This is a genomic window from Acinetobacter sp. ANC 4805 (assembly GCF_022549495.1).
GTDB lineage: Bacteria > Pseudomonadota > Gammaproteobacteria > Pseudomonadales > Moraxellaceae > Acinetobacter.
Genome location: NZ_JAKZGD010000010.1, coordinates 1 through 57,671 on the forward strand (window position 1 = coordinate 1; position 57,671 = coordinate 57,671).

At 39.9% G+C, this 57,671-nt stretch carries 60 protein-coding genes and 2 tRNA genes (1 of these 62 running past the window's edge); 23 read left to right on the forward strand and 39 right to left on the reverse strand.

All coding sequences use genetic code 11. The features are described from left to right. Positions 1–529: 529 nt before the first annotated feature. Positions 530–2,506: a choline BCCT transporter BetT gene (gene betT, locus MMP60_RS13120; protein WP_241336791.1), complete on the reverse strand. Its 1,977-nt coding sequence runs from the start codon at positions 2,504–2,506 to the stop codon at positions 530–532. 309 nt (positions 2,507–2,815) lie between these two features. Then, entirely contained in the window at positions 2,816–3,412 is a 597-nt protein-coding gene (locus tag MMP60_RS13125; RefSeq protein ID WP_241336792.1) for a TetR/AcrR family transcriptional regulator, read from the reverse strand. Between the two features lie 85 nt (positions 3,413–3,497). Here MMP60_RS13125 and MMP60_RS13130 point away from each other — a divergent pair, with 85 nt between their 5' ends. Then, positions 3,498–4,706 carry an oxygenase MpaB family protein gene (locus MMP60_RS13130; RefSeq protein WP_241336794.1) on the forward strand — a complete coding sequence of 403 codons (1,209 nt, stop codon included), beginning with the start codon at positions 3,498–3,500 and terminating at the stop codon, positions 4,704–4,706. 49 nt (positions 4,707–4,755) lie between these two features. On the opposite strand, the gene MMP60_RS13135 is transcribed toward MMP60_RS13130, so the two are convergent. Continuing rightward, the gene (locus MMP60_RS13135) at positions 4,756–6,471 is read right to left on the reverse strand and encodes a cation acetate symporter (RefSeq protein WP_241336939.1); all 1,716 of its coding nucleotides are present in this window, start codon (positions 6,469–6,471) and stop codon (positions 4,756–4,758) included. Between the two features lies 1 nt (position 6,472). After that, positions 6,473–6,805 (reverse strand): DUF485 domain-containing protein, encoded by a 333-nt coding sequence (locus MMP60_RS13140; RefSeq protein ID WP_241336796.1) that lies wholly within the window; start codon positions 6,803–6,805, stop codon positions 6,473–6,475. A 185-nt stretch (positions 6,806–6,990) separates the two neighbouring features. Between MMP60_RS13140 and MMP60_RS13145 the strand changes: the two genes are divergently transcribed. The 4 genes from MMP60_RS13145 (at position 6,991) to MMP60_RS13160 (ending at position 13,218) form a co-directional block, all read left to right on the forward strand. Further along, positions 6,991–10,485 (forward strand): PAS domain-containing hybrid sensor histidine kinase/response regulator, encoded by a 3,495-nt coding sequence (locus MMP60_RS13145; protein WP_241336940.1) that lies wholly within the window; start codon positions 6,991–6,993, stop codon positions 10,483–10,485. 39 nt (positions 10,486–10,524) lie between these two features. Further along, positions 10,525–11,274, forward strand: coding sequence for a LuxR C-terminal-related transcriptional regulator (locus MMP60_RS13150; RefSeq protein WP_241336798.1), 750 nt, complete (start codon positions 10,525–10,527; stop codon positions 11,272–11,274). Between the two features lie 89 nt (positions 11,275–11,363). Next, the gene (locus tag MMP60_RS13155; protein ID WP_241336799.1) at positions 11,364–12,086 is read left to right on the forward strand and encodes a sterol desaturase family protein; all 723 of its coding nucleotides are present in this window, start codon (positions 11,364–11,366) and stop codon (positions 12,084–12,086) included. Positions 12,087–12,459: 373 nt separating this feature from the next. Then, positions 12,460–13,218: a hypothetical protein gene (locus MMP60_RS13160; RefSeq protein ID WP_241336800.1), complete on the forward strand. Its 759-nt coding sequence runs from the start codon at positions 12,460–12,462 to the stop codon at positions 13,216–13,218. Positions 13,219–13,265: 47 nt separating this feature from the next. Here the strand turns inward: MMP60_RS13160 and MMP60_RS13165 are convergent, their stop codons facing one another. The 3 genes from MMP60_RS13165 to def all read right to left on the reverse strand — a co-directional run bounded on the left by MMP60_RS13165 (position 13,266) and on the right by def (position 16,424). Continuing rightward, a complete protein-coding gene (locus MMP60_RS13165) occupies positions 13,266–15,359 on the reverse strand; it encodes a TonB-dependent copper receptor (protein ID WP_241336801.1) in 2,094 nt (697 codons plus the stop codon). A gap of 73 nt (positions 15,360–15,432) precedes the next feature. Next, entirely contained in the window at positions 15,433–15,870 is a 438-nt protein-coding gene (locus tag MMP60_RS13170) for a DUF2946 family protein (RefSeq protein WP_241336803.1), read from the reverse strand. A gap of 23 nt (positions 15,871–15,893) precedes the next feature. Further along, positions 15,894–16,424, reverse strand: a complete 531-nt coding sequence (gene def, locus MMP60_RS13175; protein ID WP_018678441.1) for a peptide deformylase — start codon at positions 16,422–16,424, stop codon at positions 15,894–15,896. Between the two features lie 120 nt (positions 16,425–16,544). On the opposite strand from def, the gene MMP60_RS13180 reads away from it, so the two are divergent. From MMP60_RS13180 to MMP60_RS13190, 3 genes are read left to right on the forward strand one after another with little or no spacing between them, the layout of a single operon-like run. Next, positions 16,545–17,696, forward strand: coding sequence for a LysM peptidoglycan-binding domain-containing protein (locus MMP60_RS13180; RefSeq protein ID WP_241336805.1), 1,152 nt, complete (start codon positions 16,545–16,547; stop codon positions 17,694–17,696). Positions 17,697–17,709: 13 nt separating this feature from the next. Beyond that, positions 17,710–18,837, forward strand: coding sequence for a DNA-processing protein DprA (dprA, locus tag MMP60_RS13185; protein WP_241336806.1), 1,128 nt, complete (start codon positions 17,710–17,712; stop codon positions 18,835–18,837). 37 nt (positions 18,838–18,874) lie between these two features. After that, positions 18,875–19,444, forward strand: coding sequence for a Sua5/YciO/YrdC/YwlC family protein (locus MMP60_RS13190; protein WP_241336808.1), 570 nt, complete (start codon positions 18,875–18,877; stop codon positions 19,442–19,444). Positions 19,445–19,820: 376 nt separating this feature from the next. On the opposite strand, the gene MMP60_RS13195 is transcribed toward MMP60_RS13190, so the two are convergent. Next, positions 19,821–20,741: a DMT family transporter gene (locus MMP60_RS13195; RefSeq protein WP_241336810.1), complete on the reverse strand. Its 921-nt coding sequence runs from the start codon at positions 20,739–20,741 to the stop codon at positions 19,821–19,823. A 278-nt stretch (positions 20,742–21,019) separates the two neighbouring features. Here MMP60_RS13195 and MMP60_RS13200 point away from each other — a divergent pair, with 278 nt between their 5' ends. From MMP60_RS13200 to MMP60_RS13215, 4 genes are all read left to right on the forward strand, one after another. After that, positions 21,020–21,793: an AraC family transcriptional regulator gene (locus MMP60_RS13200; protein ID WP_241336812.1), complete on the forward strand. Its 774-nt coding sequence runs from the start codon at positions 21,020–21,022 to the stop codon at positions 21,791–21,793. 118 nt (positions 21,794–21,911) lie between these two features. Continuing rightward, positions 21,912–22,457, forward strand: a complete 546-nt coding sequence (locus MMP60_RS13205; RefSeq protein WP_241336814.1) for a glutathione peroxidase — start codon at positions 21,912–21,914, stop codon at positions 22,455–22,457. 109 nt (positions 22,458–22,566) lie between these two features. Next, entirely contained in the window at positions 22,567–22,839 is a 273-nt protein-coding gene (locus MMP60_RS13210) for a hypothetical protein (RefSeq protein WP_241336816.1), read from the forward strand. Positions 22,840–23,275: 436 nt separating this feature from the next. After that, positions 23,276–23,875, forward strand: coding sequence for a hypothetical protein (locus tag MMP60_RS13215; protein ID WP_241336818.1), 600 nt, complete (start codon positions 23,276–23,278; stop codon positions 23,873–23,875). A 33-nt stretch (positions 23,876–23,908) separates the two neighbouring features. On the opposite strand, the gene MMP60_RS13220 is transcribed toward MMP60_RS13215, so the two are convergent. The 12 genes from MMP60_RS13220 to MMP60_RS13275 form a co-directional block, all read right to left on the reverse strand. After that, entirely contained in the window at positions 23,909–26,059 is a 2,151-nt protein-coding gene (locus MMP60_RS13220; protein WP_241336820.1) for a hypothetical protein, read from the reverse strand. Between the two features lie 271 nt (positions 26,060–26,330). Then, a complete protein-coding gene (locus tag MMP60_RS13225) occupies positions 26,331–26,780 on the reverse strand; it encodes a hypothetical protein (RefSeq protein ID WP_241336822.1) in 450 nt (149 codons plus the stop codon). A gap of 14 nt (positions 26,781–26,794) precedes the next feature. Further along, entirely contained in the window at positions 26,795–27,214 is a 420-nt protein-coding gene (locus MMP60_RS13230) for a F0F1 ATP synthase subunit epsilon (protein ID WP_004665198.1), read from the reverse strand. A gap of 17 nt (positions 27,215–27,231) precedes the next feature. After that, entirely contained in the window at positions 27,232–28,626 is a 1,395-nt protein-coding gene (atpD, locus tag MMP60_RS13235; RefSeq protein ID WP_004665200.1) for a F0F1 ATP synthase subunit beta, read from the reverse strand. Positions 28,627–28,656: 30 nt separating this feature from the next. Then, positions 28,657–29,526 carry a F0F1 ATP synthase subunit gamma gene (atpG, locus tag MMP60_RS13240; RefSeq protein ID WP_004665202.1) on the reverse strand — a complete coding sequence of 290 codons (870 nt, stop codon included), beginning with the start codon at positions 29,524–29,526 and terminating at the stop codon, positions 28,657–28,659. Between the two features lie 77 nt (positions 29,527–29,603). Continuing rightward, positions 29,604–31,148, reverse strand: a complete 1,545-nt coding sequence (gene atpA, locus MMP60_RS13245) for a F0F1 ATP synthase subunit alpha (protein ID WP_241336824.1) — start codon at positions 31,146–31,148, stop codon at positions 29,604–29,606. Between the two features lie 42 nt (positions 31,149–31,190). Further along, the gene (locus tag MMP60_RS13250; protein ID WP_004665206.1) at positions 31,191–31,727 is read right to left on the reverse strand and encodes a F0F1 ATP synthase subunit delta; all 537 of its coding nucleotides are present in this window, start codon (positions 31,725–31,727) and stop codon (positions 31,191–31,193) included. A 12-nt stretch (positions 31,728–31,739) separates the two neighbouring features. Continuing rightward, on the reverse strand, positions 31,740–32,210 hold the full coding sequence (locus MMP60_RS13255; protein ID WP_018678426.1) for a F0F1 ATP synthase subunit B: 471 nt from the start codon (positions 32,208–32,210) through the stop codon (positions 31,740–31,742). A 40-nt stretch (positions 32,211–32,250) separates the two neighbouring features. Beyond that, a complete protein-coding gene (gene atpE / locus MMP60_RS13260) occupies positions 32,251–32,496 on the reverse strand; it encodes a F0F1 ATP synthase subunit C (RefSeq protein ID WP_000424060.1) in 246 nt (81 codons plus the stop codon). Between the two features lie 82 nt (positions 32,497–32,578). Further along, positions 32,579–33,454 (reverse strand): F0F1 ATP synthase subunit A, encoded by an 876-nt coding sequence (gene atpB / locus MMP60_RS13265; protein ID WP_241336826.1) that lies wholly within the window; start codon positions 33,452–33,454, stop codon positions 32,579–32,581. 99 nt (positions 33,455–33,553) lie between these two features. Then, entirely contained in the window at positions 33,554–33,952 is a 399-nt protein-coding gene (locus MMP60_RS13270) for an ATP synthase subunit I (protein WP_241336828.1), read from the reverse strand. Positions 33,953–34,122: 170 nt separating this feature from the next. Then, positions 34,123–34,962 carry a metal ABC transporter substrate-binding protein gene (locus MMP60_RS13275; RefSeq protein WP_241336830.1) on the reverse strand — a complete coding sequence of 280 codons (840 nt, stop codon included), beginning with the start codon at positions 34,960–34,962 and terminating at the stop codon, positions 34,123–34,125. A gap of 220 nt (positions 34,963–35,182) precedes the next feature. On the opposite strand from MMP60_RS13275, the gene MMP60_RS13280 reads away from it, so the two are divergent. The 6 genes from MMP60_RS13280 to MMP60_RS13305 all read left to right on the forward strand — a co-directional run bounded on the left by MMP60_RS13280 (position 35,183) and on the right by MMP60_RS13305 (position 41,091). Next, a complete protein-coding gene (locus MMP60_RS13280) occupies positions 35,183–35,680 on the forward strand; it encodes a transcriptional repressor (protein WP_241336832.1) in 498 nt (165 codons plus the stop codon). After that, entirely contained in the window at positions 35,653–36,441 is a 789-nt protein-coding gene (gene znuC / locus MMP60_RS13285) for a zinc ABC transporter ATP-binding protein ZnuC (RefSeq protein WP_241336834.1), read from the forward strand. Before MMP60_RS13280 ends, znuC begins: the two co-directional genes overlap by 28 nt. A 3-nt stretch (positions 36,442–36,444) precedes the next feature. Continuing rightward, positions 36,445–37,254 carry a zinc ABC transporter permease subunit ZnuB gene (gene znuB, locus MMP60_RS13290; RefSeq protein ID WP_241336836.1) on the forward strand — a complete coding sequence of 270 codons (810 nt, stop codon included), beginning with the start codon at positions 36,445–36,447 and terminating at the stop codon, positions 37,252–37,254. A gap of 152 nt (positions 37,255–37,406) precedes the next feature. Beyond that, positions 37,407–38,327, forward strand: coding sequence for a Dyp-type peroxidase (locus MMP60_RS13295; RefSeq protein ID WP_241336837.1), 921 nt, complete (start codon positions 37,407–37,409; stop codon positions 38,325–38,327). A 170-nt stretch (positions 38,328–38,497) separates the two neighbouring features. Next, on the forward strand, positions 38,498–40,288 hold the full coding sequence (gene argS / locus MMP60_RS13300) for an arginine--tRNA ligase (protein ID WP_241336839.1): 1,791 nt from the start codon (positions 38,498–38,500) through the stop codon (positions 40,286–40,288). Between the two features lie 197 nt (positions 40,289–40,485). Then, positions 40,486–41,091: an SPOR domain-containing protein gene (locus MMP60_RS13305; protein WP_241336841.1), complete on the forward strand. Its 606-nt coding sequence runs from the start codon at positions 40,486–40,488 to the stop codon at positions 41,089–41,091. 61 nt (positions 41,092–41,152) lie between these two features. Here the strand turns inward: MMP60_RS13305 and MMP60_RS13310 are convergent, their stop codons facing one another. From MMP60_RS13310 to MMP60_RS13340, 7 genes are all read right to left on the reverse strand, one after another. Continuing rightward, positions 41,153–41,806, reverse strand: a complete 654-nt coding sequence (locus MMP60_RS13310; protein ID WP_241336843.1) for a glutathione S-transferase — start codon at positions 41,804–41,806, stop codon at positions 41,153–41,155. A gap of 95 nt (positions 41,807–41,901) precedes the next feature. Then, the gene (locus MMP60_RS13315; protein ID WP_241336845.1) at positions 41,902–42,300 is read right to left on the reverse strand and encodes an OsmC family protein; all 399 of its coding nucleotides are present in this window, start codon (positions 42,298–42,300) and stop codon (positions 41,902–41,904) included. Beyond that, on the reverse strand, positions 42,297–43,244 hold the full coding sequence (locus MMP60_RS13320) for a pirin family protein (RefSeq protein WP_241336847.1): 948 nt from the start codon (positions 43,242–43,244) through the stop codon (positions 42,297–42,299). The genes MMP60_RS13315 and MMP60_RS13320 overlap by 4 nt, the downstream gene beginning before the upstream one ends. A 144-nt stretch (positions 43,245–43,388) precedes the next feature. Further along, entirely contained in the window at positions 43,389–43,667 is a 279-nt protein-coding gene (locus MMP60_RS13325) for a DUF2798 domain-containing protein (RefSeq protein WP_241336941.1), read from the reverse strand. A 2-nt stretch (positions 43,668–43,669) separates the two neighbouring features. Then, the gene (locus tag MMP60_RS13330; RefSeq protein WP_241336849.1) at positions 43,670–43,975 is read right to left on the reverse strand and encodes a DUF3861 domain-containing protein; all 306 of its coding nucleotides are present in this window, start codon (positions 43,973–43,975) and stop codon (positions 43,670–43,672) included. A 23-nt stretch (positions 43,976–43,998) separates the two neighbouring features. Further along, the gene (locus tag MMP60_RS13335) at positions 43,999–44,388 is read right to left on the reverse strand and encodes a transcriptional repressor (protein ID WP_241336851.1); all 390 of its coding nucleotides are present in this window, start codon (positions 44,386–44,388) and stop codon (positions 43,999–44,001) included. Positions 44,389–44,402: 14 nt separating this feature from the next. Beyond that, on the reverse strand, positions 44,403–44,933 hold the full coding sequence (locus tag MMP60_RS13340; protein ID WP_241336853.1) for a PadR family transcriptional regulator: 531 nt from the start codon (positions 44,931–44,933) through the stop codon (positions 44,403–44,405). Positions 44,934–45,287: 354 nt separating this feature from the next. On the opposite strand from MMP60_RS13340, the gene MMP60_RS13345 reads away from it, so the two are divergent. Continuing rightward, positions 45,288–45,758, forward strand: coding sequence for an HAD domain-containing protein (locus MMP60_RS13345; RefSeq protein ID WP_241336855.1), 471 nt, complete (start codon positions 45,288–45,290; stop codon positions 45,756–45,758). 169 nt (positions 45,759–45,927) lie between these two features. Here the strand turns inward: MMP60_RS13345 and MMP60_RS13350 are convergent, their stop codons facing one another. Then, positions 45,928–46,434, reverse strand: a complete 507-nt coding sequence (locus tag MMP60_RS13350; RefSeq protein ID WP_241336857.1) for an N-acetyltransferase — start codon at positions 46,432–46,434, stop codon at positions 45,928–45,930. A gap of 312 nt (positions 46,435–46,746) precedes the next feature. Then, positions 46,747–48,315 (reverse strand): glutamine-hydrolyzing GMP synthase, encoded by a 1,569-nt coding sequence (gene guaA, locus MMP60_RS13355; protein WP_241336858.1) that lies wholly within the window; start codon positions 48,313–48,315, stop codon positions 46,747–46,749. 442 nt (positions 48,316–48,757) lie between these two features. On the opposite strand from guaA, the gene MMP60_RS13360 reads away from it, so the two are divergent. Next, positions 48,758–49,984 carry a DUF445 family protein gene (locus tag MMP60_RS13360; protein ID WP_241336942.1) on the forward strand — a complete coding sequence of 409 codons (1,227 nt, stop codon included), beginning with the start codon at positions 48,758–48,760 and terminating at the stop codon, positions 49,982–49,984. Positions 49,985–50,034: 50 nt separating this feature from the next. Here the strand turns inward: MMP60_RS13360 and MMP60_RS13365 are convergent, their stop codons facing one another. Beyond that, positions 50,035–50,403, reverse strand: coding sequence for a NirD/YgiW/YdeI family stress tolerance protein (locus MMP60_RS13365; protein WP_241336860.1), 369 nt, complete (start codon positions 50,401–50,403; stop codon positions 50,035–50,037). Between the two features lie 143 nt (positions 50,404–50,546). Beyond that, complete coding sequence (locus tag MMP60_RS13370; protein WP_241336863.1) at positions 50,547–50,969, reverse strand: DoxX family protein; 423 nt, start codon at positions 50,967–50,969, stop codon at positions 50,547–50,549. Between the two features lie 236 nt (positions 50,970–51,205). Here MMP60_RS13370 and MMP60_RS13375 point away from each other — a divergent pair, with 236 nt between their 5' ends. Further along, entirely contained in the window at positions 51,206–51,844 is a 639-nt protein-coding gene (locus MMP60_RS13375; protein WP_241336864.1) for a DedA family protein, read from the forward strand. Positions 51,845–51,851: 7 nt separating this feature from the next. Here the strand turns inward: MMP60_RS13375 and MMP60_RS13380 are convergent, their stop codons facing one another. The 5 genes from MMP60_RS13380 to MMP60_RS13400 form a co-directional block, all read right to left on the reverse strand. Next, the gene (locus MMP60_RS13380; RefSeq protein ID WP_241336866.1) at positions 51,852–52,442 is read right to left on the reverse strand and encodes a LysE family transporter; all 591 of its coding nucleotides are present in this window, start codon (positions 52,440–52,442) and stop codon (positions 51,852–51,854) included. 209 nt (positions 52,443–52,651) lie between these two features. Beyond that, positions 52,652–53,044 carry a hypothetical protein gene (locus MMP60_RS13385; RefSeq protein WP_241336871.1) on the reverse strand — a complete coding sequence of 131 codons (393 nt, stop codon included), beginning with the start codon at positions 53,042–53,044 and terminating at the stop codon, positions 52,652–52,654. 9 nt (positions 53,045–53,053) lie between these two features. Beyond that, a complete protein-coding gene (locus tag MMP60_RS13390; protein WP_241336872.1) occupies positions 53,054–53,896 on the reverse strand; it encodes a ParA family protein in 843 nt (280 codons plus the stop codon). Positions 53,897–53,976: 80 nt separating this feature from the next. Continuing rightward, a complete protein-coding gene (locus MMP60_RS13395; protein WP_241336876.1) occupies positions 53,977–54,369 on the reverse strand; it encodes a SirB2 family protein in 393 nt (130 codons plus the stop codon). 9 nt (positions 54,370–54,378) lie between these two features. Beyond that, positions 54,379–54,687, reverse strand: coding sequence for a BolA family protein (locus MMP60_RS13400; RefSeq protein ID WP_018678399.1), 309 nt, complete (start codon positions 54,685–54,687; stop codon positions 54,379–54,381). A gap of 191 nt (positions 54,688–54,878) precedes the next feature. On the opposite strand from MMP60_RS13400, the gene MMP60_RS13405 reads away from it, so the two are divergent. Together MMP60_RS13405 and MMP60_RS13410 are read left to right on the forward strand one after the other, a co-directional pair. Continuing rightward, a tRNA-Gly gene (locus tag MMP60_RS13405) sits at positions 54,879–54,951 on the forward strand. A gap of 41 nt (positions 54,952–54,992) precedes the next feature. After that, a tRNA-Gly gene (locus MMP60_RS13410) sits at positions 54,993–55,068 on the forward strand. Between the two features lie 137 nt (positions 55,069–55,205). Here MMP60_RS13410 and MMP60_RS13415 read toward each other — a convergent pair. The 3 genes from MMP60_RS13415 to alr all read right to left on the reverse strand — a co-directional run. Further along, a complete protein-coding gene (locus MMP60_RS13415; protein ID WP_023274516.1) occupies positions 55,206–56,642 on the reverse strand; it encodes an amino acid permease in 1,437 nt (478 codons plus the stop codon). Positions 56,643–56,833: 191 nt separating this feature from the next. Continuing rightward, entirely contained in the window at positions 56,834–57,193 is a 360-nt protein-coding gene (locus tag MMP60_RS13420; RefSeq protein ID WP_018678397.1) for a RidA family protein, read from the reverse strand. A gap of 10 nt (positions 57,194–57,203) precedes the next feature. Next, a protein-coding gene (alr, locus tag MMP60_RS13425) for an alanine racemase (protein WP_241336877.1) crosses the window boundary here: on the reverse strand, positions 57,204–57,671 show its end. The gene runs 636 nt beyond the window's last position; 468 of the gene's 1,104 nt are visible here — the last part of the coding sequence; its start codon lies off the right edge, out of view — the gene reads right to left on this strand; its stop codon occupies positions 57,204–57,206.

Below are 57,671 nucleotides of genomic sequence, written 5' to 3' on the forward strand. Positions count from 1 at the left end.
TTCGTCATCATCAAGCTAGGTCGGCTATGTTACTCTAATCTATACTAAAGTCAACAGGTAATTTCGATATTTTTAAAACCTATCAATCATTCCAAGAATCTAACCTTTCTAGCCAAATCCTTGTTTCTCAACAAGTTTTTATCTGCATCACCGCCGATGGATGTGCATTCTACAGGATTTCAGATCCAACGCAACACCTTTTAAAAATTTAATGAGTCGGTTGTTTTATTTTTAAACCACAACCAACTCAAATTACTGATTTATATCGTTTAAATTTATTTAATTATCTTGATAGACAACTTTAATAACATAAGTGCCTGTAATTTAATGACTTAATATAAATTCTGTTTTAATTATCGGCAAAAAAGCAGCTTTATTTTTATATTTAGCCATTATTTTGAGCAAACCTTCCAACCAGAAAATCTTTCTAATATTTTATTCATGCCTAAACTTCAACCACCACAAATAAAAACAACGGTTTTGACTGACTCAAAACCGTTGTTTTTATGATTACAGTGAGAATCTTCCGTTAAGAAGTCGTGCCTCTCACAATATTCAGGAAGTAAAGATGACGTTCATATTGGTCAATAATGTCTTGGATTAAATCTTCTTGCGTCCAGTCCATCACATCATAGTTTTGACCGCCCTCTCGTAAAAACACTTCTGCTTGAAAGTAATTGGCTTCATCTTCATCTGATCGTCCCAACATAAAGCTTGGCGGAACGGTGGCATGCGAAATCACTTTATAGGTAAAGTTAATTTCATGGTGATGATCAACATGCAGTTGTAAGCCATGTTCAATCTCTCGGATTTCCACTTCTAAGTGACGGCGTTTAAATTCACGTTGAATACTTTCAAAAGCCTTACGAACTTGCGTGTCGATATATTGCTGAACTTCCGCTTCAGTATGCGGATAATGCATGATCAAACCTAAACGCTGTTGCCAACTCCGTGGCGTATTGATGGCACGTGGTGTGATACGGGCTTCTTGAATGGCTTGCATTTTGATGACATCCAGTTTTAAGGCTTTGAGCAAACCCCAACTCATGAATAACATGACCAGTGTAAATGGCAAGGCACTCATAATAATTGAAGCTTGTAAGGCAGATAATCCTCCGACTAGAAGCAAAATAATTGCCAATACTGCCATCAACACAGTCCAGAATAATCGTTGCCATGTGGGTGAGTTTTCAGTTTTAGCAGTCAGATAATCTGTGACTAATGCACCTGAATCGGCTGAGGTCACAAAGAAAAGCATCACCAGTACCGTAGCAAGTAAACTCATCACACCTGAAAATGGTAAATGATTCAAAAATTCAAACAAAGCCACTGATGAATCGTTTTGTACTGCTTGAATTAAGGCAACATTATGTTCTTGCATAATGCTAAACAGTGCTGCATTCCCTAAAAACCCCATCCAGATAATGGTGAAACCTGTTGGAATGAGTAACACACCCACAATAAACTCACGGATGGTTCGACCTCGTGACACGCGCGCAATAAACATACCTACAAACGGCGACCATGAAATCCACCATGCCCAATAAAGAATCGTCCAACCGCCAATCCAGCCATTGGGTTGATAGGCATATAGGTTGAAAGTCATGCTAAATAAATTCGAAATATACGATCCTGTATTTTGAATCGTCGTTTGCAGCAAGTAGATACTTGGGCCCGCAATAAATACAAAGGCGAGCAATACTAAAGCCAAAATTAAATTCAGTTCTGAGAGGCGTTTTACACCTTTATCAAGCCCTAAAAAAACAGATAAAGATGCTAAAGCACTCACAAAAATAATCAGGATGACTTGAACATGATTACTTTGCTCAATGCCAAACAGATAATGTAGACCTGAGTTAATTTGAGTCACACCAAAACCTAAAGACGTGGCAACACCAAATACCGTCCCAATGGTTGCGAAAGTATCAATACTGTCGCCCCAAGGACCATAAATTTTCTTGCCAATAATAGGATATAAAGCGGAACGGGTTTTTAGAGGAAGATTATGTCGGTAAGCAAAATAGGCTAAGGCTAATCCGACAATGGCGTAAATCGCCCATGCATGTAATCCCCAATGGAAAAAAGTAATGCGTAATGCTTGTTGAGCCGCTGCAACACTTTCAGGATCACCACTTGGTGGACTGATATAGTGCATCACAGGTTCAGCAACACCAAAGAACATTAGACCAATTCCCATTCCTGCCGTAAATAACATGGCAAACCATGAACCATTACTGTAATCAGGTTGGCTATGATCGGGTCCTAACTTAATTTTCCCACTGGCAGAACAGGCAATATAAATCAGTAGAATCAGAAAAACAGCAACAGATAAAACATAAAACCAGCTAAACGAATCTGTAATCCATTGCTTTAACTGTTGGGTGAGAAGTTCAAATGAACTCGGTACTATAATGACAATTGCGAGAAAAATTGCAATCACAATCACTGTGCTTAAGAACACGTTTGGATTCACATTCGCAAACTGCGAAGATGGCTTGGAAGGCATAATTCCCCCATGTTTTTTTAATGATAACGACAGACCCTAGGGATCAAAGAAGACATTCACATTGTGAATTAAAGGCAAGTTCAGAAAATACAGAACTCAAAATATCATATAAAAACATGAAAAGTACCGCAGTTGTAATGCTGTAACAGCATTGTTGATGCTGAATAATTACTTAGAGAAATATGGGGCAACCCAAAGATAATTCAATGAAAATTAAATATTTATATGCAATAACAATCAGCCAAAGGTATTTTAATATGTGCTTACTTTTTTTTAAAGATATGTGATCACAAGTATTTTTTCATGGCATCAAGCGGTATCCAAAAAAGAAAGAATCATTTTTGAAAGCTCTTGTTGTAGCCGCTGTTCTTCAATCAAAAAGGTATTTTTACTGGCATAGCGCATCATGGTAAATAAGGTACTATTAATAATCACAAAAGATTTATGTTTTAAGGTTTCAAAGTCCCAATGCGGATAATAGCGCCCGAATAAGTACATACCGACTTCTAAAAAATGGCTTTCTAATACTTGGGCTGCTTCGGAGTCACTATAAGCATGCCAGTTTTTTAAAATTTCGATAAAAAAACCTTGATCAGATTTTAGTGATTCAAAGCCAAAAGCAATGCTTAATGTGATGATGTCTTGAATAGAAGTTTGTTGTTGCAACATCACTAACTGTTTTAAAGCTTGCCCTAAGTTCTCACTTTTACGTAGCAACAGCTCTGCCACAATCTGTTCTTTATTCTCGAAATACTGATAAATCGATCCAACGCTTACCCCTGATTTTTCAGAAATTTTAGGTGTCGTTACCTGTAAAACGCCATACTCTGAAATACATTTCTGCGCCCCTTCCAAAATACTTTCAACAATCATTTTTGCGCGTTGCTGCTGTGGTCGTTTTCTCATACTTAGCCTCAATTTAAATGCGAATTGAATGCGAATATTTATTCATATTATGCTGTAATTAAATAACAAACACAGGCTTTATGCAATGCAAAGCATCACTAAACCAAAACGCTTGGCTGCGTTTGAAGACATGAGTCAAGCCAATATTAAAACCAAAATTTTAAGTTATATGACCCATCAGCAGGTACAGCCGAATTATCAAGAATATCTCGCACTGAATACCGCATTACAAAGTGGTGATGCACCGATGGATCAACTGCTACTTTGGATACTACAAAATCCCAAACAGCATCGAAAATATTTTGAAACGGCGCTGTATGAAGGTTTAGACAAGCTGCCGCTTGAAATTCCTGAACTCAACTGCTTCTTTCAATTGGTTGAGCAAAAACCTAATTGGTACGATCAAAACAAAGTCGATGAGGCACTCAAGTTTACCTATCGCTTAGGGGCTAATAATGGCTTTATCCTCAGAGATCTATCCTTAATGACAGGCTATATGTATCCAGGCTTTAATCAGCCATTGGTTCTCACAGGCGCATTAAAGAAACAAGCAGGTACTCGTTTAGCCGAAACAACTAAATGGTGGGTTGATATCACCGAACAAGATGGATTTGAACGTTTTAGCAAAGGCTTTACCTCCACGATCTTTGTGCGTTTTATCCACTCACTGGTACGCCATCAATTACAGAAATCTGAAAAATGGGATACCGAAACGTGGGGGCTACCCATCAATCAATATGATCAGGCGATGACCAATATTGCTTTTAGTGGCGTGGTACTGATTGGTATACGGGCTTTGGGAATTTTCCCAAACGCGCAGGAAATCGACAGCTTTTTACATTTTTGGAAATATGCAGGTTGGTTAATGGGCGTTGAAGAAAAATGGTTAGTGGATAATGAAGCTGACGGCTGGAAACTAATGTACTGGATGCAATTTGCACATCCTCAATCTGATGAGAGCAGTGTTTCTCTTGGCGCTAGCCTTTCCAAAGAACCCTTTGAACGTAAATATCGTTACCTACGCTCTTTTCAGCAAAAACTAGCCTATAAACAACACCTCGAAATTACCCAATTCTTTATTGGCCGTAAGAAAATGCTGAAATTGGGTTTAGCACCTCAGTCAGCCTCATGGTTTGCTTATTATTTAATTGGTCGAAATCTAGCACTTTATACAGGTGCGAAACATATTCCAAAATTAAATCAGCTGCTTGAAGAAAAAGGGCGGCATTTGCAACGAATCGGTTTATCACTCTATCGTAATCAAGCGCAACAACTCGCCAGCATGCATCAATAATACAAAAAGCCCTCAAAGTTGAGGGCTTTAATTTTAGGATTCGATCTACTTAGTGATCAGATGCACCAGAGATACCAATACCTGTTTGTGAACGAACAAACTGAGCATCGAACGCTTTACGCTCTTTCTCTGCACGTGCACTTTTATCTGTTACTGAGAAGAACCAGCAGCAAAGGAAAGATAATGGCATCGCAAAAATTGCAGGCCCATTAAATGGATTCACTGGAGTATCTGAAAGTTTCAAGGTATCAACCCAAACCGCTTTAGACAGAATGATTAGAGTCACAGCAGTCACTAGACCAACAACACCACCGATCACCGCACCGCGTGTCGTTAAACCTTTCCAGAACATAGACAATACAAGTACTGGGAAGTTTGCACAACATGCAACAGAGAATGCTAAACCAACCATGAACGCAACGTTTTGTTTTTCAAACAAGATACCAAGAATCATGGCAAAGATTGCTAAACCTAAAGTCGCAATTTTTGACATACGTAATTCAGATTGAGGCGTTGTTTGACCTTTTTTGAATACGTTTGCATATAAGTCATGTGAAATCGCAGATGCACCTGAAAGTGTTAAGCCCGCAACTACAGCGAGAATCGTTGCGAATGCAACCGCTGAGATGAAGCCCATGAACAAGTCACCACCAACTGCATCACTAAGGTGAACCGCAGCCATGTTGTTACCACCAACCAACTCTAATTTACCTGTTACCGCTGCTTTCGCAACATCAAGGAATTGAGGGTTGTTTGAAACGTATAGGATCGCACCGAAACCAATGATGAAGGTTAATAGATAGAAGTAACCAATAAAGCCTGTTGCAACAACAACTGATTTACGTGCTTCTTTTGCATCTTTAACCGTAAAGAAGCGCATTAAGATATGTGGTAAGCCCGCAGTACCAAACATCAATGCTAAACCAAGTGACAATGCATCAATTGGGTTTGCAGCCAATTTACCAGGCCCCATGATTTTTGCAGCTTCATCCCAGCTAATGCTGTGAGATTGGCTATACATACCAATTGCTTGATTAAACATATTGGTGAAGCTAAAACCAACCTCTTTCATCACCATAAATGCCATGAAAGTTGCGCCACTGAGCAACATCACCGCTTTAATGATTTGCACCCATGTTGTTGCCAACATACCACCAAAAATTACGTATGCCATCATCAATAAACCGACGATTACAACTGCAATATTATAGTTCAGACCAAAAAGTAATTTGATTAACTGACCTGCACCCACCATCTGAGCAATGAGATAGAACGCAACAACAACCAAAGAACTTAATGCAGCTAGGGTACGAACTGGCTTTTCTTCCAAACGGAATGAAACTACATCCGAAAGATTGTATTTACCCAAGTTACGTAAACGCTCAGCAACAAGGAAAAGTACGATTGGCCAACCAACCATAAACCCAAGTGAATAGAGCAAACCATCAAAGCCTGAACTAAACACAAGTGCGGAAATACCTAAGAACGATGCGGCTGACATATAGTCACCTGCAATCGCTAAACCATTTTGGAAACCACTAATACCACCACCTGCGGTATAGAAATCTGCAGTGCTTGTGGTTTGTTTTGCTGCCCACTTGGTAATAAACAAAGTGAAACCAACAAAAATGGTAAACATGATGATTGCATGCCAGTTGGTTGCTTGTTGCTCTGCTGCACCTAAATCAGGGCCTGCAAACGCAGCATGAGAACAACACAGACTTGCAAATGCGAACAGCTTCGCCTTGAATGATGTCCCTTTCATCTCAGTGCATCCCTTTTTCATGTGTGATTGCCTCAACTTCCTTGAGCGCTTCTTCATTGAGCTGATCAAGTGTATTATTGGCAATATATGAATACACGCCACATAATAAAAATGACAACACGATAATGCCTAAACCAAGGGGCATGCCCCATGTGGTTACACCACCACTAAACGAACTTGCTAGGAACTCTTTGTTATAGCCAACTAAAAGCATAAATCCGACATAGATAAACAACATGATTGCTGTTAATGTCCAACTTAATGTACGTTTTTTGCTGACCATTTCTTGAAACTTTGGATTGTGTAGAATGCGATCTACCTGTGAGTCATCCATCATTAACTCCTTATTTTTGTGTCCAACCGTGGACCCCTTTTGTACTAGGGATTTTTCATTATTTAAATTAACAAGATTATGCTTGACTCGTAACTTAGACTTTGGTCTCTAAATACAAATCTCTGCTCATTGCCCTTCTTATGCTTCGGGTATGATAGAAAATGGAGTTTGATCACGTGAGCAATATGAACAATTGGCTTATTATTGGGGTACTTGCCCTGTATATCGTGCTGTTATTCGGTTGTGCTTTTTTTGGAGAAAAACACGCCAGCCGCTTAAGCACACGTGGTCGTATGTTAATGTTCAGCCTAACTTTAGGCGTATATTGCTCATCTTGGACATTTTATGGCGCAACGGGTGCAGCCGTCCGTGAAGGGATTATTTTCCTCCCGATCTATCTAGGTCCGTTGCTGTTTATCTGGTTTGGTTACGATATTTGGAAACGTTTGGGTCGGATTCGACAGCACCATGCGATTTCGTCAATTGCCGATTTTGTTGCTGCTCGCTATGGCAAAAGTGGCAGTTTAGCTGCACTAGTCACCATTCTTGCCGTGATTGCAATTGTGCCCTATCTCGCGCTGCAATTACGTGCGATCGCACTCAGTGCTTCAGTCATTCTTGAACAAAATGCACACGTCCATACCACCACCAATAGCGTGTTGTTGCTCACGGCGGTACTGGCAATTTTAGCCATGATTTTTGGTACCCGGCATATTGCACATACCGAACAACATGGCGGTTTGATGCTAGCAGTCGCATTTGAATCTTTTGTCAAACTGTTTGCTTTACTCAGTGTCGCTGTTTTTTTCTTATTCCAGTCTCCTGAAAATATCAAACAGGTCAGTAATGATGTCACGCAACATTTTCATGACTTACAACAACTTGGTGTACCTGAAACCTTCTGGGTTCAAACACTTTTAGCTGCACTGGCAATGATCTGTTTACCTCGGCAATTCCATGTTGCTGTGGTCGAATTACGTGATGAAAAACATATTCGTGGCGCAAGACGCTGGTTTGCGGCGTATTTGATTTTGACCATTATGGCGATTATTCCAATTGCCAGTTGGGCATTACATTCCTTACCTGAATCACTAGGTACACCTGATATTGCTGTATTGGCCTTACCACTCAGCTATCAACAAGATTGGCTAGCATTACTGGCATTTTTAGGTGGCTTTTCTGCATCAACAGGCATGTTATTAGTCGCCTCTGTCGCACTCTCGATCATGCTCAGTAATGACTTAATTATGCCCGCTCTGTGGCACTTTAAGATTATCTCTCGACACGATCAGCAATTACCAAAAGTACTCAAACTCACTCGTCGGATCAGCATTGTCAGTGTGATGTTACTTGGTTTTCTATTTTTTCATTTTTTTAACGATATTAACCAGCTTTCAGTGTTTGGCTTATTGGCTTTTAGCGCCGTTGCCCAATTTTCACCTGCACTGATCGGCGGTTTATATTGGCGTGGTGCAAGCCGTCAGGGTGTCTATGCAGGTCTAATTATTGGTTTCGTGATGTGGAGTTATACACTGCTCTTTCCAACCATGTTACGTAGCCTGCCTGAGCAATATCAAACCTTTGCACAACATTTATTGTTATTCGGGCCATTTGATATCAATAGCTTGCGCCCTGAAGCTTTACTCGGTTTTGAGTCCTTTGCTCCATTGACGCATGGGGTGATGTGGTCTTTAGGACTCAATATTATTTGCTATATTTGGGGCTCTCGTCTTTATCGCCCGAGTGTTGCGGAACAAATTCAAGCCGAAAGCTTTTTTTATTATGAAAGCAAACCATTACCCTCTACACAAACCACCATTGATCTCACTGATTTACCGCAAAATGCAGCACGCCTCAAAGTTGGGGATTTATTGGCTTTGGCTAAACGCATTACTGGTGATCGACCAACGACTCAAGCATTCCAACAATTTTGTGAACAAAATCATGTGATGCTAAACGAAAATCATGTTGCAAATGGCATGTGGTGGCGCTTCACTGAACAATACTTGGCAGGCATCATTGGTGCTGCCTCAGCGCGTACCCTACTTACCACTGCCATGATTAATAATGGTTTAGCGCTTGGGCAGGTTGCTAACATTCTCGATCAAGCTTCACAATGGCAACGCTTTAACCAAAATCTCCTGATGACCATGATCGACCACATGACACAAGGCGTTAGTGTCGTTGATAAAAATATGTGTTTGGTCGCATGGAATAATCAATATCTCAAACTATTTGATTATCCAAAAGATCTTGTTTATGTCGGTTGCCCAATTGCAGATTTGATTCGATATAACGCAGAACGTGGTGAATGTGGACCAGGCTCTGTTGAAGAACATGTCCGTAAACGAATCCATTGGATGAAAGTCGGTAGCGCCCATGAGTTTGAACGTATTCGTAAAGATGGACTCGTCATCCAAATGCGCGGTAATCCAATCGAAGGTGGTGGCTTTGTCACGACCTTTGCAGATATTACGGCGTTCCGTGAAAATGAAGCCATTCTTGAAGAAAGAGTCAGTGATCGAACGCAACAGCTCGCAAATGCGCTGACTGAACAACAGCTTGCACGTGAACAAGCAGACAAAGCCAATCAATCTAAAAGTCGCTTTTTGGCAGCAGCCAGTCACGATTTACTCCAACCTATGCACGCTGCTCGTTTATTTAGTACTGCATTAGAACAAAGCGTACATTCCAATGAAGACCAGCAAACGTTACAGCAACTAGATCGCGCACTCTATGGTGCAGAAAGTATGCTCTCCGCGCTGTTGGATATTGCTCGTTTAGAAGGTGGAACGATCCAACCAAAACGCCAAGCCTATTCATTACATGACCTATTAAATGATCTTGAATTGCAATTTAAATCAATTGCTGCGCAACGTAATATTCAATTCACTGTACATGATACCCAATTTTGGATTGATACCGACCCACAATGGATGCGACGGATCATTCAAAACTTTGTGAGCAATGCATTACGTTATACCGCACAAGGTCGTGTGATCGTTGGTGTCTTACGTTCTGCACAACGCCCCAAACATATTCGGATTGGTGTCTGGGATACAGGACCTGGCATTCATGAACAACAACGGGTCAAATTATTCCAAGAATTTGAGCGTTGTGGGCATACATCTCCTTGGGGTGAACAAGGTCTTGGGCTTGGTCTCGCAATTGTGCAACGTATGACGAGCCTGCTCGATTTCCCTGTGCATGTGTATTCAGAGTTAGGTAAAGGTTCTTGTTTTATGATTGAAGTGCCTTTGGTTGATGCACCCAAAGTTCAAACATCTCTGCCGCAAATTACAGCACTTCAGCATACTGCCTATAAAGTGCTGTGTTTAGACAATGATGAAACCATTCTCGAAGGCATGCGAACCTTACTCAGTAAATGGGGCTATCAGATTTTCACAGCAACCGAACCAGCAGAAGCGCTTAAATTGATTGAACAAGAAGATATTCAAGTTTGGTTGATTGATCAGCATTTAAATCATGATCAACGCGGCTTGGATTTTATTGAACAATATCGACCAGCACATACTCCAGTTGCGCTGATTACAGCCGATTCTGATCCTGAATTACCTCAATACTTGAAACAACAAAATATTGTGCTGCTAAAAAAACCACTCAAACCTGCGGGTTTACGTGCATGGCTTTCTGGTTTAAAAATTATGCCGATGTCTTAACATTGAGCTGAGCTAAACAATCTAGAACTTAGGATATTTATGCAATTACAACCTATCGAGCAAGATTGCCTATTTGCCCTAATAAGTGCATATACAACTGAGAATTTTGGAGCAGATCAGATCAATGAATTATTTGAAAATTATCTAAAACCAATTTTTGGTTATGAAAGCTTGATTGCAGGCGTAGGAGAAATCGAATTTACCCGAATCAAAATTGGAAAAATAATATCAACCAACTATCCCGAGGCATTTCTAAAACAAATCGAAACAGTAACTTCTGTAGAAAAGCGTTCACTTCTAGCTTACTGGTTAGAGCATCAACAACCTCTATTTATTCATCAAAATAATTTTGATCATATTTTATCAGATAACGAAAAATTCGAAATTCAACACTTTGATTTATGTCCCATGTTAATACATGGGCAACGGGATTTATCTGGGAAATTTTCAAGTTATTTTAGTTTCAGGCAATGCCGCATTGACGAAGAAAAAGCAAATTTTTTACTGAAAATATATATGCCTTATTTACACCTTATTTTAGCCAAAGGGCTGAAATGGCAATATCACTCAACATATAACAGCATCCAAAAACTAACACCTAGAGAATGGCAATTGGTTGATTTTATTAAACAAGGAAAATCCAATAAAGAAATCGCACAATTACTACAAAAGAGTCCATCCACGATTAAGCATCAGACCGTACAGCTTTTCAGAAAACTCAATGTAGCCACAAGATCAGAGGTTTTAGCAAAAATAGAATCGTATTCCAGTGTACAAATAAATGATTAGTATTGTGAGGAAATAGCCCATTTGGTCTATTGTGTTATGCACTTATTCTGCTTTAAATGAAGTCATCTCCATAATCAAAAAATATTCAAATGTTGGTCACTATTTTTATCATTTTTATTTTCTGTTTTCTTATTGAACGTTTAAAAACTGGCTGGGTTTTACCTAAAGTTCGTACTTGGTGGGTCAGGGTTGTCTTGATTAATATCGCTCAACTTGGCGTTGTACTTCTTGCTGGGGTGACTTGGGAACATTGGTTCTCTGCATGGTCAATTTTCCAATTATCAGATTATGTTTCAAATACTCTGGGTGGATTTATTGCTTACTTTATCGCAACGTTTCTGTTCTATTGGTGGCATCGTTGGCGACATGAGAGTGATTTTCTTTGGCGAATGTTTCATCAAATTCACCACAGTCCACAGCGTTTAGAAGTGATTACTTCCTTTTATAAACACCCTCTCGAAATGATCGTCAACTCCATTATTGGTAGTTTATTAGTCTATACTTTTTTAGGTTTATCTTTAGAAGCAGGTGCAATTTATACTTTTCTGACGGCGATCGGTGAGTTTTTTTATCATACCAATATTAAAACACCACGTTGGGTTGGGTTCATTTTTCAGCGCCCAGAAATGCACCGCATCCATCATCAATATAATCGGCATAAAAATAACTATGGTGATATTACTTGGTGGGATATGTTATTTGGCACTTATGAAAATCCCAAAGAATGGACAAAAACATGTGGATTCACACCACAGAAAGAAGAGCAACTGATCGATATGTTAAAGTTTAAAGATATTCATAAGAAAAAATGATCAGCTGATTTTACTTGCTTTGAATATATCCGTGTAAAGATGATATTTTTTATAAATTTGCAAAATATTTTTAAGCATAGGCAAAAATCATCACAAAACTAGATGTTAATTAGAAATAAATTGACCAAAGTGCTCAAATATTTTTTTGACTATGGCAAAAACGTTCACTTACATTAGTGAACGTTCGTACACTTACTTACAATTAATTAAGGTATTGTTTTTATTGCTAAATTTCACCATGAAAATCACATCTACAACTTTAGTCGTATTCTACTTGTTTTCTGAATCACGCATAAATTGATTACATCAATAGAAACCTATTCATCTTCCTTTTTAGGTTTCTAACACTAAACCATATAAAAGGACATTGATCATGAATAGTAGCTCTCTTAGCTCTGATACTTCACAACAATTTTTCCGTCAATACAGCGCTAATGCTCTATTACCACAACTCAACTGGCAAAATATTTTTGTACAAAGCAACTTAGATGATACGCACCTAAATGCTTTAAATACCATTTATCAAGCTGCTGTTCCTTTGGCACTCAATGTTTTCCATGAGCTTAATTTTGATGTTTTCACACCAACAGCTTATCAACCACAAGGTTTAGGTTTATTTGAAAAATTAGCACAACAAGAACAAAAATTCTTAGATGTACTTGAAGCAGAATCGGCACATCTTGATCATGAGACACGTCATCATATGTGGAGCATGCTACTTCGTGGTGGTGCAGTATTGGTATTCAAAGCATGGCTCGGTCATGTGAAGGGTGGAGAAAGTCAACTGGATAAAACACAATTTGACGAACTTTCAGATTTACTCTTTATCAAAACACGCCCTGCTCAACTTGCCCAACGTTTAAGAGTCGATGTAAATGGAATGCTCGATCATATTTTCCTAATGCATGAAAACGATGTGTTCTTAGATCATTTTAATAGTCTGGAAACTGCGGCTTTGTTTGTCGATTTAGGCGTTTATGACGCTGCTTTTTTAAGTTTACGTGATGACCGTGTTGCTGAGTATCTCAAGTCAAAAGGCTATGTGACCCAAGAACAAATTGATGATTTGCAATGTGCGCTCAACCCTTTGTACTGCGATAGCTTAATGCCGAAACAAGACTGCTTGGCTTAATTTTATAAAAAACAAGGTGGAACTTACCACCTTGTTTTTATTGTCTACTAGAACTTCATGCTCATCCGCATCCAGTAATTACGCCCAATATTATTAAACTGCTCACTTGCGGCATAACCAAACATCGAAGCACCCGCTTTATTTAAATGTTCGGTATAGGCTTTATTCAGAACATTATCGACACCAACCGACACATCAACGGCGTCTGTCAACTTATAAGTTCCATTCACAGCTAACGTATTGAATGCTTTACTTTCATTCATGTCATAGCCGACCACATTACCTTCATTCAAACTAATACGATTTTGTTTTGCAACTGCGCGCCACAATAATCCTAGGCTATATTTTTCATCGACATAACGTAGATTAAGTCGTCCTTCCAAAGGTGCAATTTGTGGTAAAGCTCGACCATCAGAGGTATTTTTTCCCCATGCATACATTGCTGAAATATCCGTTTGGAAATGATCAGTCAATTGATAACCTAAACCAGCTTCAGCACCTACAATCGTTGCATCAACATTACGTGCTAATGGCCGTCTCTTGGTTGGCGTATTATATTCCAACAAAATAAAATCTTTGATTAAGCCCGCATAAGCAGAAGCCCATCCATTCCAAGCACCATGTTCAGCTTGGAAACCGAAATCGAATTGTGCCGTACGTTCATTTTTGAGGTTGTTTAAATTATCAACCATACGATAGGTTGTCATTCCCATCATATCCATTGTACCCACACCACGATCTGTCGACGTGCTATACAACTCCCAGAAATCAGGAGTTCTTTCTACATAACCTACGCCTGCATAAGTTTTTAAACCATGTTCAGGTAAAGTCTTCTCGATACGGATAAAACCACTTGGTACTGTCTCTTTACGATTGCTTCCATCTTCAAGATTATCAATCTTCACTTGATCAACACGCGCACCTGCAACTAATTTCTGATCTGGACTAAATGCATAAGTCCACTCACTAAATGCGCCATAAGACCGGAACTTCAAATCCTCAGCATAAGGTGAACTCATTGATGGCATGGCATACATGACCATATCACCGCCATGTTTATTTTGTTGCGTATCAACACCTGAAATGACGCTAAACTTATCCCAATCTGTCGTTACCGCTAAACGTGTGTTTAAGGTACGGCGATCAACACGCATCGACATTTTGTCAGGCACAGTCATGTCCATGCCGTGCATTTTCATCGTCGTCATTGGTGGTGTACGTAAACTAAAATTATCCATCACATGATCGTTATAGCTGTAGTCCACTTGGGCTTCAACTTTTTGGATCACCTCTGTAATATTTTTCTGTTCAGCATGTAGAGCAAGGCTTTCACGTTTAAATTGCGAACCATCCATGGTACGTCCAGCGTAGGCAGCTTCACCATCACCTTTACCTGCACGCAATTCTAACCAAGAATCATCTGTTGGCTTCCAACCTAGAGCGAGATCAGCATTCCAACGCTCCCAATTCGAGTGAATGGATTGTTCATTACCATCCTTATAATCATCAGCAATAGAACGATTTGCATTCAAACGTGCATATTTATGTTCATCGCCAATTGCTGCTTCAATATTATGATCCAAACGTCCATAAGACCCAACAACCACACTGGCTTGCCCACGATAAGGCTTTTCTTGAGAGAGTTTTTCAGGTTCACGTTCAAAAATGACCGTTGCTGCTGAGCCTGTATTGGCATATTGAACAGTTTGAGGCCCTTTAATCACCGTAATTTTGTCAAAGCTTTCAGGCTGAATATAAGATGTCGGTGCATCCATCCGTGCTGGACATGCACCTAGATTTTCTGTGCCATCGGTCAGAATTTTAATCCGCGAACCAAACATGCCGCGAAATGTGACATCGCCATTGGTTCCCCCATTTTTAATCGCATTAAATCCCATAATGCTTTGTAAATAGTCCGCGCCATCTGTTGCAGGAACAGGCTGAATCGGTTGTTTAGGATCACTATGTACAATCAAACCATTTGCATCATTTGGTTGTTGCGCCGTAACAACAATTGGTGCTAGCACAACAGGTGTGTGTTGTTCCGACTGAATGTTCGTATTTGCCCACAAGAGTGTGGTATTTGAAGCAGCAAGAATCGCAACCGTGAGGGGTTGTAATAAAAATTTAGGTTGAGCCATGATTGGTCTCTCTTAAAACATAAGTAAAACTAGGCTAGAGTTTTGAAAACCCTAATGAAATTGACGTTTTAATTTATACAAAGAGTGGCGGGGCTCGCCCTTGAGGCAATAAAAACAGCCGTTGCAGTGCAAAATAAACATGCTTAAATGCCTGTTGATAAGCAACTAAACGGACTTGTATACGAACCAAGACTTCGTTCACACCCAATTCAGGCGGTAAAACCAAGTTGGCATAAACCGTACAATACTGACATTGGTGATTTGGATCATGGTGATCATGTTGCGGCATCGAGACTTGAGCTTGCTCAAGCTGATGGGCATGATGATGCATGTGATGCTGTGCATGAACTTGCACGGCTTTTAATTTCGGTAACAATAAGGCTTGCGTAATGGTTTCACAGACGGGTGAAATTTGATATTGCTTTGGTAGCAACGGCTGCAAGAACACCGCAATCTGTAAACAGACTGCGATGAATGCAAGCATTAAACCACCACGAAACAATAAAGGCATTTAAACAGACCTAATATAATTTCTTAACGTTTGACCGCAACTTTTTCTTTGTCACGTTGACGCACAACTTTCTCAACTTTCTCACGCGCACGCTGACGTTTTAATGGCGATAAATAGTCCACAAACAGCTTTCCATTTAAGTGATCCATTTCATGTTGGATACAAACTGCGAGAAGTTCGTCAGCTTCTAATTCAAATGCTTGACCTTCAAGGTTAATTGCCTCGATTTTTACACGTGACGGACGCGCAACTTTATCGTATATTTGAGGCACAGAGAGACAGCCTTCTTCATATGGCTGTGTCTCTACGGTCAGTGGAGTGACTTTGGGGTTAATGAACACCATCGGTTGGTTTTTCTCTTCAGAGATGTCCATAACAATAAGCTGAATATGATGATCAACCTGAGTTGCCGCTAAACCTATACCCGGTGCCTCGTACATGGTTTCAAACATATCTGCTGCAAGCTGACGAATATCATCAGTGACTTCTTCGACTGGCTTAGCAATGGTACGAAGACGGGGATCAGGAAAACTTAAAATAGGTAATAAGGCCATACCGTTCCTCATTTATGCCATTGATCAGAAAACCAACTGAAGGGAATGCTTGATCAAAAAATTGTGTGTAAAGTCGTTATTATAACGCAACTACACACATAATTTTTAGGAATTATGATAATGAAAAAGGTTTTAAACGGCATACCATCATTTCATGCCTTGGGGTTAAAAAAACAACTGATTGCTGCTGCAATTTGTGCAGGATTAGGCATGAGCATAAACCTTACTCATGCGGCAAGCCCTAATGCAACGCCACCATCTGTAAAAACAGGTGCGCCACATGTCTATGTGGTGAAAAAAGGCGATACGCTTTGGGATATTTCAGGCAAATTTTTAAGCAAGCCTTGGCGCTGGCCTGAAATCTGGGCAAGCAATAAACATGTGAAAAATCCACATTGGATTTATCCAGGTGATCGCTTGCTACTTTGTAGTTTGAACGGTAAACCACTCGTTGGTAAAGATGAAGGCGATGGTTGTGACGGTATCATTCGCCGTTACTCTGGCAGTGGATCTACTTTACGTCCAAAAGTTCGTATTGAGGCGCTCAATAATAGTGTTCCTGTAATTCCACTGGCACATATTCAACAATGGTTAGAACGTACCTCTGTTCTTCCAGCGAATGCGATTGCAAATACCCCATATGTATTGGGTACAGCAGATAATCGTGTGTTGGCTGGTAAAGGTCAGAACATTTATGTTCGTGGTCAAGGTATTGAGAATGGTCAACGTTACGGTGTATTCCGTGAAGGCGAACCATATATCGCGCTAGATGAAAAAGGTAAAAAACAAACTCTTGGTATTGAACTGACTCAAGTTGCTGCTGGTGTCGCAATTACCAATGAAAATGATATTACCACCTTTGAGTTAACTGATAGCTATACGGGTGAAGTGCGTCGTGGCGACCGTGTTATGCTTGAACAAGACGCGATGTTACCTACTTTATTCTACCCAACTGAACCAAATCAGGTGAAAGATGGTGGTAAAATCATCCGTGCGATGGGATCTTTAGGTACAGCAGCAAAAAATGGTGTTGTCACCATTGATCGTGGTACAACGGATGGGATTGAAATCGGACAAGTCTTTAGTGCTTACCAAGATGGCGAAACCGTACGTGATCCAAAAACCAAAGAAAATGTGAAATTACCAGGGCAATATGTTGGTAGCATCATGATCTTCAAGAGTTTTGACCGTATCAGCTACGCTTATGTGTTAGAGAGCGAGTTACCAATTAAACTTGGTTCGAATATCAAGCCACCTCGTCTTGATAACTAAGCTCTAATTAGAAATGTTGAATCAGCTATCGCGCCATCATTATCATACTGTGTTGGTGTGGTACTTGGTTCAACACTCATTTTCTAGTTTTCAAAAAATTCAACAACACTTTGGCAGCTGCGAACAAGCAACCCAAAAGCATCATTTGGCAGAATGGTCACAGCTTGGCTTACATGCCAATCATTTAAAACGTTTACAAGAATTTCAAACCGCTCAAGGACAACAAAAATTTGAACAACTGATTCACTTGATTTGTCAGCATAGCGATTTTATTTTAACGCCCGAAGATATCGGCTACCCTACTCAGCTCTTACCCTATCCAGATCACCCTCCAATTTTATTTGGGCAAGGTCAGGCTCAAGCATTATTACAACCTCAAATTGCCATGGTTGGCAGTCGTAAACCGAGTCCTCACGGGAGACAGGTTGCCTATGATTTTGCTTATTATTTAAGTGAAAAAGGATTTTACATCAGCAGTGGTTTAGCGCATGGAATTGATGAAGCAGCCCATCGTGGCGGCTTAGCCCATCATCGAACAATCGCTGTGACAGGAACAGGTTTAGATACAGTTTATCCTTCGCAGAACATCAAACTTGCACAACAGATTACTCAATCAGGTGCTATTGTCACCGAGTTTCTCCCGACGACAATGCCTTTGCAACAGCATTTTCCACGTCGTAATCGTATTGTCAGTGGTTTAAGCCTTGGCGTTGTGGTTGTAGAAGCGGCATTAAAGAGTGGCTCACTCATAACCGCAAATGAGGCAGCAAATCAAGGAAAAATGGTATTTGCTATTCCAGGGCACATTTATAGTGAGCATCATCAAGGCTGTCACCAGTTAATTCGTGAAGGTGCAACCTTGGTCGATCATCCTGAACAAGTCATTGAAGACTTGGCTTTACCTACACAGTGGCAAGCACAAAAACAACCTGAAGAGGCGTTGGCTGTCCCTGCCTGTATTCCAACGCATTTAATTGCGTTATATCAACTGTTAGATTGGGTCGGTCAAGACTTAGATCAGCTCGCCCAACGTTATCAGACTTCCATTTCCGAACTCACAGCACAGTTAATGGAGCTTGAATTACTCGGTCTTTGCATGCAACAAGCAGGATGCTATTTACGTTGTCGCCCAATGCTTTAAACTAGTCACATCTCCCTTCTCATTTGCTCTATGCCTCATGATTACGTCCTCTATTGCTGAAGCAGCTCAACTTTTAAAACAAGGGCAGGTTCTTGCTTATCCGACAGAAGCTGTTTGGGGCTTAGGTTGTGACCCCTTGAATCAGCATGCTTTTCAAGAGATTCTTGAGCTTAAACAGCGCCCAATTGAAAAAGGCGTCATTTTATTAGCTGGACAGTTAGAACACGTTGAACATTTGCTACAGACACTAACGCCAGAAATACGCAAGCAAGTGATTGCAAGTTGGTCAGATCGTGAACCAACTGAACGTGCAACGACATGGTTACTTCCCGCAGATCAACACATCCCAACATGGATTAAAGGTCAGCATCCTTTAGTTGCTGTACGCGTTACCACACATCCTTTATGTGTTGATCTATGCGATGCTTTTGGTGGCTTTATTGTTTCAACCAGTGCCAATCCTGCGGGTTTAAACCCAGCGCACAACCTACAAGCGGCTCAAAGCTACTTCGGTTCATCATTACATTATTTAGAAGGCGATTTAGGGCTTAGTCAGGAACCAAGTCGAATTCTAAATGCATTAACGGGTGAAATCATTCGCGCCTAATTAGGTGAATAGCGGACAAAAAAAAGCTCAGTTATATAGGGATAACTGAGCATAAAAAGGATGTGTATAATCACATCCAGAGGGTTCGTGAATTTGGTAAGCAATACATCGACTTGCTATGAAAGCTATTATGTATCAATCATTTGATTTATACAAATATATTATTTCTCTAACAAAAAATGTGAAAAGCGTACCATTTTTGTCAGTTTTAAAATTTCAATAAAATTATATTTATATTTTTATTCAGCTTTTTTTTATCATTAATATCCAAAATACAGAGAATATATTTTCAAATCATATAGAAGGAATAAACATTAAATAAATATTTTGATATATTTGTCGCTATTTCACGCAAAGCCACATCATCATTTCATATTTATGAAGAGGTTTCAATCAGCTCCACAGCCGTTTTCGTCGTTTTCTTTTGTGCCAGAATAATACCGACCAAAATCGTCACCCCACCTATCGTATGATAGATTGTCCAATGTTCAGATAACCAAAAAGTTGCAATAATCGCAGTAAATACCGGCATCAAGTTCATAAAAATACTGGTGCGGTTTGGACCAATTGCCTGTACGGCAATCATCCATAATAAAGGTGCGATCAATGATGGAAAAATACCAGCATACAATACACTTGCCACGTTTTCAGAATTGATCGAATCTAAACCTAACCAAAGAAGGAATGGCAAGTGATATAACAACGCAAAGACGATTTGTATATATAAACTTGTCATAAGTGGCAGTTGTAATTGCCATTTTTTGAGAAATACACCATAAAAAGTATAGAATCCAACCGCAATCACCATCACCATATCTCCCCAATGCCCACCCTGCTCAAATAGGCTTGAGAAATGTCCTTGGCTCATCACATAAAGTAAGCCCACGAATGACAAGAGGCTACCAAAGATTGCAAATCGATTCGGCGTATCTTTTAAAATCAGGTAAGAAATAAAGATAGTGAAAATAGGCACAAAGGCATTGACGAGTCCCATATTCGTCGCAGTTGTATAATGCGCTGCGGTATAAGATAGCCCCTGATACAACACCATCCCAAAAGCACTCAATACCGCCAATTTACCGATTAAGGGGCGAATTAAATCACGTTGCTTCCAAACTTTTGGCAACATAAAAGGCGTCAAAAGTATAAATGCAACAAACCAGCGATAAAAACTAATACTGACTGGAGAAATATAATCTGCAACATAACGAGTGACCGCAATATTCAGCGACCAGATTAATACCGCAATCAGAGGCAATACAAATGCCCATTTTTGATACTTGCTTAACTGACCCATTATCTTTCTCACAATATCTCAGCAATGCGTGTATTGTGGAAGATGTCTAAAATAATTGAAATACTGTATTTCAGACATTTATACCGCTATGTCGACATCAAATCTAAAAGCAGATCCAAATTTACAACTTGAGACTTATACGCTTGATCATTTCAATAAAAATATCTTAATTTATGCTGTAATCAGCTTTATTACCTTCGTCTGTATCCATCTTTTCACTTTAGTAAAAGGCTTGAATACTCCTCAAATCAGTTTTGAAAACTCAATGAGATCCCTAAATGAAACTTGATGATATTGAGCAATTCCCTCTTTTAAATGGCATAGAAGTACATGAGTTTCTCTACCAAAAAGATGATATTGTCAGCCCTCATTCTTCACTTTGGGGGGATTTTAACTTCAGTCTCAATGGCACTTTAGAATTTGATATTGAAGGAAAATATTATCTATCACCACCCAGTTATGGACTTTGGTTACCTCCACGGACTGAACACCAATCGCTCCCAGTCGCACATGAAATTCATTATATTTGTATTCGCTTACATCCTCGATACGGAGACTTCTTAGGGGATACATGCCGCTGCTTCAATATTGAGCCATTTTTTCGTGCTTTGGTCGTTCAAATCTTAGCGCAACAAAAACAGAATGCTTCACCTGAATATCTTGAACATTTACGACAAGTTCTATTTGATCAACTCAAACAAGCGCCTGCTTATTCACATTATTTACCACAAAGTACCCACTCAATTTTAGCGCCGATCTTAGCGCAACTTGCTGATCCAAAACTCTTTAATCTTAGCTTACAACAGATCTTGCACAACGTTAGCATAAGCGAGCGTCATCTACTTCGGCTCAGCCAACAAGAACTCCAACTTTCTTTATCAGAATGGCGGAATCGCGCCAAAATCATTTTTGCGATCAATCAAATTCGTCAAGGGATGACCATTAAACAACTGGCGTACGTTTTAGGTTATCACCATAGCTCTAGCTTTATTGAATTCTTCAAACGCTATACAGGGCAGACACCGATCCAACTCAAAAATGCCTCGATATAAATGTAATCTACACTTTTGCTCATAATTTGTATGGATTCATCTCAAGAGCATTGCACTCTGATAAATTAGCAGTTAAAACAAACAAGTCTTGCCACAACAACAAATTAGGACATATTCCATGAGCCAATCGGTTTATCACATTCCAGTTAAAGACATCAAAGGTCAAGAGCTTGATCTTGATCAATACCAAGGTAAGGTCTTACTTATTGTTAACGTTGCCTCAAAATGTGGTTTAACACCACAGTACGAAGGTTTAGAAAAACTATACCAAGCGAAAAAAGATCAAGGCTTGGAGATTTTAGGCTTCCCTGCGAATAACTTCTTAGAACAAGAACCGGGGACAAACGATGAAATCGAACAATTCTGTTCTCTCAACTATGACGTCCACTTTCCTTTATTTGCAAAAATCTCTGTTGCAGGTGACGACAAGCACCCTCTATATCAAACGCTAACACAAGCAATTCCAGAACGTCTTGGGGAAGGTCCTTGGTGGAAAGACCTCGTTGATTATGGTTTAACACCAAACAACCCACCTGAAGTCTTGTGGAATTTTGAAAAATTCTTAGTCAATAAGAATGGTGAAATTGTGGCACGCTTTGCCCCTGATATCACCGCAGATGATGAGCGTATTGTAACTGCGATTGAAGCTGAACTAGCTAAATAACTCTTATAAGTGTATAGAAAAGAATAGTTTATCTATTCTTTTCTATACAGAATAATTATAATTTCATTCGAAAACCTAAATAATTCAATTAAAAGAGTATAAATCTTAGATGCTTGATTATATTTATATGCACAACCTGCCTATATATGTTTATGTTTTATACTTCATAACAGGCTTAACTTTAAGCTTGATCTCATTTAATATTGCGAATGAGCGTTTTGCAGTAAAAAAATTTCCTGTTTGGCTTGGAATTATGATGTCTATATTTATGAGCCTAGCACTGCTTTTCTGTGCAGTGATTAAAACTCATATTGGGCTATATTTACTGATGAATGCTGTTATACCTTATGTTTCTTTATGGCGAGCAAATAATTTAGTTTAATTAAATCATAATAAAATAAACTGCTTGGAAAAGACATGACATCTTTCTTATTTAATTTTTTTAGCTATCTAAACTTTTTCTTATCACTTCTATTTCTATTTATACGAAATAGAGGAATGACATTAATTTCACATTTTCTAATCTACTATTTAATATTTTCAGGTCTCTATTTATCACTCTTATTTTTATACCAATCTGCAAAAGTAAATTAGTTTAGTAAGAGGCGATGAGGTAATCCCCCGAAAAATAAAAGGATCTAAAAGTAGAATTTTCTCTTAAGATAGAAGCAGGAGAGGTAATCGCACCATGATTAAATATTTCAATGGAATGATTGCTTATTTTTCAAATGGTTTGTTGATGAATTGCAACAATCCCTTTTTTCTCCGTAATTTCTCATTATAGTGACGGTCTTCTCATAATCTGGTACCGTTCAGCCATGATGGAACACTTTTCTATCAAAGCCATTCTCTCAGTAACGACACTGATCACAGCATTAACACTCGTTGGCTGTAATCAAACCCTGCAAGAAAATGGGTACTCCGAACACACTACAGAATTTGAGCAATCCACACTTACTGCTACAAACCATACAGATATTGAAAGCATTACGCTTCAAGACCCTCAAGATTTGAGCAGTGGCAATATGCTTAACATCGCTCGTGATATCGCAAAGTTACAGCTTGAAACAGATGATTATGCTGCGCTGTTAAAACAATCACAAAATAGTCTTGAGCAAGCAATTCAAAATAAAAATACCCATCAACTACAACATGCTGCGGGTGATTTAAAGCAAGAATTACATGGGCTGCACGACACTTTGCTCTCACTTAATTTAAAAAGCCATGAAGTTGATCAAATCCGTCAAAGCCTACTCTCAGCGAATCAACAGTTATTAACCATGCCTCTTTTACATGGTCAAACAGATCTCAGCAAACTGGATTTTAACAAGATCGAAAAACAATTTAATACAATCCAAATGGATATGGTCAAAATTGCCAGTTTAGTACTCGACAATTCAGCAAACTCAGCAGCCTAATTGAATAAAATGTATTTCGTTTAAATCATACATCTACATAATCATACTTGGAATAGTATGATTTGACTGCATCGTATGATTATGGGGTTGTCGAGATAGATGTTCTAGCTGCACACCGTATCGGGTCATCTGTTTATATTTTTCGAGTTCGGCATTAATATGACGAACTCGCTGTTTTAACTCAACCGACATAAATTGATTCGACTGGGCGAGTGCAACCCAACCTGCTTGTACTTTTTGCTTCGGATTGTCATCCGCCAATTGTTTCTGCATCCATATATGCAACTGATAGGCACGTTGGTGAGCTTCGAATTTATAAGCAAATAAAGTAGTTGAAATGACAGCTTTAGAAATTCGCCCCATAAGCTTCATTTCAATTTGCCGCAATTGGTACGCATAAATATCAACACGATATTGTAATAAATTCTGATTAAACCACTCCGCAAAATCAATCAATAGATCCATAATTTGATTACGCTGCATCAACAACTGTTGCTTTTGCTGCAAAGGTTTACGTTGCTCTATCTTTTGTATTCGCCAAGTTCGATAAACTGCAAGACTCCCCACCACAAAAGCACCAATTGAGCCAGTTACAACACCACCAATGGCAGCACCAACCGCCAAACCATTCTTCATGGTTGAACTAGGCTGTGAATAAGGACGAACTTGTTTTCCCTGTGCTTGATTAAAGTTACGGTACACTGCAAAACCCGTATTCATCAAAGGAATCGGCAGATAGCCATCTACGCCAACTGGATATTTCAAACTCAATTGTGCCGTCCGTTGTACAGCCTCATGACTGAGTGCTAAATCTGCAAAAATTGAAGGATACTTTTCTTGCAAATGCGCTAATTCAATATTCACAATAATGGCAATATGCGGATGCTGCTGTGCAAATTTTTCAACTGCTTCACCATCTAGCGAACACTTCACCTGCATCGGCGTTCCATCCACAATCAGGTCAAAGCCCGATAAGTGTGAATGTTCAGCAAATTCAATCGTATGACCTTGTTGACTTAAGTTATAAGCGACTTGTTGTTTGGCTAAATAGGATGACAAATGTTGTAACGCTGCATCATGATCATAATCTGGCGCTGGGATTTGTTTTAAATTATAAAATGCATCTGGACTCGCTTGGGATGCTGCCACCAAAGCATCTAAAACCAAAGGGTTAATCTGTAGATAATTCCAAATAAAACCAAGACTATAATTCGCAGCATTTACACCACTGACCAATTTTAAATCCCGATTGGTTAAAATAGCCTTTAAAGCAGTATTGGCTAATTTATGGCGATCTAAATTCACAACAATTTCATGATTATTTAAAAGCTTAGGTGCTTTTTCGATGCTATTTTTATAGTAAGGAATAATAAAATCATTGGCGATTAACCAATCATTTAAAGAATAGCCGACCTGTTTTAAACGACGTTGTAAGCTAATAAAGTGAATTGTTGTATCTATTGAGTTCAATTGCATAGATTCAGGTAACATCAATGAAACAGCCCACTGTGTAAATTGCGTATGTTTCGCTTGTTGCTGAATCGGGTCTAACGCTGCTAAACGTTGCAAAGCTTCAATCACATCACTATTTTTTTGTTGATTTGATGAATGATTTCGATTTAATAAACAATAAATGAAGTCATAGTCAATATTTTCTAACTGCGTTGCCTGCTGTTTAACTACTCTCTGATAAATTTCAATGGCGGGCGACCAATCTTGTAATGCTTGATAAGCTTTGGCAAGCGCAAGCTGAATTGCAATTTCATCATATTGCTCATGGAGTTGTTTCAAGATACTGAGTTTTTGCGGGCTTTCTTTACATTTCTCTAAATGTGAAGTGACTTCATATAAGTCTTGTTGGTTTAAGCTTTGGTCAGCATATTGCAAACGGAATACCAAGCATTGTTCAAACCATGCAAACCGATGGGCATGTTGCTTATATTTAGGAATAAAAACGCGATCAATCAGTTCAATTAAACGTAATGAACATGTGATTTCTTCAGCATTATGATGTTGAAAATGCCATATTTTAGGTAAAGTAACCTGAAATAACTGAGAATACAAACCTGCTGTTAATTCTGGTTGAGCTAATGTCACAAGTTTCAGTTGATCTTTAACTGATAAATGATGCCCTTGTTGTTCAATGCGATCTAAACGCAACTTTAGAATATTGCTTGCTAACATACATTTCCCAATCGAATTTTATCAATATTCTTGTAAACTTTAGCGCAAGTAAATAAGGCTTTACATAACATCCACCTTATTTATCCAATCCTCATAGATTTGTCGACAATCTTTATCCTTAAATATATCCTTAATTCGAGCATCTCGCACATAGAACCAAATAAAAAACTTTAAGCAACCGAATTCTTGTATTTTCTTTTGTTTAAATTCATGGTCTGTCCCATATTGATAACGATACATATCTTTTTCTTCCACTAATCTTGTTGTTCCCTCAATAAACACCCAAGTTTCTTGTGGTTTCTTGTGGTTTCTTACGTTTTATTCTCATCGTATACATATCAATAGATCGCCAATAGTTTTCTCCTGTGCTTGCAGCTGAGTAACCATGAACCAAACTTATTCCCCCCAATCCCTGCCCATTTTGTTTAATAAAAATATTTTTAGCTTTTACTTTTTGAAATTGCTCTCTAAATAAATCAAGAGATAAAGCAATATCAAATCTTGGGCATATGTCTTCTACTAAATCATCATCATAACGATAATCAATAGATAATCCCCTGTTACTCCAATAAGGTAACATTCGATAAGGCTTTAATAATCGTGCAGAACATAAGTTACCCTCAATTTCGACACGTCCATCAATATAATAATAATTTTCATACTTCATTTTTCTTATCTCAAATTTAGCTATAAAAAAGCCACCTTTCGGTGGCTTTCTCAATCTTAAATCTGCAATTACATTGCGCGATTCTTGATTTTACGGATGGTTTCAAGCTGAGCCGCAGTTTCTGCAAGCGCAGCAAGAGCAGCAGCCGAGTCCAAATCACTCTTTTGATTTGCTAACAATTGTTCAGCTTGTTTACGAGCTTCCATAATTGCAGCTTCATCTAAGTTGTCAGCACGGATTGCAGTATCTGCAAGCACAGTCACAACATGAGGTTGAACTTCTAACACACCGCCTGATACATACACGATTTCTTCTGTACCATTTTCCAACTGAACACGGATCGGTCCCGGTTGGAGTAAGGTTACAAGTGGTGCATGCCCTGGTAAAATACCTAGCTCACCACCCGCACCTTTTGCGATTAACATCGTAACTTGTCCAGAGTAAATAGACTCTTTAACACTTACGACATCACATTGCATAGTCGCCATGAGATGATCTCCTTAAATTAGAGTTTCTCAGCTTTAGCAATCACTTCGTCAATACCACCAACCATATAGAACGCTTGTTCTGGGATGTGATCGTATTCACCAGCTAATAGACCTTTAAAGCCACGAATCGTTTCTTTAAGTGGTACTAATTTACCAGGAGCACCAGTAAACACTTCAGCTACGTGGAATGGTTGAGAGAAGAAACGTTGGATTTTACGCGCACGGTAAACAACCAATTTATCTTCTTCTGCTAACTCATCCATACCCAAGATTGCGATGATGTCTTTAAGCTCTTTATAACGCTGCAATACGTTCTGTACAGAACGTGCAATTTCATAATGCTCAGTACCAACAACCAATGGGTCTAACTGACGTGAAGTTGAGTCAAGTGGATCGATCGCTGGATAAATACCAGAAGATGCGATGTCACGGCTCAATACTACTGTTGCATCTAAGTGAGCAAACGTTGTTGCAGGTGATGGGTCAGTCAAGTCATCCGCAGGTACGTATACAGCTTGGATCGATGTGATCGAACCAGACTTAGTAGACGTAATACGCTCTTGAAGAACACCCATTTCTTCTGCAAGTGTCGGTTGGTAACCTACCGCAGATGGCATACGACCTAACAATGCTGATACTTCAGTACCCGCAAGTGTATAACGGTAGATGTTGTCGACGAATAATAATACGTCACGACCTTTACCATTTTCGTCTTTTTCATCACGGAAGTATTCAGCCATAGTCAAACCAGTTAACGCTACGCGTAAACGGTTACCTGGTGGCTCATTCATTTGACCGTAGACCATTGCTACTTTGTCAAGAACGTTAGAATCTTTCATTTCGTGATAGAAGTCGTTACCTTCACGAGTACGCTCACCAACACCAGCAAACACAGATAAACCTGAGTGTGCTTTCGCGATGTTGTTGATCAACTCCATCATGTTAACGGTTTTACCAACACCCGCACCACCGAATAAACCAACTTTACCACCTTTTGCAAACGGGCAAAGTAAGTCGATGACTTTAATACCTGTTTCTAAAAGATCAGTAGAAGCTGCTTGTTCAGCATAAGAAGGCGCTTGACGGTGAATTGGCAAACGCGCTTCAGTCGCTACAGGACCTGCTTCATCAATAGGGCGACCTAAAACGTCCATAATACGACCAAGCGTAGCTGGGCCAACTGGAACAGAAATCGGTGCATTTGTACTGGTTACATTAAGACCACGTTTAAGACCTTCTGTAGAACCCATTGCGATGGTACGAACAACACCATCGCCAAGCTGTTGCTGAACTTCTAATGTAGTTTCAGTACCGTCAACTTGGAGAGCGTCATAGATCTTAGGAACGCTATTGCGCTCAAACTCGACGTCGATAACCGCGCCGATGATCTGAATGATACGACCGCTACTCATTGCTGTCTCCTCAATTCAAACTTAATAATGTTAAACGGCAGCGGCACCGCCAACGATCTCGGAAATTTCCTGAGTAATCGCGGCTTGACGCAGCTTGTTGTAAATGAGTTGTAGGTCTTTAATCAATTGTCCTGCGTTGTCCGTCGCTGCTTTCATCGCGACCATACGAGCAGATTGCTCACATGCAACGTTTTCAATCACACCTTGATAAACCATAGACTCGATATAGCGAACCAACAAACCATTTAACAATTCTTCTGCTTCTGGTTCGTAGATATAGTCCCAACCATAAGTACGGTTGAGATCATCGCCTGCTTGCGCTGGTGCTAAAGGAACAAGTTGTTCTACTTTAGGCTGTTGAGTCATTGCATTGACGAAACCATTTGATACGAGATAGATACGATCTAATTCGCCTTTATCAAATGCATCAAGCATAACTTGTACAGAGCCAGTTAACTGTTCCAGACTCGGCGCATCGCCAAGTTGGGTCGTTGCACCAAGCACTTTACCGCCGTAATTCTTAAAAAACGAAACCGCTTTTTGACCAATCAAAGCAAATTCAACTTCAATTGACTGCTGTTGTTGTGCTTTGACATGCTGCACAACTTTCTTGAACAAGTTAATGTTCAAGCCACCCGCCAAGCCACGATCTGAAGACACTACGATATAGCCAACACGCTTAACTGGGCGGTCAACCATATAACGGTGTTTGTATTCAGGGTTTGCTTGAACTAAGTGAGCAATTACACGGCGCATATTATCGGCATACGGACGGCCCTGAGCCATGCGCTCTTGCGCACGACGCATTTTTGAAGCAGCTACCATTTGCATCGCGCGAGTAATCTTTTGCGTGCTCTTGATACTAGCTACTTTGGCGCGAATTTCTTTTAAATTTGCCATACGCTTAACCTAGTATTCGAAAGCCCTTTCGAGCTTTCGAAGGTTGATCCGTGAACCAAACTTAACTAAAGGTAAACTTAGTAAGTTTGAGTCGCTTTGAAGCTCTCAATACCTGATTTGATTGCTGCTTCGATGTCTTTGTTATAATCACCAGTTTCATCGATCTGTTGCATTAACGCAGCATATTCAGAACGGAAGTAAGAAATTAACGCAGTATCAAAATCTACGATTTTCTTCACTTCTACGTCAGCCATATAGCCTTCGTTAGATGCATATACAGAAACAGCTTGGTCAGCAATTGAGTAAGGAGCATATTGTTTTTGCTTCATTAACTCAGTTACACGTTGACCATGCTCAAGTTGCTTACGAGTTGCTTCATCAAGATCAGAAGCGAACTGAGCAAACGCAGCCAATTCACGGTATTGTGCTAAAGCAGTACGGATACCACCAGACAATTTTTTGATGATCTTAGTTTGAGCAGAACCACCAACACGCGATACAGAGATACCCGCGTTCACAGCAGGACGAATACCTGCGTTGAATAATGATGTTTCTAAGAAGATCTGACCGTCAGTAATCGAAATTACGTTGGTTGGTACGAATGCAGATACGTCACCCGCTTGAGTTTCAATAATCGGTAATGCAGTTAAAGAACCAGTTTGACCAGTTACTGCACCGTTAGTGAATTTCTCAACGTAATCAGCTGAAACGCGCGAAGCACGTTCAAGAAGACGCGAGTGAAGATAGAATACGTCACCTGGATACGCTTCACGACCTGGTGGACGACGTAATAACAATGAAATTTGACGGTAAGCAACAGCTTGCTTAGACAAATCATCATAAATAATTAACGCATCTTCACCGCGGTCACGGAAGTATTCACCCATTGTACAACCAGAGTACGGAGCTAAATACTGCATTGCTGCAGGATCAGCGGCCGCAGCTGCGACAACAGTTGTATACGCCATAGCGCCAGTTTCTTCTAGCTTACGTACAACGTTTGCAATTGTTGATTGTTTTTGACCAATCGCAACGTATACACATTTAATGCCAGAATGTTTCTGAGCGATGATCGCATCGATCGCCATTGCTGTTTTACCAGTTTGACGGTCACCAATAATCAACTCACGCTGACCACGACCTACAGGGATCATGGTATCAACTGATTTATAACCAGTTTGAACAGGTTCGTCGACAGACTGACGCCAAATTACACCTGGTGCTACTTTTTCAACAGCATCAGTTAATTTTGCATCAATTGGGCCTTTACCATCAATAGGATTACCCAAAGCATCTACGACACGGCCAAGAAGTTCAGGACCAACTGGAACTTCTAATACACGACCTGTACAACGAGCTTTTTGACCTTCTTGCAGGCTTAGGTAGTTACCTAAAACAACGGCACCCACTGAATCCTGTTCTAGGTTCAGTGCCATACCAAATAAGCCGCCGTCGAATTCGATCATTTCACCGTACATTGCATCCGCAAGACCGTGAATACGCACGATACCGTCAGATACCATGACGATGGTACCTTCATTCTTCGCGGTCGCGCTGGTGTCCAGATCGCCGATACGCTGTTTAATGAGCGCACTGATCTCGGATGGATTCAGTTGTTGCATTGCGCTATTCCTCAATCTTTTTTAAGTTCAGTCTTATTGCTATTACGCAAGAAGACGAGTCCGCATTTTTTCAAGCTTGTTAAGCGCAGAATCATCTATCACTTGGTCGCCTGCATGAATCACAACACCTGCGATCAACGCTGGATTAACGCTAACAGTCACATGAACAGTTCTGTTAAAACGTTTTTCAAGCGCATGAGCTAAAATATGCTCTTGTGTCGCATCAAGTGGAAAAGCAGATTCAATCTCTACTTCCAATGTGTTGTTGTTCTGCGATTTAAGTAATTCGTATTCTGCTGCAATTTCAGGCAATAAAACTAAGCGATCATTATCTGCAAGTAATGTCAAAAAATTAGACACAGCTTGAGATTGATCTTCACCTAAAACTTTCGCAAAAAGACTTACCTGCTCCGCAGGAGTCAACTCAGGGCGATTTAAATAAGCGGAAAATGCTTCATCTTGCACCGCAGCACTGAGCAGTTGTAATGCATTTGACCAAGAGTCAGTTGCATTTTGCTCAGATGCATAAGCAAATGCTGCCTTAGCGTATGGGCGTGCCAACGTCAAGAGTTCAGCCATATTTCGCCTCGCTTATAGTTTAGCAGCCAGCTGAGTCAGCATGGCATTATGAGCTTCTGCGTCAACTTGTTGGTTCAGAATTTTTTCTGCGCCAGCAACTGCCAAAGCAGCAACTTGTTGACGTAATTCTTCGCGAGCAGCATTGATGTCTTGATCAACAGTTTCTTTCGCCTGTTGACGAATACGCTCACCTTCAGCAGATGCTTGGGTACGCGCTTCTTCGACCAATTGTGCTGCACGACGGTTCGCTTGTTCGATCAATTGAGCCGCTTGTGCTTTTGCTGCGTCTAATTCTGCCTTAACTTGTGCTTGCGCATCAGCAAGGTCAGCTTTCGCTTTTTCAGCAGCATTTAAGCCATCAGCGATTTTACGCTGACGCTCACTAATCGCATTGATTAGTGGTGGCCAAACGAACTTCATACAAAATGCGACAAAAATCGCAAATGATATCGCCTGACCAATCAATGTGAGGTTGATATTCATTTCGCTATTCCTCAAATGGTGGATTTAGAAATGAAGCCAATTAACCTACAAATGGATTAGCGAAGATGAAGAACAAGCCAATACCAACACCGATCATAGGCACAGCATCAAGAAGACCCGCAATTAAGAACATACGAGTTTGAAGTTGTGGAGCCAATTCTGGTTGACGAGCAACAGCTTCTAAGAAGCGGCCACCTAAAAGACCGAAGCCAATCGCAGTACCTAAAGCACCAAAAGCGATCAAGATAGCAGATGCAATTGCAACTAGACCTAAAGTGAGTTCCATGAAAAATTCCTCAGAGGTTAGGTTATTACCAAATTAAACTAAAATTTAAGCCTAACTATCGGTTGATAATTAGGCAATACCATTAATGCTTTTCGCTTGCCATGCTCAAGTAAACGATGGTCAGCATCATAAAGATAAATGCTTGCAGCGTGATTACAAGAATGTGGAAGATAGCCCAAGGCACAGATAATGCCCACTGGATATAGAACGGTAATAATGCGATTAAGATGAAGATTAACTCACCTGCATACATGTTACCGAACAGTCGTAGAGCCAACGAAACTGGTCGAGCAAGAAAAGTTACTAATTCCAAAATTAAGTTCACTGGAATCAATAACGCTTTTGCAACTGGGTTACTTGGGTTGAATGGGTTAAGTGCCAATTCACCGACGAAACCGCCGATTCCTTTTTCACGAATACTATAGAACAAGATAAGAACAAATACAGACAATGACATACCAAGGGTAATGTTAGGATCTGTAGATGGAACAACCTTGAAATATACGTGGTGAGGATCCATACCAAATACGCTTGCACCAATCTGTTGAGCTAGGAATGGAATCCAGTCAACAGGAATCAAGTCCATTGTATTCATGAGGAAAATCCACACGAAGATGGTCAATGATAATGGAGCGATTAAACGCGATTTGCCGTGGAAAGTATCACGAACACTTGAGTCCACAAACTCGATAATCATTTCAATTGCAGATTGGAATTTAGTTGGAACGCCAGCATTTGCAGCTTTCGCAACTGTCCAAAATAACAAACAGAAAATAACACCAAGTCCGATAGACCAACCCATTGAATCCAAGTGAATTGCAGTGAACCCCATCGAATGAGCTTCTTCAGCAGTCTCAGCCAACTTCCATGATCCATCTGGCATTTTGCCATAGGTCATATTGGTCAAGTGATGCTTGATATACTCGGTCGAAGTCAGGGCATGTTCTTCAGCAGCCATAAATCACACCTGGTCAATGTCAATCATTAAAAAGAAGCGAAACAAATCATGCGAACTGCAATAATCTCATTCCTGCTTCCAAAAATCTCAAAATGTGTCTTACACTCGTTTTTTTAAACGTGATGCCCAAAAAGGTGCAACCCACGTCATTGCTTGAACAAGTATAAATCCACTAAACAACGCAACCGGTGACAAAGGTTTTACATTGCTTAAAATTAAAATAAAACCCACAATCACAATTGCAAACTTGCCGAGCATCCCTCGATACATATTGAGCATGACTTGTTTTGATGCTCTTGCGCCTGCCGTTCTAAACGACTGCCAAGCAAAATAACAATGTGCTAACCAACAGACCAAAGCCCCAAGTGCAGCACTCAAAGCAGCAGTTGTGTCTTTCATCATCCACGCAAGCAAAGCTGCAACTGGAATCATACACGCTTGTAAGAAGACCAAAGCTTTTGCTAATCGTCGGTCAATCATGCGACTAGTTTGGCTCATTTTTTATCCACTCACAACATAACTGCTTGACAAGTTTTATTGATGATCGTTTCGAATCGCAGGCATTATAGAGTTACACCCCTGAACATGCAATCTTTTCTCGACCTAAGTCGGTTTTTTTCGTTAGCATATTTCCTGACGATAGAGTCAACTCATTTTTATTTTTTTCATCATTTTTGCGTACTTAATATGCATTTATCGGTTTTTGAAGCCAATTTTTTCCATGCAGTAACAAAATTATCTTCACCACGCATACTTTCATCTACAGCTTGAAACTCTACTGGATTCAACTTTTGATATTGACTACGACTTGCTGACACTTCAGCCAATAGACACATTTGTGTTTTAGGTCGATTATCTTTTAAGAATTTAATTTGGGTAACAGTAGGTGCAATATGCGGATCATCTGTTAAAGCACCTGCAAATTTTAAATTGAGCGCTCGCTCTAAGTATTGATAAGCATCATGATACGACCAATAAGGTTTGGCTTTATTCGAGCTTTCATATTGCTGTGAAGCCTGTAGCATTTGTTGCGAGAACTCTTTCGCATTTGCCATATACTTGGCTTTATTTTCTGGATATTGCTGTGAACGTAAGGTCGCAATAAAGAAAGCAATGCGAACCGCATTATTCGGGTCTAACCAGACATGGCTATCAATCGTATTCGCTAATGCTGCACCACGTAGACTTCGTTGTGGCAAGATCGTCAAAATACCTGAATCTAAAAGTGCAATTGCCTTATGATTTTTATTGAGTAACTTTTCTAAAGGTGCTTCATGCACTTTACCTAACCATAACACCAATGAAGCGTCTTGAATTGCCTTACGATGTGCAGGTGTGAGTTGTACATCATGTCCGCTTTGATCACCTAATAATAGAATAGGCTCTTCCACCCCTTCCGTTACTTCTTTCGCAATCAAGTAAATCGGATGCGTTGAGACCACCAAACTTTGAGTCCATCCCCATGTACTTAACATCGAAAAGAAAACAAAAACAAAAAGGCGTAACATCTCAACAGTACTCAATTCAGCAGAACACGTTATAATATAACAAAAGTTAAAAAATGCCTATGGCTATTTTAAGATTCATTACTCTATCCGCCACGCGCTTAACTTATATATAGCTCGTTATCCTGAATTGCATGTTATGATAGCGAGTCTATTGAAACGTCAATAAAAGCTACGGCTCATGAACAATCAATAGATTCTACAAAAATAATGGGGTCAACTTATGGGTTCTTGTTCTCATGAACATGACAATGCTTTACATGGTGTCCACGGTCATCACGATATTAAAGCTCGACTTGCTGAAGCAGAAAGTTTATGTGCTGCGGTTGGCGCTCGCCTAACCCCTTTGCGTAAAGAAGTACTTGAACTCATTTTAAATGCATCTGCACCGATGGGGGCTTATGATTTATTGGCTAAAATTAAAGGACAAGCAGACCGCCCTGCTGCCCCACCTACGGTTTATCGTACTTTAGACTTTTTACTAGAAAAAGGCTTAATTCATAGATTAACCTCTATCAATGCTTATATTCCATGTTGTCATCCACGTGAAGGACACCAAGCTGCCTTTCTGATTTGTACTGAATGTCATTCAGTGAAAGAGGCTTCAGCACAAGGCTTGATTCAACAGCTTGATCAACTTGCTGCTTCTGATCAATTTTTTGCACAGCACAGCATCATTGAAATTTCTGGAAAATGTCATCAGTGCAACACACGTCAGTAAGCACTCCACTTATTCAATTGGAGAATATTTCTGTTCGACGTGATGAGCGAGATATTTTGAGAAATATTGATTTTGCATTACAAGCAAAAGAAATTGTAACGCTCATAGGGCCAAATGGTGCAGGTAAGTCGACGTTAATTAAAGTCTTACTTGGCATCATGTCACCCAATAAAGGAAAAGTTCACTTTTCTAAGAAATTAAAACTGGCTTACGTCCCTCAAAAATTCAACCCTTCAGCCAGTCTTCCCTTACGTGTTCAAGACTTACTTGATTTAGAAATTTGCACTGCTGATTTACGTGAAGAAATTAGTCGTGATACAGGGATTCAAAAACTGCTGTCCTCAAAAGTACAACAACTATCAGGCGGTGAACGACAACGGGTTTTACTGGCACGCGCTTTACTACGTCAACCTGATATTTTAGTGCTTGATGAGCCAATGCAAGGTTTGGATATTCAATCCGAAGCTGAACTCTATGACTATGTCCGCAGCTTACCTGAACGTTATGGTTGCGCAGTGTTAATGGTCTCACATGATTTGCAATGGGTGATGCAAGGTACGCATCGCGTGGTCTGTCTCAATAAGCACATTTGCTGTAGTGGTTTACCTGAAAGCATTCAACAGCATCCTGAGTACCAAGCTATTTTTGGCACTCAGCGCATGTTCTACCAGCATCATCACAATCATTGTGGGCATAGTGACCATGCCGAACCATGCTCACATGATCCGCGCCCACATATTCACCCCGAACCAAAGGTCTAAGCAATGATGGAATGGTTACAACTACTATTACCTGCTTGGATTATGGGGTCGCTACTGGTATTCCTGACAGCACCACTCGGCTGCCTGATGCTTTGGCGCAGAATGTCTTTTTTTGCCGACACCATGGCGCACGGAACTTTACTAGGTGTCGCCATTGCAGGTTTATTGCATTTACCTTTTTGGTTAGGTGTAGCCAGTTTAGCTGCATTATTGGTGGCAATTTTATGGGTTCTGCATGATTCTCGCCTACCCAATGACGCCCTACTCGCTCTAAGCTCAGCAACCTTACTCTGCTCAGGCTTGCTCTTGATTCAGCATATTCCGAGTTTACGTCCCGAATTATTGAGCTATTTGTTCGGTGATCTACTCAGTATCGAGTGGGCTGATTTACCCATGTTTGCCGTGGTCATTGTGAGTTCTCTGGCTGTGCTTTATCGCTCATGGTCAGCGCAAATCCAAATTGCGATTGACCCTGATATTGCCATGAGCGAAGGGGTCAGTGCGAACTGGCAACGTTTAATTTTCATGCTATTACTGGCTTTATTTACTGTACTTGCGCTACGTGCAGTGGGTTCACTACTGATGGGCGCATTGCTCGTCATTCCTGCGCTGAGTGCACGTTTGCTTGCACACTCACCTAAGCAAATGGTGATTTGGGCATTTTTACTGGCGCAATTCGGTGTCACTGTCGGTTTATGGTCAAGTGCAGCATTAAATATTGCTACAGGTCTTAGTATCGTTTTATGTATGGCGCTTTGCTTTGCACTCATTTTTACAGTGCAGAAACTTTTACCAAGTTTCAAAACCAATTAACCGTTTAGACAAGCAACCAACTTCTTCTGATTATTCCTGTTCGCAATGATGAGCATCGTAAAATTCGTCAGAAATAAACTATTAAGCTCTGCCGACATCAGGCACAATCATGGCATTAAGTCACTTAAAAATAACGAACTAAGGAGAGCTTCATGACTGCTCAATCTGTCATTCTTCCATTACCGTCCGACCATGCTCGTTTTATTGTTTTACGTTTAAAAGATTTAAATATTTCGGAACTCAAGCAGCAGATTGAAGCTCTGCTTTCAACTCGTGATCGTCTTATCACCCAACACCCAAACGATCAGATTAAAACTGCGATTGCATTTGGTCCTGAGCTTTGGTCAAGACTTTATTCACAAACGCCTGAGGGGTTTAAACAACTCGACCCTCAACAAGGGGCATTTAATATGCCTGTCGTACCAGCCGATGTGTTTATTCATATCGCCAGCGCTCGTGCCGATATTTGCTTTGCCATCAGTCAAGCATTCTTCAGTGGCATTCAAAACAAAGTTGATGTTTTAGATGAACGCGCGTGTTTCCGTTTCTTTGATGGTCGCGATATGACTGGTTTTATTGATGGTACAGAAAATCCACAATTTCCAGATGACCGTGCTGAAACAGCATTACTTCCAGCAACAGCAGATGCTTTTGCGGATGGAAGTTTTATTTTTGCACAACGCTATATTCATGATTTGGCAAAATGGCAACAGCTCAAAGTCGATGCTCAAGAACATGTCTTTGGACGTACCAAACTTGAATCTATCGAACTTGATGACGATATCAAACCTCAAAATTCACATGTCGCACGTACCGTGGTTGAAGATGAGGATGGCGAAGAGATGGAAATTCTACGTCATAGCTTACCTTATGGAGATGGTAGAGGAGAACAAGGTCTATTTTTTGTTGCCTATACCAACAATCTCAGTATTCTCGATGCAATGCTAAAGCGCATGTTCGGCACAACGGGTGATGGTATACATGACCGTTTATTGCATTTCACCACAGCGGTTGATGGTGCTTATTATTTTGCGCCTAGTGATGAATTACTCGAACAGGTTTTACAAGCTTAAAGAGAAAAATGCTATATCTCTCGTTGATATAGCATCCCCATCACCACATTGAAAAATAAAAGTCTGAAAAGATTTATATGAATATGTTAATTCCACTTCAATCACTCTCCCCTTAAGCCCTCAAAATTTGCTATATTTGACGTTTTTCCGCGACATTTATTTCGGTAACTATGAATACGGCAATACAAGCAGCTCTTGATCATGCGGTGCAATCCCTTCAACAACAAGGGGTACTTCCTTCAGATTGGACAAATACGAGCCATTTAACCCGTACTAAAGACCGAAGTCACGGTGATTTTGCTTCAAATATTGCCATGATCGGCTCTAAAGTCGCGGGTATGAAACCACGTGATCTTGCTGAGAAAATCTTGGCTGCTCTCCCTGAAGTAGCTGATATTACTAAAGCAGAAATTGCTGGTCCTGGTTTTATTAACTTCTTCTTAAATGCTGACCAACGTTTCGCTGTACTGGATCAAATTCAAGCACAAAAAGATCAGTACGGCCGCACTCAAGTCAATGCAGCTAAAAAGATCCAAGTCGAATTTGTTTCTGCCAACCCAACCTCTAGCCTACATGTAGGACATGGTCGTGGTGCGGCCTATGGAATGACTGTTGCTAACCTACTCGAAGCAACAGGTGCAAAAGTTGACCGTGAGTATTATGTCAACGATGCAGGTCGTCAAATGGATATTTTGGCAACCTCAACTTATTTACGTTATTTAGAACTCACAGGACAAACTCTGGTTTTCCCTAAAAATGCTTATCAAGGCGACTACGTCAAAGAAATCGCGCAAAGCATTATTGATAAAGATGCCGATGCGTATGTTCGTCCAGTTGCTGACATTTATAAAGATGTGCCTGAAGACGTTCAATATGCCGAAGAACTCGATACTGAAGGCAACAAAGTTGTCCTTGCTGGCGACAAAGAAAAACATATTGATGGTTTAATTGCCAATTCACAGCAACTCATTGGTGCTGGCTACCGTGTATTCCACCAAGCAGCGTTACATGCCATTTTAGATGACATCAAAGATGACCTTGCTGACTTTGGCGTGACCTTTGATCAATGGTTCAGCGAAGCTTCATTGGCTGACAAAATTGATGAAGCGCTCGAAACCTTAGATCAACGCGGTTTCCTCTATGAGAAAGAAGGTAACATTTGGTTTAAATCAACTGAATTTGGTGATGAAAAAGACCGTGTTGTGAAACGCCGCAATGGTCAAACCACATACTTTGCATCTGATATTGCTTACCACTTAAATAAGTTACAACGTGGCTACACCGACCTCATTGATATTTGGGGCTCAGACCACCACGGCTATATCTCACGTGTGAAAGCAGCCATTGATGCAATGGGTTATGACTCAAAGAAATTGACCGTGCTTTTAGTTCAATTCGTGAGCTTATGGCGTGGTGGCGAGATGGTGCAAATGTCATCTCGTTCGGGTCAGTTCGTGACTTTACGTGACCTACGCAAAGAAGTGGGCAACGATGCTGCACGTTTCTACTATGTGATGCGTAAGTCAGAACAACACATCGACTTTGACTTAGACCTTGCAGTTTCACAGAGCAAAGACAATGCAGTGTATTACATTCAATATGCACACGCCCGTATTTGCCGTATGTTAGAAAAAGCAGCATCTACACATCTCAGTTTTGATGCTGTTTCGGCACGTGAACATGCAAATCGTTTAGAGCTTGATGCTGAAACTGAAATTTTAGCGAAACTTGCCGCTTATCCAGATATTTTAGTACGTGCAGCAAATGCGTATGAACCACATCAAATCGGCAACTATCTGAAAGAGTTAGCAGCCTTATTTCACGGTTGGTACAACGAACATAAAGTCCTTGGCGATGATGTGACACTTACACAAGCACGTTTATTACTTTCAATCAACGTACAGCAAGTTTTACATAATGGCTTAGAATTACTCGGTGTATCTGCACCTGAGACAATGTAACTAGCAAAGCAACGCTTTGCACATTGTCGCAAGACAAGGGCTATGCCCACGTAGAAATGTAATCAGCAAAGCAACGCTCTTGCAACATTACCCAGATCGTAAAACAAACAAAGCATTATTTTAAACATAATGCTTTGTTTTTAAGCAGTTTCAAGTTACAAATAACCTAATAGGATTAGGATCAAGAGGAATTTCAGGTGTTTGGAAAAACGCAACGTGGTGTATCTGAACGACCAAACAAGCCCAAAAAACCACTTATTCCCAAGTGGTTAGGAATGCTTGTCGCAATTCTTGCGATCCTTTGTGCAGGCGTCATGTTAATGCTATGGCAGCCGTGGCAACCCGTCCCCGCAAAGAATCAAGTTACTTCAGAACATTATGAAGAAGAGGACACCAATAAGGATTATCGTTTCTACGATCTATTGCCCCAACAACAAGTCACTCCAATTCCTGAACAGGCTGTCCCTGAAACCAAACAAGAAGGTAATGTTGTGATTATTGAATCACCAAAACCTGAAACAACCACAGCAGATCCAACAACCATCACATCGACTGAACCAACTGCACCAGTTCAAGCCAGTTATATCTTACAAGTGCGTAGCTATCCAGATCCAGATAGCGCTGATGCACGTCGTGCGGAAATTATTTTGAATGGTTTATCTGCCGATGTTATAAAAACGGTTGAAAATGGGCAAACATGGTATCGTGTTTTCTCTGGTCCTTATGATAGCCAAGATGCAGCACTTGCTGCTCAACAAACCTTGCAACACAGTGGTATTGATTCAATTGTAATTAAACGATAAAAATCTTCATGAATGAAAAAAGGGAGAACCAGTTGTTCTCCCTTTTTTCATGTTTGAAAATTTATGCACACTGTGAATGTAAACTTTTTTGCTCAGCGTGCTGAAATGCTGAACGCTGCTGAACACGTTGGACAAAGGCTTGAATATTTGGATATTTACCATGTAAACGTTTTTGAATTGCAATCAGTGGAAATGCCATTTGAATATCTGCAAAAGAAAAAGCTCCAGCAAAATAATCATGCTCTCCCAAATACTGCTCCAGATATAGCATATGTTCTTTCATTCGAGGGCGAACAAAGCCAGCTTTCACGCCATCGGTAATTTTTTCAGCAACAGGTCGAATAATCCACGGAACATGCTTACTCACATTATTGATGACGAGAGTCATCACCAATAAAGGCATGAGAGAGCCTTCAGCGTAGTGCATCCAATATGAGTATTGGAGCTGATCTTTGAATTGCTGTGGTTTGAACTGTTGTTTGACATCATACTGCTGTTGCAGATAATCCAAAATAACAGCCGACTCCACAATGACATTCTCATCATCCACCAGAATTGGTGCTTTACCTAGCGGATGAATCTGTTTCAAACTTTCAGGAGCTGCGTAGCTAGGTAATCTCTGATAATACTCAACTTGGTAGTCCATACCAAGCTCTTCTAATGCCCACAAAATACGGAACGAACGTGAGCATTGTAGGTAATGTAAGGTAATCATTTTTGTGCCTGCTTTGTCTACGCAACTGCTGTATGAATCCCTCTCACAGTTACGTTTAGAATTATGATTTGCCCAAGCACAATAGCATTTTAGTCTCAAACAATCACGGTTTGTATGTCTAAACTGCGTAACAAAGTTTTCGTCACCGGTGTTTTACTACATACATTCAGCAACTTCTCTTGTAACGCTTGTGATGGAATCTGCTCAAATATAATACGACGAGTCATCTTTTCTTGCTGTTCGCGGTTGGTATGAAAATCAACTTCAACACTGAAATCACCCAAGTCTATTTGCTTATGCTGCGCATACATGCGTAAGGTAATCATGGTACATGATGCTAAACTTGCAGTCAGAAAATCATAGGGCGCTGGCCCTGTATCATGCCCTCCAAAAGATTCTGGTTTATCTGTGAGAAATTGATGTGAGCCACTTGTCACCTCTCCTTTCCACGGTTCGGCTAAAGCCTGAACTTTTGCACTCGCAATCACACTCATTTTGAAGCCCTCATTTGCTCAGGTAATACAGGTGCTTCGAGACGCTTCCCTTGATAATCAGGAATTTCACCAAAACGAGCATCATGATTGATCCAATCTTCTCGTGCTTGCTGTAAATCTTGCATGGTACGTCCAACGAAGTTCCACCACAGCAAAATTGGCGACTCAAACGGTTCACCCCCGATGAGTAACACACGATGACCTTCAGTCAGTTCAACTTCGATTTCAGTCAGTCCCGTTTCCAACACCACCATATTATCGGCATTGAGTTCATGCCCATTTACCTGAGCGATGCCCTCAAGTGCCATAAAGGCATATTCAAAGTTTGGATTAAGTGGAATACGGGTTTTAGTATTTGCTTGTGCGGTTAAGTCCACACCAACCAAAGGTGTATGTACTTGCACAGGAGAAACCGTATCAAGGAAATCCCCCACTAAAATGGTAAATTCAACCTGATCTTTAGTTACGACAGGTAGCTCTGGATAGTGTTCGAACTTTGGCTCCATATTGCGCTTGTCATCAGGCAAAGCAATCCAGAGTTGTGCTGCATGCATTTTGGTTTCAATGTCGGGTGCAACTTCCGTATGCGAAATTCCATGACCTGCTGTCATTAAATTCACTTGTTTAGGACGAATCAGTTGTTTTGAACCCAGACTATCAGTATGCATCATGGTGCCTTCAATCATCCATGTAAATGTCTGCAAACCAATATGTGGGTGCGGCCCAACATCTAAACCATCTCCCGCAGGAAAACTCACAGGTCCTGCATGATCAAGGAAACACCACGCCCCAACCAAACGCTTCTGACGACTCGGCAAGGCTCGCTTAATGACTGTGCCCTTACCAATTTCTGCCGAGCGAATCGTGAATTCTTGAATAAACTGATTGATATAAGTTTCACAATCTTTGGAGTTAGAAATATCGTAATCGTTATTATTGCTCATGATATCGCTCTCTTTTACCTATGCTATTGCAATGAGTTGTTTTACTGATCTTAACAATACAATCATCATTCAATATAGTCTTTTGGTAATACGCAGAGTGCTATGCATGAGACAATCTTTATTGTTATTCGACAGCCTGACATATCAATGTGGTGGCATTTCCACAATAAGGCTTGTTAAGCGTCGAACAATAGGCAAAAACATGAGAACGACAGGATAGGCAATCAACCATGAAAAAAACCATGTTGACAACCACTTCGCTGCAAATCCATCTATTAATCCAACATTCATTAGTAAGTTCATCAATGATAATGTTGCGCTCATCAGCCCTGACAATAATAATGGCATAACCCAAGCAGCATATCTTGCAGGTAATTTAGTAAAGGAAATCTTCTTTGTTTGTTTCATGCCATTTTCCCCCATACTCATTCAGCCTGTTTCTTTACGTGTTGTTTTAGGTTCTTCATGAATTGACCGAACTGCGGCAAGAATTCTTCGAATAGTGGATGATCTTTATTTTCCAGCATCACTTCACTAAAAAGTTTTAGCCCCACCGCAAAAGATGTTGTGGTTTGATCATCGAACAACTCAGCTTTTTTCAAACGCTCAACGATCTCGAAAATATCGTCATGATTCCCTGTATAGAACTCTAAACGCTCGGTATAGGTCGAGGCTTGCCCTTTTGCATCTTTTAAATGTTGCACCGTGACATGGTATTGATGTTGTTTCATCATTTGCTCCAATGAATTTTTAATTAAGCATTCTCTTTGATTTCGATCTGCATCAAATCAATTTGAAATTGAGTAAATACGGCTTCTAAGGACTGTAAAAATCGTGCTTGTTTTGCTGTGGTTAAATCTGCACAGCGAATTTGTAGCAATTGATTTTTAGAAACTCGCGGAAGACTAAATTTAGTTTCAGCACGATGGAATTGATAACTCACCAACAAACCTGCCAAGACAAGATCACTCACCACGCGATAGACGGTTGCCAAACTTAACTGCTGCTTTTGTAGGTTTAGACCTTGGTAAATTTGTTTCGCGGTGAGGTCATCCGTCTGTTGTACCAGTAAAGATAAAACTGCCATGCGTGGATGCGTCACTCGTAATCCTGCCTGTTTAATTTTCTGCTGTAGCGCTAACATCCTTCGCCCCCAACTTATAAACGCCCAATCGCAATTGCGGCTTGATCAATCTTTTCAGCAATTTGATAAATTTGTTCTTGCTGTAGGTCGGCAATATTGAGTTTTAATCGCAATGCTGTTTTTAGATTTTCCATAGCACGATGAATCTCTATCAATTGATCGTTGTTATGGATTTCACGTCTAATGCGTAGTTTTTCCAACAACGCGGTCAACATTTCCTGCTGATCTTTTAGATAAGCTTCACCATATTCAGTGACTTGGTATTGCTTACGCTCGACATCGAGTAAGGAAATACAGTTCATTTCTTCTAAACTGGTGAGAGTTGGGTAAATTGTTCCTGCACTTGGTGTATAGCCATCGCCAACTAAATCACTAATTTCTTTAATGATTTCATAACCATGTTTGGGACTTTGCTGAATTAAATGCAGAACTAACAGTTTCATACGTCCTGATTCAAATAAACGTCCACGGCGACCTGTACGGTGATGCTCTCGATGGTGAATATCTCGTTCGCTTTCATGATGATGATCTGATTGATGTTGCATCTTTATTTTTCTCATATTGACTAATTTATGCATATAAAGATATATCTTAATACATCTTTAATCAAGTTAAGATATATCTTTATATTTTATACTTTTGATATTTAATGCGTTATTTACTTTAAAGAAAGAACTTTAGGAAAGTTAAGTAATAAAAAAGAGCGTCTGAGCGCTCTTGTTATTGGCAATAGGTGTCAGATATGTTTACAAAACAATCAAGTTGTTTCAAATGCATCTTTCCTACTCTTTATAGAATTATGAACATGTAAGCAAAAATTTATTCAACCCTTAAGGTAATGAATTGGGTCATGTTATAGTTAATGGTAATTGCAAACCAACAAAGCATCAATTTTCATAATGATTTTACTTCTTGACATTGATGGAGTTTTGGAAACTTCTCCTCCTTGGAAAAAACCAGAGTTCCTAGAAGATAGATTCTATAAATTCAATGAAAACTCTCGAAAAAATCTCATTGAAATTATTGACAAAATAAATCCTGAAATCATTTTGACCACTACTCACAGAATTAATTACAACTTAATGGAATGGAATCAAATTTTTGAATTGAGAGGTATACATGTTGGTAAAATATCTAAAATAAATGATGTAAAAAAAGCCATCGACATTAAGAAGAGAAATGTTGAAATTGAAGAATGGTTTTCAAATAATAGAACTGCTGAATTTTTAATCATTGATGATGATAAAAGTTTAAACGAACTCACTGATGATTTAAAAAATCGTTGGATACAAATAGACGCTATGCTTGGAATCACCGAATCAATAAAAAATCAAATATTGGAAAAAATAAATAATTTCAACTACCGCTAACATGGTATTGCCAAAAAGCGGGGCTAAAGTGCAATTTTTTTATTGGCTATAGCAAAAAGCCGACTTGGAAAAATCGGCTTTTTTAGACTAAAAATCTTCATTAAATACTTGAATGAAATGGATAAGAACCCTATGGGTACTGACTTAATATAAGCTTGAAAGATGAATTCTATTCAGTCGAATCAAAGGCCTCATGGTAACTCACATCCCCTTTGGGAATATGGTTAATAAAACTTATAGCTTGGAAATATTCATGAGGTACACCTGGTAAGTTTAGATCAGGATATGATTTAAAACCAAATCGACCATAATAATTTGGATCTCCTAATAAAACACAGCCTTTGCCACCCAATTGTTTTAACTTCTCAAGTGATGCATTCATTAAAAGTGATCCAACGCCTAGACCTTGTTTATTTGGCAAAACGGAAATAGGACCTAAGCCATACCATCCTGTTTCACCTGAAGAAATTATCACTGGCGAAATAGCAACATGACCAATAATAGTTCCATCTTCTATAGCAACTAAAGAAATAGTAAGTTGTTTATTTTTCCGTAGGTTATTCACAATGAATTGTTCGGTATGACTAGAATGTACTTCATTTAAAAATGCAACTTTTATTAATTCTTCAATATATTGAATATCTTCTGGCTGCTCATCTCGAATGAGTATATTCATTAAACTTTTTCCTAGTGTCTCTTCGATCATTATTCTAATTTTATCAAATAAAGATAGATATCTCTGATTTAATCACTTAAGTCTTGCTAAAATTAACATAAACAAACTTATGCGAAATAAATTTAAAACATTTATTTCAAATCAAAAAATTGGATAAATCCACTTGATTCTAAAACAGCAAAAAGCCGACTTAGAAAAGTCGGCTTTTTTGATCTATTTTAGAGGTTTTTCAAATACCGCAAAATCCCTCTGCCGCGCGCAGAGCGCTTGGTGTAAAACTGGCAAGCAGCGTTGCTGCTTGAAACCCCAGTTTTACTCCCATTCAATCGTTGCTGGTGGCTTAGATGACACGTCGTAAACAACACGTGAAACATCTTTAATCTCGTTCATGATACGGGTTGAGATTTTATCAACCAAATCATACGGTAAATGAGCAAAACGAGCTGTCATAAAGTCAACCGTTTCAACAGCACGAAGCGCAATCACCCATGCATAACGGCGACCATCACCGACAACACCCACAGATTTTACAGGTTGGAATACCGCAAATGCTTGCGCAGTTTTATCATACCAACCGCTTGCACGAAGCTCTTGCATAAAGATGTCATCAGCAAGACGAAGAATATCAGCATATTCTTTTTTCACTTCACCCAAGATACGCACGCCCAAACCTGGACCTGGGAATGGATGACGATAAAGCATTTCATGTGGTAAACCTAAAGTTGTACCTAAACGGCGTACTTCATCTTTAAACAAATCACGAATCGGCTCAACCAATTCAAAAGCTAAATCATCAGGTAAACCACCCACGTTATGGTGTGATTTAATCACATGTGCTTTACCATTTTTAGTTGCAGCAGATTCGATCACATCTGGGTAAATCGTACCTTGTGCAAGGAAGTTTACGCCATCAAGCTTACGTGCTTCTTCAGCAAATACTTCGATGAATTCACGACCAATAATTTTACGTTTTTTCTCAGGATCAACTTCGCCTGCAAGCGCAGTTAAGAAACGCTCTTCAGCATCAGCACGAATCACACGGATGCCCATGTTTTTTGCAAACATGTCCATCACTTGTTCACCTTCGTTTAAACGAAGCAAACCATTGTCTACAAATACGCAAGTCAACTGATCGCCAATCGCACGGTGTAAAAGTGCAGCAACAACAGAAGAATCAACACCACCAGAAAGACCTAATAGAACTTTTTGATCGCCAATTTGCTCACGTAATTGTTCAACACGTAAGTCAATGATGTTTTCAGAATTCCAAAGATTACGACATCCGCAAATATTGTGAACAAAGTTAGATAATAACTCAGCACCTTTCGCTGTATGTGTCACTTCAGGATGGAATTGAACACCATAGAAACGGCGTGTTTCATCACTTACCGCTGCAAATGGACAGCTTGGTGTACTTGCAGTAACAGAGAAACCTTCTGGAATCACACTGACTTTATCGCCATGACTCATCCAAACATTGAGCTTGTCGTCACCATCATTGAGATCACCCAACAATTGATCACGAACCAATACATCAACAGCAGCATAACCAAATTCATGTACTGTGCCTGGCTCTACTTTACCACCCAGTTGCTCAGACATGGTTTGTAAACCATAGCAAATACCCAAAACAGGTACGCCTAATTCAAATACCAATTGCGGTGCACGTGGACTACCTTCTTCATGTACGCTTTCAGGGCCACCTGACAAAATAATCCCGTTCGGATTAAATGCACGAATATCTTCTTCAGACATATCATATGCATACATTTCAGAGTAGACACCTGCTTCACGCACACGACGTGCAATCAGCTGGCTATATTGAGAGCCGAAATCCAGAATAAGGATGCGATCTTCAGTAATTTGAGTATTGGTCGTCATGGCTAATCAGAAAGGCAAATGAATTAAGCGCCATATTCTAACATTTTTCACGCTTTGGCGCATCGCAATTCATCATCTATCTTATTTTTTAACTTTTATCGCCAATCATGACTGATATTTAAACTAAAATTTCATAAAATGATGCCTAAAAAGAGTGTTAAATCAACTCTTCTTGGCGATTCTGATCAACAAAAAATAGAATTTGGTGCTAAGATGATGAGTCGAAAAGATGCATGACCACGGAAAGGTATGCAATATCGGCACCATCGTTTCCTTTTTGTGCAGTTGCACTATCCTTGGAAAGAGGAAAACTAAAAAGGTAACTAAAAGCCTAAAAATATTGGCTCGGTCAATATTCTAACATTTTCACTATCATCTATGGCTTGCCCTATCACGAGCAACAATTAGGACTTGAAGGACCAATAAAATAATGTTTCAAGAAATGATTGCGGATTTTCAACAGAATTTCTGGTTATATATTTCGATCCCATTTATTAGTGGCTTTATTGGCTATGTAACCAAAGTTATTGCCATTCAAATGATGTTTGCGCCACTTGAATTTAAGGGACTAAGGTTATTTGGTCTTCCAATCGGATGGCAAGGCATCGTCCCACGAAAAGCTGAAAAAATGGCGACCATAGCCGTTGAGTTAATGACCTCGAAGTTAATTCAACCCCAAGAAATTTTTGCCAGACTGGATCCGAAAAGGATTGCTCAAGAAATTGAAAAACCATTAATGGCTGCTGCCGAAGACATTACCCGTGAAGTTGCACAACAATATCAACCGGGTCTATGGGAAGGTATGCCTGAGTTCGCACGAAAGAAATTAATTAAGCGAGTTCAAGCCAAAGCCCCTGAGATTGTTGAACATATCATGGGCGAAGTACAAAAAGATGTCATCAAATACTTTGACATCAAACACATGGTGATTAGCAATCTCCTCAAAGATAAACGTCTCCTCAATGAAATCTTCAAAAAAGTCGGCAAACAAGAATTTAAATTCTTTAGTAACGTTGGCTTTATTTTTGGTTTCGCCATTGGTGTGGTGCAAATGTTGTGTTGGGTGGTCACTCAAGGAAAATACCCTTGGATGCTGCCGATGTTTGGTGGCTTTGTCGGTTTCTTCAGTGACTGGATGGCTTTACAAATGATGTTTAGACCATTGTACCCAAAGAAGATTTTGGGCTACACATGGCAAGGTTTATTCATCAAACGTCAAAATGAAGTCGCAGCCGATTATGCAGCCTTAATTTCCAAGCAACTGCTTACATCACGCAATATGATGGAAGAGCTTTTTTCTGGAACAAATTCAGATAAAGTCATCGAACTTGTCAGTCGCCATGTCAAACAAGAAATTGACCTACAGGCAGGTATTGTTCGTCCATTGGTTGTTTATGCGATTGGTGGTGAAAAATATCAAAATCTGAAAGCAGAAGTTGCCGAACGTATTTTAAAACAACTCCCAGAGACGATGCGCTATGTAGAGTCTTATGCCGAAGATGCCATGGATGTTCGCACGACCTTAGTCGAACGAATGCAAAAATTAAGTCCTGAAGAATTTGAAGGCATGCTCCGTCCCGCATTTAAAGAAGATGAATGGTCATTGATCATTGTTGGCGCAGTATTAGGTTTCCTTGTTGGGGAAATGCAAATTCACTTTATGCTCTAAAGCAATACCATCAGAATCAAACAAGGAAGCTAAGGCTTCCTTTTTTATGCTTAATGCAAGTGTTTTTCTATTTTGATCACTTCAATATCAGTGGGTTTGTGACGATGAGTATCCACCTCTCCGACTAACCGAACATGATCACCGACTTTCAAGCCCGCCTTACGCCAAATATCATCATCAATTTCGATGCCAATCGTGCCACTCCGATCTTTAAACTCGTAATGATCACTTCGTAAATGTTTTGTAATTTGACCCGTTAAGGTAACGCCTGTTTCATCTGCCAGTTGAGCAATCTGAGTGACCGTCACCACATTTTTTGCCGCCTCTTGCACAATCACATGATCACCTTTACCTGCCCATGTGAACGTTGACAATCCTGTTAAAATGACGATCCCACAACTGACTAGTATTTGTTTCATTGTACTTCCCTCATGGTTTTAACATCTTATTATCTAAACAGAATTAAGCCCTTATTTAGGCTTCAGTTTGTAATCAAGCGTCAACTTTATGTATATCAAAATCTAACCCCACTCATCGAAGTGGGGCAACTGATTACGCTGTCTTATTTCTCAATCACATGATCTAAACTCAAACGACCAGCTCCATGCAACATTAAGTAAAATAAACCACCCGACATGGCTAAGTTTTTCATGAAGTTAATTTGTTGCATTTGATCATCAGCACCATGAAAGATAAATGCGGTAATGATGCTAAAAATACCTAAACCAAACGCAGCAAACCGTGCTTGGAAACCAAATAGCAAGGCAAGACCACCACCAAACTCAACCAAAATGGTCAAAGGTAACAATGCAGCAGGCACACCCATCGCCTCCATATAACCAGCGGTAGCACCATAGGCAGTTAACTTGCCCCAGCCTGCAATAATGAAAATATAAGCCATTAAGATACGTGCAATCAGTGTGACAACATTTTCGACACTAGGTTGCGTTACAATATTTTTTACAACAACATTCGGATTAAACATGACGGATTCCACACTGTTTGTTTTTTAACATAACAACAGTTTATGTATGTTCTATTTTGCAATAAATATTATATTAGTTAACGAATCGTTCCATATTTGAAACAAAATCACTCTCTCAATCGCAGAAAGTAGTTTGCTAATCCGCAACGAAAGTTACCAATTAAATAGCTTTTTATACTGACATTCTATAGTTGCACTGCTAGGATTTAGCTCAAATTTATACTGCTAACACCTTCATGGAACTCATTGATTTTATTCTGCACGTTGACGAACATCTTTTAGAATTTATTCGCAATTATGGTGTATGGATTTACGCCATTTTATTTTTAATTATCTTTGTTGAAACTGGCTTAGTAGTGATGCCATTTTTACCAGGGGATAGCTTATTATTTGCTGCGGGTGCGCTTGCAGCATCAACTGGTGCAATGGATCCATGGGTACTCGGGGTTTTATTATTTATTGCTGCAGTCTTAGGCGACACCGTAAATTATCACATCGGACGTTATATTGGCCCTCGTGTCTTTGAAACCAACTCTCGTTTTATCAATAAACAACATTTACTCAAAACACAGCAATTCTTTCAACGTCATGGCGGTAAAACCATTATTTTTGCTCGCTTTGTTCCCTTTGCACGAACATTTGCACCATTTGTCGCAGGTGCAGGTAGCATGAATTATAAGTTTTTCCTGACCTATAATGTGATTGGTGCTTTGTGTTGGATCGCCTCGTTTATTACGCTAGGCTATATTTTTGGTAATATGCCGATCGTCAAAGATAACTTCACCCATTTAATTTTTGGCATCATTATTATCAGTATCTTACCAGGCATTATTGGTTTTATTCGCCAAAAATTAAATGAGCGTAAAGCCAAATAAGCTCCGATTAAAATAAACGAAAAATCATCGGTAACATACAAGCTAGCAGTAACATTGCCGACCCTTTATACACATGGTCGGCTTTGATTCGATGCGAACTACCAGTCAGCAATGCACGCCCAAATAGCATCCAAAAAATACTCACGGGTACGAGCAGTAAACTAAAGACTGTAAAAACCAATCCTGCATTCTCAATCGAGTTCCACGTTTCAGTGGGAAAAATACCCACAGCCAAAAGCACTGTTTTAGGGTTTCTTAATGTGGAAAAAAATAGTTGTGCTTTTCTGATCTGTTGATGACGTTGATCATATTTTTGTAAGTGTGAACGTTTCCATAGATGAAATGCCATCCAAAGTACATAAACCAAACTGCCTGTATGCAAAATCACATCAATGGCTGACCAAATCGGTTCAAATAGATGAATAAACAGTGACCATAAACTGATGCCATATACATATCCCAACCATTCAACGGGGATAAAAATCATGGTTTTAAATAGTCCGTGTTGATGTGTTGCGCTCGCGAGTAAAGCATTGCTTGGACCTGGAATAAGTAACACTGCCAACATCGCCAAAACAAAAAACCAACTGTCAATCATAAAGATACCGAACCACTATATAGGTCGCCACCTTAAACGAATTTGGCGTAAAAATAAAATTTTAGAGGGAATACCTGTATGTAAAGATCAGAGAATACCGTACAGCCAAAAATTCAAATAATTGATTTTTATTAAAATAGATTGAAACATTTTGCTAATATTTAGTGATATATCACTGTAATCATCAACAGTGATATATCTCTTTTGACTTATGATTTTGGACGCTGCTTGATAATCATTGGGCAACCTTTGAACTGTGCAGCTTGGACAATTGCGTCTTGCTGACCGAGTAGGTTGGCAAGTTCAGTATTCTTGGTATTCATCGACTGCCCCATATTCACTGAAATTGTTGGGGAAATTCCCCAGCCACCACCTCTCGCCCAACCGCCACCGAGCCCAACACCGACACCAACGCCTGTACGCTTCGCTGGTTGCACACCATTCTCGATGTATTGTTGAATACGATTATACTCTGCTTGCAACTGTTGACAGTTTAAAGCTTGGTATTGGGTTGGTGAAACATAAGCGGGTTTAACCGTTGATGCACAAGCACCCAATAACATACTGAGTGCTAACACAGGCATCCAATATAAGCGTTTCATAATATTCTCTTATTTTTTTGATTCAATCTCACCAAATAAAGTGACATACGCCAAGGTCAATTTATGTTCTGATGCCAAATGAATCAGGGGTAAATTCTTTTGATGTGATTCTTTCATCAATATCGATGGCGGTAACATGCTTGCTAAAACAGGTAAACCTTCATCTTTTAATTGTTGAACCACTTCACGCGGTAATTTTGCCTGAGATTGGAATTGATTCACGACAATTCCCTCAATCTCTAAGCGATCATTATGATCATCTTGGGTTTCGAGTACATTTTCAATCAAAGTTTGTAACGCACGTTTTGAAAATACATCACAGTCAAATGGAATCAAGACACGATCTGCGGAAATTAATGCCGACAAGGTAAAGAAATTAAATGCGGGCGGCGTATCAATGAAAATACGATCATAACGCGCACTGAGTGACTGAATCGAATCACGCAATTTATAGATTTTATGTTTGCTTTCTAAAGCATGTTCTAGCGCACCAAGGCTTGGACTGGCAGGAATCACATCTAGATTTTCAAAAGATGTTCGGTGAACATAACTCTCTAAACCTTTGCCTCGTGGTGCTTTTAGGATCGAGCCGATGGCATTACTAATTAATCCCTTCTGCTGCGTGCTGCCTAAAATATCATCAAAGAAATTCTCAATGTTTGGCTCTAATGCGGCTTTATCCGCAGAATATGTTGCATCTTCACCTAAAAGGTATTGGCTTGAGTTTGCTTGTGGATCAAGATCAATCACCAAAGTTCTTAAACCTTGCTTAGCACTAATTGCAGCTAAGTTGACTGTAATACTTGATTTCCCCACACCACCTTTTTGGTTAAACACCACACGAGTTAACATGATTTCCCTCTACAATATTTTTGTAAACTGCACGCAGTTTAACTTAGTGCCAAAACAATTACTAAAACAATGTCAAACAATTACGCAAAAACAGGTTTAATAATCACTAAGCCAACAATACCTGCCAATGCGACTGTACCGATCAACAAACCAGCACGGCGCTGTTGCAATAACACACTGCTGTCTTTTTTATAGGTTTTGATCAAAGATGACCACAAGACAAAAAATAAAATCACTTTGGCATAAAACCAAGGTGCGACCTCAAAGTTCTTCATCACGACTAAAATAGCCCCTGTCAAAATAATCAGGGTCAGCGACAAATGTTGTAAACCGACGAGACCTTTAAAACCTTTTGGATTGGGTTGTTGGTTTTGTACACCGATAAATAAAGTCGCTGCACGAAGAACAAAAGCAATGATCAACAAGCTCACTGCGGACATATGAATAATTTTGGTGAGTAAATGTGCATCCATGATCAATCCTTAACTTTTAGGTGCATGCGCGCATTCAGGACTTGCAGGTGCTTGCCCTTGCCATTCACTTGCCACATAAGCATGAATCGCTAAAGCATGGATTTTCCCAGGATTCATTAACTCAGTCGCAACAGCATAGATTTTTTGATGACGCTGTACCAAACGTAAGCCCTGAAATTCATCACTCACCACAATCACTTTAAAGTGTGATTCTTTACCAGGAAAATAACCACCATGCCCTGCCGACTCATTGATCACCTCAAGATGGGTAGGTGCTAAAGTTTGCAAACGTTCAATCAACTGTTGTTCTAAGTTCATCAGTCACTCTATTAAGGTCAGATTGAGATAGCCCATTAGTATACATGACCCGACCTCTAGAGAAAATTTTGTACAAAATTTTGCCTTTCCGCTTTTTAAAAGCGCAGAAATGCTTTTATTTTATGCAATTAATCATTTTCTTTGCATAAAATTATTGACCCTATTTTTGCATAATGTATTATACACGGCATGCGGGAATAGCTCAGTTGGTAGAGCATAACCTTGCCAAGGTTGGGGTCGGGAGTTCGAGTCTCCTTTCCCGCTCAAATTTTTTAGTGTAAGTTTTAGAAAAAACTGCTCGATAAGCGGGAATAGCTCAGTTGGTAGAGCATAACCTTGCCAAGGTTGGGGTCGGGAGTTCGAGTCTCCTTTCCCGCTCCAGATTCAAAAAAAGCCCTAGTCGAAAGATTAGGGTTTTTTTCTTGCCTAAATTTAAGCAATCATCCATGACGACAATAAAAAAGGTGTTTCCATTTGCATAGAAACACCTGTGTTTTTATTTAAGCCAACATCTCAAACTAAGCAGCAGACTTTTCCTGTAATCGGCGCATTCTTGGTTTATACAGCACACGATAGGTCACACTTAAAATCACAATCCAAACGGGACTGACATACAAGGCTTTCAATGTATCGGGTTCAAGTGCCAAAATCACTAAAGTAAACATCAGGAAGGCGATCACGACGTAAGACATGAATACCCCACCCGGCATTTTAAAGGTCGATTGAGCATGTAATTCTGGGCGTAACTTACGATAGCGGATATAGCACACCATAATCAGACTCCATACACTGATAAATAGAATCACACATAGAGAGCTTGCTAGAGTGAACGCTTCAATCGTATTGGGAACGAAGTATTGCAGTACTGCACCCCCCATAATGAAAACACAAGAGAAGATTAAACCATTGGCTGGAACAGCACTTTTTGATAAGCGACCGAAAGCATTAGGCGCCTGACCATCTTTAGATAAACCAAACAGCATTCGACTGGTCGAGAACACCCCACTATTCATGGATGACATCACCGACGATAACACCACAAGATTCATGATAATTGCAGAGGTGACAATTCCTGCATTTAAGAACAATTCAACAAACGGACTTTTATCCGCACGAATATGATCCCATGGCGTCACAGACATCACGACCAACAAAGCCAATACATAGAATAGAATGATACGAATGGGAATCGCATTAATTGCTTTCGGTAAGTTCTTATGTGGATCTTTAGTTTCAGCAGCAGTCGTTCCAATCAATTCAATACCAACAAAGGCAAAAACTGCAATTTGGAAACCTGCCAAGAAACCATCGACACCTTTCGGGAACATACCCCCATGCGACCAAATATTGCTGAATGAGGCAACTGTGCCATGCGGTGCGGTAAAATGACTGAAAATCATATAACCACCTACCGCAATTAATCCCATAATTGCCAAAATCTTAATTAAGGCAAACCAAAACTCAACTTCACCAAATAATTTGACTGTAAGCAAATTCAAAGCCAAGACGAATAAGACACAAGCTGCACTAATCATCGCCTGTCCGACTGGTGTAAAGGTCATACCTTCGGGCAGCCAAAAGCCCAGATAGTTAATCACCGCAGCCAAGTCTGCTATCCCGACCAAAACCCAACCGAGCCAATAAGTCCAACCCAAATAATAGCCTGCCCATGGGCCAATCAGGTCATGTGCCATATCCACGAAAGATTTGTACTGTAAATTTGCGAGTAATAACTCTCCTAATGCACGCATCAGGAAAAAGAACATTCCTCCAATAATCATATAAATGAACAGAATGGAGGGACCTGCGAGGGAGATGGTTTTGCCTGAACCCATAAAGAGTCCTGTACCAATCGCACCGCCGATTGCGATCAATTGCAAATGGCGATTGGAAAGTTTCCGTTGTAAGTCTTGAGGCGCTTGTTCGCCTTCTGACTGATTTTGAATCACCGTCATAATAAAAGTTCCTTTTTACTACTTCCTAAAATGAATCCGTCGCTAATTTATGCGCTTATCTCGCGGTCTTTTTTAAATGACGAATTCATTTTGATTACTCGAAAATACATATCTGAAACCGTTTGAGTGATTGCAAATACGTTACTTTTCTTGTTTTTAATCCTGTTTAAACAAAAATAAAGCCCATGGCTTTATTTTTGTGCTGCAATCACTGCAATTTCAATCAGCCATTTTGGATTGACCAAATCCGCTTGAATGGTTGCACGCGATGGTGCAACGCAGTCTTTTAACCAATCCACATAGATCGCATTGACCGTAGGAAAATCCGCAAGGTCTTTGAGAAAAAGCTGGACTGAAAGTAACCGCGATTTATCACTCTTTGCTAGAGCAAGTAATTGTTCGATCGTTGCAAGAATATCTTTCGTTTGTCCTTCAATATCTAAATCTGCATTCTTAGGGACTTGTCCTGATAAATACACCACTTGATTAAAGACGGTGACAGCGCTCATGACTTCGCTGCTGTTAATCTTTTGAATATCTGAATGTGACATGGTTATTTCCTTATTCCTGACTCTTAAAGTTGACACGTGCAGTAACCCCACACATCAGTTCATAACCGACAGTGCCTGAAGCTGCGGCAACGTCATCAATTGCTAAAACAATTCCTGTACTCGACTTGCCCCAAAGCACCACTTCACTGCCAAGTTCAGCGTTGGGAACGGGTGTTAAATCAACAGCGAGCATGTCCATACTGACTCGACCAATAGTTCGGGTACGAATGCCATTGACCAAGATCGGTGTCCCTGTTGGAGAGATTCGCTGATAACCATCGGCATAACCGCAAGCCACGATTCCAACTTTTATTGACTGTTCAGCAATAAAATTTGAGCCATAGCCCACACTTTCGTTCGGGTTAAGTTGTTGAATCGCGATAATTTCGCTGCGTAGACTCATGGTTGGGGCAAGCCCCCAGTCTTGAATGCTATGTTTGGGATAATCGGGAGAACTTCCGTACAACATGATGCCTGT

Bases quoted from the DNA above. Each gene is read 5' to 3' on its own strand.
- betT (WP_241336791.1), bottom strand. From the start codon at position 2,506: ATGCCTTCCAAGCCATCTTCGCAGTTTGCGAATGTGAATCCAAACGTG.
- MMP60_RS13125 (WP_241336792.1), bottom strand. From the start codon at position 3,412: ATGAGAAAACGACCACAGCAGCAACGCGCAAAAATGATTGTTGAAAGT.
- MMP60_RS13130 (WP_241336794.1), top strand. From the start codon at position 3,498: ATGCAAAGCATCACTAAACCAAAACGCTTGGCTGCGTTTGAAGACATG.
- MMP60_RS13135 (WP_241336939.1), bottom strand. From the start codon at position 6,471: ATGAAAGGGACATCATTCAAGGCGAAGCTGTTCGCATTTGCAAGTCTG.
- MMP60_RS13140 (WP_241336796.1), bottom strand. From the start codon at position 6,805: ATGGATGACTCACAGGTAGATCGCATTCTACACAATCCAAAGTTTCAA.
- MMP60_RS13145 (WP_241336940.1), top strand. From the start codon at position 6,991: ATGAACAATTGGCTTATTATTGGGGTACTTGCCCTGTATATCGTGCTG.
- MMP60_RS13150 (WP_241336798.1), top strand. From the start codon at position 10,525: ATGCAATTACAACCTATCGAGCAAGATTGCCTATTTGCCCTAATAAGT.
- MMP60_RS13155 (WP_241336799.1), top strand. From the start codon at position 11,364: ATGTTGGTCACTATTTTTATCATTTTTATTTTCTGTTTTCTTATTGAA.
- MMP60_RS13160 (WP_241336800.1), top strand. From the start codon at position 12,460: ATGAATAGTAGCTCTCTTAGCTCTGATACTTCACAACAATTTTTCCGT.
- MMP60_RS13165 (WP_241336801.1), bottom strand. From the start codon at position 15,359: ATGGCTCAACCTAAATTTTTATTACAACCCCTCACGGTTGCGATTCTT.
- MMP60_RS13170 (WP_241336803.1), bottom strand. From the start codon at position 15,870: ATGCCTTTATTGTTTCGTGGTGGTTTAATGCTTGCATTCATCGCAGTC.
- def (WP_018678441.1), bottom strand. From the start codon at position 16,424: ATGGCCTTATTACCTATTTTAAGTTTTCCTGATCCCCGTCTTCGTACC.
- MMP60_RS13180 (WP_241336805.1), top strand. From the start codon at position 16,545: ATGAAAAAGGTTTTAAACGGCATACCATCATTTCATGCCTTGGGGTTA.
- dprA (WP_241336806.1), top strand. From the start codon at position 17,710: ATGTTGAATCAGCTATCGCGCCATCATTATCATACTGTGTTGGTGTGG.
- MMP60_RS13190 (WP_241336808.1), top strand. From the start codon at position 18,875: ATGATTACGTCCTCTATTGCTGAAGCAGCTCAACTTTTAAAACAAGGG.
- MMP60_RS13195 (WP_241336810.1), bottom strand. From the start codon at position 20,741: ATGGGTCAGTTAAGCAAGTATCAAAAATGGGCATTTGTATTGCCTCTG.
- MMP60_RS13200 (WP_241336812.1), top strand. From the start codon at position 21,020: ATGAAACTTGATGATATTGAGCAATTCCCTCTTTTAAATGGCATAGAA.
- MMP60_RS13205 (WP_241336814.1), top strand. From the start codon at position 21,912: ATGAGCCAATCGGTTTATCACATTCCAGTTAAAGACATCAAAGGTCAA.
- MMP60_RS13210 (WP_241336816.1), top strand. From the start codon at position 22,567: ATGCTTGATTATATTTATATGCACAACCTGCCTATATATGTTTATGTT.
- MMP60_RS13215 (WP_241336818.1), top strand. From the start codon at position 23,276: ATGATGGAACACTTTTCTATCAAAGCCATTCTCTCAGTAACGACACTG.
- MMP60_RS13220 (WP_241336820.1), bottom strand. From the start codon at position 26,059: ATGTTAGCAAGCAATATTCTAAAGTTGCGTTTAGATCGCATTGAACAA.
- MMP60_RS13230 (WP_004665198.1), bottom strand. From the start codon at position 27,214: ATGGCGACTATGCAATGTGATGTCGTAAGTGTTAAAGAGTCTATTTAC.
- atpD (WP_004665200.1), bottom strand. From the start codon at position 28,626: ATGAGTAGCGGTCGTATCATTCAGATCATCGGCGCGGTTATCGACGTC.
- atpG (WP_004665202.1), bottom strand. From the start codon at position 29,526: ATGGCAAATTTAAAAGAAATTCGCGCCAAAGTAGCTAGTATCAAGAGC.
- atpA (WP_241336824.1), bottom strand. From the start codon at position 31,148: ATGCAACAACTGAATCCATCCGAGATCAGTGCGCTCATTAAACAGCGT.
- MMP60_RS13250 (WP_004665206.1), bottom strand. From the start codon at position 31,727: ATGGCTGAACTCTTGACGTTGGCACGCCCATACGCTAAGGCAGCATTT.
- MMP60_RS13255 (WP_018678426.1), bottom strand. From the start codon at position 32,210: ATGAATATCAACCTCACATTGATTGGTCAGGCGATATCATTTGCGATT.
- atpE (WP_000424060.1), bottom strand. From the start codon at position 32,496: ATGGAACTCACTTTAGGTCTAGTTGCAATTGCATCTGCTATCTTGATC.
- atpB (WP_241336826.1), bottom strand. From the start codon at position 33,454: ATGGCTGCTGAAGAACATGCCCTGACTTCGACCGAGTATATCAAGCAT.
- MMP60_RS13270 (WP_241336828.1), bottom strand. From the start codon at position 33,952: ATGAGCCAAACTAGTCGCATGATTGACCGACGATTAGCAAAAGCTTTG.
- MMP60_RS13275 (WP_241336830.1), bottom strand. From the start codon at position 34,962: ATGTTACGCCTTTTTGTTTTTGTTTTCTTTTCGATGTTAAGTACATGG.
- MMP60_RS13280 (WP_241336832.1), top strand. From the start codon at position 35,183: ATGGGTTCTTGTTCTCATGAACATGACAATGCTTTACATGGTGTCCAC.
- znuC (WP_241336834.1), top strand. From the start codon at position 35,653: ATGTCATCAGTGCAACACACGTCAGTAAGCACTCCACTTATTCAATTG.
- znuB (WP_241336836.1), top strand. From the start codon at position 36,445: ATGATGGAATGGTTACAACTACTATTACCTGCTTGGATTATGGGGTCG.
- MMP60_RS13295 (WP_241336837.1), top strand. From the start codon at position 37,407: ATGACTGCTCAATCTGTCATTCTTCCATTACCGTCCGACCATGCTCGT.
- argS (WP_241336839.1), top strand. From the start codon at position 38,498: ATGAATACGGCAATACAAGCAGCTCTTGATCATGCGGTGCAATCCCTT.
- MMP60_RS13310 (WP_241336843.1), bottom strand. From the start codon at position 41,806: ATGATTACCTTACATTACCTACAATGCTCACGTTCGTTCCGTATTTTG.
- MMP60_RS13315 (WP_241336845.1), bottom strand. From the start codon at position 42,300: ATGAGTGTGATTGCGAGTGCAAAAGTTCAGGCTTTAGCCGAACCGTGG.
- MMP60_RS13320 (WP_241336847.1), bottom strand. From the start codon at position 43,244: ATGAGCAATAATAACGATTACGATATTTCTAACTCCAAAGATTGTGAA.
- MMP60_RS13325 (WP_241336941.1), bottom strand. From the start codon at position 43,667: ATGGGGGAAAATGGCATGAAACAAACAAAGAAGATTTCCTTTACTAAA.
- MMP60_RS13330 (WP_241336849.1), bottom strand. From the start codon at position 43,975: ATGAAACAACATCAATACCATGTCACGGTGCAACATTTAAAAGATGCA.
- MMP60_RS13335 (WP_241336851.1), bottom strand. From the start codon at position 44,388: ATGTTAGCGCTACAGCAGAAAATTAAACAGGCAGGATTACGAGTGACG.
- MMP60_RS13340 (WP_241336853.1), bottom strand. From the start codon at position 44,933: ATGCAACATCAATCAGATCATCATCATGAAAGCGAACGAGATATTCAC.
- MMP60_RS13345 (WP_241336855.1), top strand. From the start codon at position 45,288: ATGATTTTACTTCTTGACATTGATGGAGTTTTGGAAACTTCTCCTCCT.
- MMP60_RS13350 (WP_241336857.1), bottom strand. From the start codon at position 46,434: ATGAATATACTCATTCGAGATGAGCAGCCAGAAGATATTCAATATATT.
- guaA (WP_241336858.1), bottom strand. From the start codon at position 48,315: ATGACGACCAATACTCAAATTACTGAAGATCGCATCCTTATTCTGGAT.
- MMP60_RS13360 (WP_241336942.1), top strand. From the start codon at position 48,758: ATGATTGCGGATTTTCAACAGAATTTCTGGTTATATATTTCGATCCCA.
- MMP60_RS13365 (WP_241336860.1), bottom strand. From the start codon at position 50,403: ATGAAACAAATACTAGTCAGTTGTGGGATCGTCATTTTAACAGGATTG.
- MMP60_RS13370 (WP_241336863.1), bottom strand. From the start codon at position 50,969: ATGTTTAATCCGAATGTTGTTGTAAAAAATATTGTAACGCAACCTAGT.
- MMP60_RS13375 (WP_241336864.1), top strand. From the start codon at position 51,206: ATGGAACTCATTGATTTTATTCTGCACGTTGACGAACATCTTTTAGAA.
- MMP60_RS13380 (WP_241336866.1), bottom strand. From the start codon at position 52,442: ATGATTGACAGTTGGTTTTTTGTTTTGGCGATGTTGGCAGTGTTACTT.
- MMP60_RS13385 (WP_241336871.1), bottom strand. From the start codon at position 53,044: ATGAAACGCTTATATTGGATGCCTGTGTTAGCACTCAGTATGTTATTG.
- MMP60_RS13390 (WP_241336872.1), bottom strand. From the start codon at position 53,896: ATGTTAACTCGTGTGGTGTTTAACCAAAAAGGTGGTGTGGGGAAATCA.
- MMP60_RS13395 (WP_241336876.1), bottom strand. From the start codon at position 54,369: ATGGATGCACATTTACTCACCAAAATTATTCATATGTCCGCAGTGAGC.
- MMP60_RS13400 (WP_018678399.1), bottom strand. From the start codon at position 54,687: ATGAACTTAGAACAACAGTTGATTGAACGTTTGCAAACTTTAGCACCT.
- MMP60_RS13415 (WP_023274516.1), bottom strand. From the start codon at position 56,642: ATGACGGTGATTCAAAATCAGTCAGAAGGCGAACAAGCGCCTCAAGAC.
- MMP60_RS13420 (WP_018678397.1), bottom strand. From the start codon at position 57,193: ATGTCACATTCAGATATTCAAAAGATTAACAGCAGCGAAGTCATGAGC.